Genomic DNA, 57,671 nt, shown 5'->3' on the forward strand with positions numbered 1-57,671 from the left:
GCCATCGGGTACGGGATAATCAACAAGCGGAAATAGCGAAGGGTCCAAACAATCCATGTCAAAGGTGAGGTAGTAAACGGCCGTCGGATGCTTCCTTTGCAATTCTTCTAAGATCTTGCGCACCGAACCTTCATTCATCTGTTTACTCGAAAGCTGAATCAGACTTGGATGCTTGGTTACTTGTCCCACTGAGCGAATGCCACGCACACCTAACTGAACAACCGCGGCGATTTGTTCTTCCTGCAAGAGATGAGAAATAAAGTTGGCATGATGAACCTCTTCTTCTAGCAGAAGTTCTTTGCCGCAATCATGATGAGCGTCAAAATCGATCAAGATCAACGGAGTGGAATGCAACTGCAACCACGCTTGGATCACTTGATACGTAATGGAGTGATCTCCTCCCAGAGAAAAAAGCATCTTTTCCTGTTCCTTGGCCCATCGCATCACATGTGCTAAGCCAGTAAAATCATCCTTTCTCGCTCCTAACTGCAACTGCCCGAGATCTTCAAAAAGCAAGCCCGCAAACAAAGAACGTCCATCATCCAAATCAAAAACACCGGAGGAGAGCCCTTCATCCAAGCGCGCATACACAGGCTTTAGTCCCGATTGCACACGCAGAAGTTCCCCAAACGATGCGACTGTGGAATCGCTCTTGCGCGAACCTGCACAATAGGGAATCTCAACAATCGCAACGTCAGCAGGTGGGTGACCAGTTAAAGGAGTAAACTGAAAACAGGGGACAGTGGGTGGCTGTATTCCCGAAATCGAAGGAGGACTCTTTCTACTCAAATGAGGATGAGCATCCAGATGAAAGAAATGAGCCAATGTCTCATCTGCTGCCACATATCCTTTCTCTGTCTCTTGCAAGAGATAAACAGGGTTCACGCTGATCTCCTCCCCATATCCTTTCCATTCATCTGCCATATGGGTTCACGCCATCCATCTCAGGGAATCATCTCCCATCACCTTTCGTGTCACAAGGACTCCTCCATCATCTAGCCCCCCGTCGCCACTTCCTTCCCCACCTCTTGCTCCCTAGTCACTCCCTCAGCAAACTCTTTCTTCAACAGTCGATACCCATAAATCAATCCCGAAATCCCAATGAGGTTACACAGCGCAACGGTCCAATAGAAAGAGGTCACTTCCTGTGTCCAAGCCGTAGCCATCCAGCCTATCCCGGCTATTAAGCCAAAATAGAGTACATTCATCCCTAACGCTTTCATCCCTTTTCCTACTTGTTCCAACGTAATGAGCGTCGTCAACATGGGACCCATCAGTAAGTAGGAAGGGGCCACAATGGCTAAATAGCCGGCAGCATAAGGGAGAAACAAGTCTCGGTCCTCAGCGCGAAAGAAAAAGGAGACCAGTGGTTCACGCAACCAGAAGACGAGCAAGGCTAATGGGAGGTACAAGATAAATGCCTGTCTGATGCCTTTTTTATAGGCCTCCAACACGCGCGTCACTTTGCCTGCACCCAAATTTTGATTCATGACAATCCCCATCGCAGAACCCAAGAGAATCGCAGGGAGAATCACCATCGTCTGTATACTGTAAGCCGCTCCATATCCACCGACGGCCGCGTCACCAAACGACTCCACAATCAGATTAAATAAAGCGATCCCCAGCGAAAGGGAGCAGTAAGAGAGAAAAACAGGAATCCCCACTCCGCGTAATATGGCGAGAACAAAAAGATCTTTCCCTTTGATATGACGTGGAGCGCCAATCGGAACATCAGATGACCACAACGTATAGGATAAGCTCAAAGCAAATTGTAGTGATGCCGTCAGAAGGAGAGCATAAACGATGCCCATCAACCCAGCATCGGCTACGATTACGAATACATACATCAATGAAATATTCATCAAGGAGCTGACAATCGCCAGTGTGGAAGCCACATTCACCTTCCCCAGTGCTCGCAAGCAGGCAGCAATTACTACATTCATCACCAAAATCAACTCCACCACGATCATCCCTAGCACAAAGCGATGGAATTGCGTTACATATCCGCTATCGATGCCGAATAGATGAGAGAGTAAAGGAAGGAACAAGGCAATCACTCCCCCGCACAGCGCCATGCAAAGAAGTCCCCATCCCAACAAATGATAAAAACTGCGCGGGATCGCCGCATGCTCACCTGCACCTTTTCGTTTTGCCATCACGACTTGTGCCGCTAATTGCATCGCTTCTAGTAACGCCGTGAGGAAGAAGGCAATCGGTAGATAAAATCCACGGATATTCACCGCTTCTTCGCCCACTTGACCAATAAAAATAGCCTGAGAAATCACCATCACGAGGTTGACGACCGATGCCAGCATCATCGGCAAAAAGGTTAGATAGAGTAATCTTAGTATGGAGTCGTTGACATAATCCAGCCGAGCCACCGCCTCACCCCCTATCCTGTCTGTCACGTTCCGAAAGGGACGCTAACGTTCCTTCTTTTATCTCCGGTTGTTCCCGTACGTAGAGGAGACAAAGCGAAGCTGTATGCAGACGATCAAAGGTGATCAACAGCACCCGCTCCCCTCTCTTGATCATGTTTTCTCTAAAAGCTTCACACAAGGTGAGCCACACGTCTGCCCCTTGATAATCGATTTCACTCCCTTCCTTCCGCATGAAAACCTTCTCTTGCCATCCTTCTCTCTGTAGGAAGGCATTTTGCACGATAACATGCTCAGCTTGCTCACCCTCCAAATCCAACAGCGACTGCAGGCACTGATGCCAAGAAGGAGCCGAAGGAAAAGGGTCCTGCTCTTTCACCATTGTGCGTTTCACCCATTCCACGTTGAGTGCCCCTTCCCTTTTGCTAAGCGCCAGGGCAACTGAAGCATCACCAAGATTTAGATAATCGGACTCTGTACACTGGGGGATGAGAAAAGGCTGCTCACTTAAGAGAAAAAGCCCTTTCTTTCCTTGCGCCAGCACCCAGTCCGCGATACGCAAACCTTCTGTAGCCGCGACCGCTCCCAGATGAGACAAGCCAAACGCATACCGCGGGTCCATCTCTAAACGCAAAAGGAGTTCGGCTAACATCGGATTGGCGGAACGTCGCGTATAAAATGACTGAGCCACCATGAGCACCTCTGGGTCTACCTGGCTACAAAGAGGCAAGAGCGTCTGTATTGCCACCTCTTCCTGATTGATCTTTTTCCCTTCCATCCAAACCGATCGTGTCGGCAATTCCTCCCTACTTCGACCGTGATAATAAGCCTCTGCATCAAAGTGAAGACGAAGTTCGTACTCATCATCTGCCGGAATGGGATCACGCTCACCGCATTCCTCCCCAATAACCAGCGTAGATAAAGCATCAATGCTCAAAGGAAGGGAGCCAGGCAACTTATGCTCATTATGCATGGTACATCTTCCGACTATGATAGGACTGAAAAACGGTCTGTTGTTGAATATGCGTGGTGCCCTCCATATATTCACAGGCACGCGCATCGCGATACCACTTGTTCAAATAAGGGTATTCATAGAAGGAGCCCGGTCCCATCAGAGTAAGCGCATCTTCCGTTAAACCCTCTGCTAACCGAACCGCTTTCACTTTTGCCATTGAGGCTAGATACCCCTGCTTGGGATCCTGGTCGATCCCCCTTGCTGCCTGCCGAATCAGCTGCCGGGTGAGCCATAGCTCCTGTTCCCAATGTTGCAATATCTGCTTTTCAGACTCCAGCCAGCGTTTCCGCTCCGCTCTCACATAATCATAGGTGGCCTGTGCGATGCCCAAGGCTGCCGCGGCAATACTGGGGCGCATTTTATTGAAGGTTTCAATCGCTCCCATCATCCCTCTTTTCATCGGGCGTAAATGCCGACCCACCACTTGCTCTTCCTCTACCCTACAGTCATGAAAATAAAGGTGACTTAATCCGGCTCCGCGTACGCCCCACGTGGGAATGGGCTCTGCCTGAAAACCTTTTGTATTCGATTCGATAAGCAGAATCTCAATGCCCAAAGGACCAGAAGTTTTACGGGCAAACACCACTCCCAATTGAGCACGTGCACCATTTCCTATAAACACTTTCTCTCCCTGTAGACGGTATCCATCTTCGCCATCACGTTTCGTCAAACGAGTCTCCATCGACATCGGGTCGGAACCAAAACGTGGCTCTGACAAAGCGAAGAACGTCCACACCGGCGCTTGACTCAATCTGCCAAAATACCTCTCCTGTTGTGCTTGATCTCCCAGATCACGCACAACCATTCCGGAAAGAGAGGGACCTGGACAAGCTAAAGTCACACCAAAGTCCCCATATGCCAGCTTCTCAAAAGAGACCACTCGTTCTAGACAGGTAAGCCCATAAAAGTGCGTACCGTCTGATGTCTTAACCGGTTCGTCATTGTATTCAGGGGGGAGCATCTGCTTGCGATAAATTCGCAAGGCTTCCTCCTCTACCAACTGTTCGATCGCTTCGGGTTTTTCATCCAACGCTAACCCCCACTTACGAAAAGTAGTAGAGAGTTCTATTAACTGTGCTTCATATTCCTGTAAGGCTTTCTCTGACACCATCTGCGATCACCTCATGACCCACACGTTTTTGATCACCATTGCGGCATGTCCAAAACGACTCGACCCGGTGCGCAAATACCCATGTCCACCCATCAACTTCAACAGTGCTTGTAGATGCCGATCCAGCTCCGCATGCACGTGCCTACACAAACCAAGCTGTTCTTCTTCAAAACGTTCCATCTTCGCACTACTTACTACACTTTCCAAAAAAATCAGGTAATCTGCGATGATTGCTTGTACCATTTGATGTTGCATCGTGGGAACTCCTTGCGAGCGACGCTTCTCTAGATGACGCTTACTTTCATCTAAAACCGCGAGAGACAATCCAAGGCGTAGTGCCAAAATCCGTTTCTCCCAAGTTATACACCTTATTTTCCTATCACCTTCGCCAGTACTTCCTTCCATTACCCTGCCATACGAGTTCTCTGTCTGTCCCTCAGCACCATTCACGGTGTTTGCCCATCGACCATCTCCAACAGCCATCTCTGACATGGACGCTCCATTGGCTCCATTTAACCAATCATCCGTATCACTTGCCCATTGCTCAACTTCCAACTCTATCTCCCTTGCTTCTCTCTTCGCGCTTTTCTTCTGTTCAGCTCCCAGCCCCTCAAGCCGATACAATTTCACCCCTTGCTCCTCTAGCCATTCATCTCTCACATAGGTGCTTTCGATTTCCGTCCAGCCTCTCCTCTCTTGATAGCCCACCACCACCTCCCACTCTTTCTCCCAAACTCCACTCGGCACTAGCGTATAGCCAAAGGGAGCATACAAGGTGGGTCTCTCCTCTTCTTCAGCCATTAAACGCAATGCCGCTCCGAGCGATGCTCTACGAACCCGTTGCATCACACGCGCAAACTCCATTTCTTCCGCTACAGCGATGGATAATGGTGTCATCCTACTTCCTCCTCCCCGTATTGAAATAACGCCGCTCCGACAAAACAGCCCAATCCTACTCCTACGAGTAATACCAAGTCCCCCACCGCCAACTCTCTTTCCCGTAGCAGGTGTGCTAAAATGATTTGCGCATCGGTCGTATAAGTGTGTCCAATCTCTTCTATAAATTGGGTACGAACTTTCGATGGTTCTATCCCACTTCGCTCTGTGAAACGCCTCCATGTGGTCCGATTCACATTGTGCGGGAGGATCACATCTACTTCTTGTAGGGATTTGCCTGCTCGTCTTAACGTCAGTTCGATCCCTGCAAAGAGGTTATCTAAGTAAGACTGGTTAAATTGCTTTCGCTTTTCCTCCTCTTCATAAAACCCCAACGAAAAGCGAGGGTCCGCTATCGTAGAAGCGGAAAGGAGACGCAGCCCTCCTTGCCCACGTGACAGCAGAAGTGCCACTGCGGAATCCCCCATGATGGTTGCACGCGGGATATAGCGGCCGTAAGAAAGAAAGTTACTCTGATCAGCGGATAGAAGAAGGATTCTCTTGACTCCTTCCGCTCGAGCAAATATAGACTGGGCCACTTCCAAAGCGGCAAAAAACGAAGCGCAATTGAGCTGATCCACACCAAATGAGAGGGTTTCTTCCCAGTCAAAAGGAGACAAAACTTTATACAAAAGATCATAGCCAAAGGGAACATGGGTGAATTGGGAATGAGCGTACAACACGAGATCGACTGTAGCTACACCGACCTGTTTGCGCAAATCGACAATCGCTTGTTGGATGGTTTCTTCCAGTCGTTGTCCGTCCGGCACAATCGGGATACGACGCAATCCATGAACCCGTTCCAGTAAACGCATCTCTCCCTTGCTTGCCCCAACGCTTGCGAGTACTTCCTCCACTGTTTGAAAAGTGGATGGCAAGTAAACCCCCATCCCAGTAATTCCTATGCTATGCGTCACCTTTACAGCCTCCATATCTCTTCCTTATCTCCGCCGCAGAAAGAGAGAAGTGTAGAAGAAAGGATTTCCATCGTCATAATGCATCCACCCAAAGTACGTAACCTCTGCCTCCTGCTGTTGACTTCGCCACATCGCATAGGGAGGGGTAACAAGATGGGTTCGATCATCATAAAACGTCACCCCATCGCTTTGCCCAGCTCTCGTAAAAAATCGAGCAAGTGACGCATGCGCCATCATTTGTATCTCTTCCCCTACAGCTCCACACTCTTCCTGCCATGAAAATAAGGTATCTTCCACTAATCCCCCCAGATCAGCTTCCGCCAAGCAATACCGATAGCCCGATTGAACCAATTCCCACTCTCCCTGACCGCTCTCTCGCCCTTCGAGCAAGAGCACACATCCTGTATCGCTCACATGATGATCATGAATCGGGGCAATCCGGTTGGGAAATGTCGTTTGATCTAGCAAGATCAGAAGCGCTTTCTGGTTAGAAGCAGTCGCTAGGCAATCATGAATCACATGGAGCGCCGCCCAACTCGCAGAAGCACCCATGTCTGAGATGGCAAACCCATTCGCCCCTGTCAATTGATAGCGGTGAATGAGATGGCAAACGACGGAATCCGTCACATTCACATCTGGTGTGCCATAAGCCAATACGACCAAATCAACCCCTACCAGCTTCTCCGCATCCGCTAAAGGTTGAAGCAATCGTATACTCATCTCAGTAAAAGAATGATGGGACCCTTTCTCCATCAATTCACGATCCACCTCAAACCCATAGGGATGGAGCAATTCCTGATGAAAACGATAAGTGAGTTCGTCATAGACATAAGGGTGTTTGTCTTGGAAGAACTGAACATCTAGATGCTCTACAAACAGTTTAGTGGACATTTTCTTTCACATCTTCAAGTTGTTCCTCAATATATTGAGCAAGCGTTGCCACTGTTTCGAAATGTTGGGGCTCCAATGTTTCAGGGTCTACCATTAACCCTTCAACCTCATCTTCCAATACCATGAGTAGTTCTAATACGGCTGTGGAATCGAGGGCCAACTCATCAAACAAAGAGGTCTCTTCCGTCACATGTTCCACACTCTCCATGTTCAGCACTTCTTGCAGTGATCGCTTAATCGCCCCTAAGATTTTTTCCCTCTCCATCTTTCTTCCTCCCTACCTGATTTAGAATAGCTAGATGTGACTCTGCACCCAGTGTACAGGCGGTTGCTTTGCTAACAAATCCGCTGCTGTATCCCGTTCACGAATGAGATATGCCTCTCCTCCCGTCACCAGCACTTCTGCTGGAAAGCCGTGACTAAGAAACAAGACGGGCGAAGCAGTCGGTCCATATGCGCCTGCGTGCATGACTCCAATCAGATCTCCCACTTCGACCTGCGGTAGCAACACCGACTTCCCGATCTGATCATTGGGTGTGCACAAAGGACCCGTAATGTGATAGCGATGCGTCGGTCTCCCATTGATATGGCTTAATAAACAGAGGGGAAAGTTCCGCTTGACAAATGAGCCAATTCCCACAGCTGCCATATGACAATGCGTCCCACCATCTACCACGAGGAAGGTTTCTCCGAAAGATTCTTTGATATAGCGCACCTGCGTCACGAGGAGCCCACTCGTTCCAACCAAATACCGCCCCAATTCCATAATCAGACGAGTGTGGGGGTGTCGTTCGCGATACGCGTCTATCAATGGATTGATCAGGGCACCTAGCTTCTCCAGGTTGAGTGCTCGCTCTTTCTCAAAGTATGGAACCCCCAGTCCACCCCCGATATCCACCATTTCCAATGGCTCTCCAGCGACTTCTTCCAACTTCTCTGCTAATTGAAAAATCTTTTGTGTGTTTTGTGCGATCACTTCTTCTTCCAGAATGCGCGTACCCATGTAAACATGGATCCCTTTAAAGTGAATATGCGAATAAGAGCGGATCCGCTCCCAATGATCCATCACTTGCTCTTCATCTATGCCAAATTGCCGCGGTTTTCCGCCCATCGTTAAACGCGAACCCTTCACCGAAAACGAAGGGTTGATACGAAGCGCCACGTCTACTACTCGGTCTCTACCTCGCGCGAGTTCCTCAATCTGTTCCAACTCGGCAAAAGACTCACAGACAATCGCATAAATACGATGCTGAATACAGGCAACCAGCTCCTCCTTACTTTTACCCGGCCCTAAAAAAAGGATGTTTTCTGGGGAAGTTCCGGCCTGAAGAACCGTCTCCAACTCGGTCAAGGAAGAAACTTCAGCTTTCACCCCCAACTGCTGTAGAAAGGCATAAATCGAACGGTTGGGATTCGCTTTTAGTGAATAAAAGATTTCTAAATGGTGGCTGAGATGGCGCCCCAGTGAGTCAACCACTGCTTCCAATTCCTCACCATCGTAAACATAAAGCGGTGTGCCAAATGTTTCCGCAAACGATGGTATCGACTTTCCTTGAATTTGATACGCCGTCCGCATTCTTCTCCCTCCCTTAGACCAGCTGTTCCAACCGCTTTCTCAATGCTTGATCCAGCTCGGCTAACGCTTCATCATCTTCATCGATCAACATCACATACAAGCGTCCAGTAAAAGGGGTCCCTTCTTCCTTCCAGCCTGCATTCACCGTAGCAAAGTTATGAATCCACGCCCCTCTTTCCCTGTCCTTACTCCACATAAGATCGCTCATGCGAGCATAAATTTCTGTAAACGGTCGTTTACGCGACAGTTGCAACGAATAATGCTTCGCCCATGCCACTTGCCCTTCCCTTATATAGCGCTCTTCCAATGCAGATTGATACGTCGACATATTAAGACGAGCATTAATTTCCAAATTGGGCCACAGTGTGCCATCTTGCGCAAGGATGGCATCAACACCCACAACGCCATAATAGCCATCTTCGTATAACGCGTGGCCTAGATTCTTTATATCCTGTTGCAAGGTTTCCATCTGTAGAGCGTCCAATTCTGCGGGAAAACGATGACCTTGATGGACTCCCCCCACTGTGATCGCTTGTTTTACATTGTAAAAAGTAACCTTACCGGAACGTCCAATGATGAATTGAACATTTAAGTCCCATTCTTTCTCTATCCATTGCTCCAGGACATAAGACACCTTTTGTTTTGGCAATCGCTTCTGCTGTCTTTGTAGCATTTGCAGAAGCTGTTGGAAGCGGTGCTCCGACTCCAACACCACGATGCCTTTGCCCGAGACACCGTGTGCATCTTTGAGAACCAGCTTTTTGCCTTCACTTAATCCCGCTCGCATCTCGTCAAAAGCGGACTCTAGTTGACCCATGCCTTCACACGTGGCACCGGGAATTTGCTTGATACCCAGACGTTCATTGAGACGACGGGAGTAAATTTTGCTATTCACCTTCTCAAACACATCCGCCCGTGGCACCGCTAGCGGAATACCCGTCACACGAGACAATTCTTCTTCATGATGGGAGGTTCCAAAAGGAAAGAGATAAAGTCCCTCTCTCTCCATCTGCTTTATGCGAGATAAGGTGGATGGACACTGAAGAAGGTTTTCCGTGATCGTCAATGCGGGATCATTCTTTTCTAACGATAGAATTGTCGGGAGAGGCACTCCCTGTCGCTGGAGATACTCCTGAAATCCAGCATCCACTTCCTCTTTGAGAAGAACGAAATCCGTCTTATCAGCCAAGAACACACCCAATTCTTCCATTCGATTCACGATGCTTTTCCCTGACCCTAACGATAGCGTAGGCAATTTGACTCTCCCTTGTGCCCAATGCTCTTCCACTTCAAAGTTATTGAGAAAGAGAAAAGTGGCACGCTCATCACCTACCAGTTCCCGTTTGAGAAAAGAGAGAAAACCGGCTGTCTGTATTTTCATGGAAAGGACCTCCTAATGACGCATCAAAGCCACGGTGAAAACCGCTCCCAGACCCACGGTAACCATCAAGTAATAGGTACCGCGAACCAACTGACCACTTCCAACCAAATCCTGATAGTTCAAAAAAGAATCAGCGCAGAAGCAGTGCCCCAACTTCGCAACGTTATCCAAGTAAATACGATCTAGCGGATAACCCAGCGATTTGGCTACTTGTAACCAAGACGAGCGATTAACGTTATGCGGAAGAATCCATGAAACTTGTTCCAGCGAGACTTCTGCCTTTTTCAATGTTGCTAAAATGGTATCTACTAGAGTCGGAACGTAGCTATCCTCAAACTCACGCAAGTCTTCCGCCGCAATATTAATTCCGGCCGCATACTTCCCCTTAATTGTACGGTGAATCGCAATGAGTTGGTCTTTTCCATCACCTGCTCGCACTAACAAAGCTGCTGAGGCCTCTCCCATAATCGTGGTATTGGGAATCAATTGAAGTGTGGGATGTGTCGCTTTCTCCCCCATCAATACCAGTACACTCGCTCTCGGATCATCCCCTTGTTTCAATAGATCCCCTGCCAATTCCATCGCTACCAAACTAGAGGAGCAGTTTTGTTGCGTAAGTGAAAAGGAGAGGATATGCTCCAATTGAAATCGGCTCTTCAACTCATCCAACACATTCACTGGATAGGGCGTTACCGTTTTTACCGTATGACAATACAACAAATAGCGAATTTGATGACGAGCCCTTTCCGTTTGAGACAAGATCCCCATCAAGGGCTGTTCTAGAAGCTCCACCAGTGACTGATTGGGGTCAAGGCTTACTTCACGCAATCCATGAATACGTTGAAACAATTTCACTTGATAACGATTAAGGCCCAACTTCTCTTGCAGATCTGCGATCGGCACGCGCCTCTGTGGGGTGTAGGCAACGACTTTCTCCATATGGACCATACTTACTTTGCCTCCTACCTTAATAACTGGAGGTGAGGAAAAGGAAGGAGCTTTATGGGGACTAAAAGCTCCTTCCACAAACAGAACCAACTAGGCGCGCAAATCGATGGCTCGTAGGTCAATGGCACGAAGATCAATCGCTCGTAGATCGATCGCACGTAGATCGATCGCACGTAGATCAATCGCACGTAGATCGATTGCACGTAGGTCAATCGCTCGCAAATCGATGGCTCGCTCCTCTGTTGTTTGCGAGGTCATTCCTTTTAATTCTTCTGTACTAATGGGCGTCGCTTTGATGTCCATTTTTCTTCACCTCTTTTTCATTATATATTAGTAGTATAAAGATTCTGAATATACTACTACTGATAATTATACGATCTATCTCCGCTTTCCTCCTTCCTTATTGCACTTACAATTTGTTTATAACTATCACATGTTGGAGAAAAACCCAACTACATATTATCCTCCATTTTTACAAATATAGATAAAAAGAAGTTTATTAATGTAATAGAAGAACCCTTATCCTTTTTCCCTTATACACAAGGACCTTTGTCTCTAAAAAGAAGACAAACAATATAGATTCTATGACTGCTGTCTATTTTTCTCTATTTAAAAAATATAAAGGATTTTTCCCTCCCTATCTATAATATATATATTGGTGGCTTATCCACTCAAACGAATAATGTACATAGTAACTGTTTTGTGAAGAGATCTTTTTCTATATTTTATTTCTGAAAAGATTGTCACTTCGTCTATTAATTTATTACATGATGAGAAGGGGTTGACCAATCAAATGATCCATTCGAAAGAGCCCATCCAATTAGGCAATGGTTACATTCTCGATGCCAGTCAAGAGGTTCTAATCCAAGACCACGCTCAGCTTTCCTTTTCACGCACAGAGTTTCGCATACTTTATTTGCTCGCTTTAAATCTTGGAAAAATCGTTTCGTCGGAAGAGCTTATTAACTTTGCCTGGGGCTCTCCTCATATCGGTGATAGTACCCTCTATGTTTACATTAGTCGATTACGTAAAAAGCTCATCACGATCTATCCCCATCCAACGATCATATCGCAACGGAATGTAGGGTATGTTCTTTATCCGATGTACAAGCCATCTACGCCTTCGTCGTAAAAAAGCTCTTAAGGATTATCAACATGCCCCGGATGAAAGCTGACCACGTGAGAATTTCAGATTCTCTCGCAGCATGGTTACTCGGCGGGCGGTATCCCCTATCTACCTGATCCACGGCTTAGAGTCTCTCAGGGTGAAACCGCTTGCCCATCTTCCAATCATTCTTAGGATTAGATTCCATCTTATCCTAATAAAAGGATTATGGTCCCATTCGATAAGACTTTGTTTCAACACGTGGGGACTACTTTCATAGAAGCTCTCCTATCCAAAGCCATATACCCTCGGACAAAAGCAACCCGTGTGAGTGCTGGTTGTTCCGTGGTCTCCCTTCCGAAAGTAAAGTACCCGCATTCCCTTATTTGAAGAGGAATGCGGGTATTCGCTTCACAGAACAGTCATCCTAATTTTTCATCAGTGTTAAATAGCCTTCATTGCCACAGATACGCTCTTAGATATGTCCACTGTTACTTTGTACGTGAGGGTTTTAGGTTCTGGGTAATTCGATCCAGGATGATTGCTAGAATAACAATTGCCAACCCTGCTTCAAATCCTGAGCCTACCTCGATCCGTGTGACTGCTCGATAAACCTCTACACCTAGCCCAGGAGCTCCCACCAAGGAGGCGATTACGACCATGGAGAGTGCCAACATGATGCTTTGGTTAATCCCCGCCATGATCGTGCCCGTTGCAAGTGGGATTTCTACCTTAAACAGTTTTTGTCCAGTAGTAGAGCCAAATGCATTGGCCGCTTCCACTAAGTCTTCAGGTACTTGTCGAATTCCGAGGTTGGTTAAGCGTATGGTAGGTGGCATCGCAAAGATGACAGAGGAGATAATCCCCGGAACTACCCCAATCCCAAAGAAGAGAATGGACGGAATTAAGTAAACAAAGGCCGGCATGGTCTGCATAAAGTCCAATATCGGGGTAATCACACTCGATACGCGCGAGCTTTGTGAGGCCCAAACTCCAAGAGGCACACCCAAGATAATGGAGATAATTACGGAGGTCAAGACGAGTGCCAATGTATCAATCGTCTGCTCCATGTACCCTAAATTCCAAATAAACGCCAACCCAATCAAAGTGAACAGCGTAATTCCCCATTTACGGCTACTCCAATAGGCAAGCGCTGTGATAATAAGAATCAGCACTAGCTCAGGAATGCTTGTTAACGAAAATACAATCCCGTCTACAAACCCTTCAATCCCTTTACTGATGAGCTCAAAAAATCCCTCAAAGCTCTCTTCAATCCAAGTAACCGCCTCATCCACCCAGTCGCCTAACGGAATGCGCGGGAGATTATCCATCATGGCTTACTCCCTCCTCATTAAACGAATTGCCTGCGAGGGCATCAATGACACTTTCTCTTTTTACTATCCCCTTCAAACGACCTTCTTCATCAACCAGTGGCAACGGAAAGCGTGCACCCGCCATCTGATCAAACATATCTTCCAGGACGGTATCCAACTTGGACGTCTCCAAATCTTTTATCGCAATATCCAACAATGATTTCTCCTCAGAAATGGCCACATTGACATCGTCAGCGGTAATCACGCCTATGAACCTTTTCCCTTTATCCACCACATACAAGGTTGAAAATCCGGTGTCCCGCATCAATTTCAACGCCACTCGTGGTCCCCGATCCATCTGTATAGTTTCTGGACGCACCATGACGGACTCTGCAGTAATTACTTTAGCTAGATTAACGTCTTCCACAAAGCGCTCCACATAGTCATTAGCAGGGTTGGTCATAATCTCCTCTGGTGTCCCCACCTGTACAATCGCTCCGTCTTTCATCAAAGCAATCCGATCACCAATCCGCAGGGCTTCGTCCAAATCATGCGTAATAAAGACAATCGTTTTGTGCATCCGTTCCTGCAATTCCAATAACTCATCCTGCATATCCTTACGAATCAAAGGATCCAAGGCACTAAACGCTTCATCCATCAATAGAACATCGGGATCATTGGCCAGCGCTCGCGCCAATCCTACCCGCTGCTGCATCCCGCCACTTAGCTCTCCCGGATAGCTCTTTTCATAACCGTTTAGTCCAACCAATTCTAGAGATTGATTTGCCTTCTTCTCTCTTTCCTCTTTGTCCACACCTTGGATCTCCAAGCCATAGGCTGCATTATCCAGTACGGTACGATGAGGAAAAAGGGCAAATCGCTGAAAAACCATACTCATTTTCTTCCGACGCACCTCACGTAGTGCTGCTGGCTCCATGCGGACAATATCTTCTCCATCCACATAGACATGACCCGCTGTCGGTTCAATCAAACGATTAAGTAAACGAACCAAGGTTGACTTTCCGCTTCCTGACAATCCCATAATGACGAAAATTTCTCCCGTCTGCACTTCGAAATCGGCTTGGTTGACCCCAACCGTCATACCGGTCTCTTTCAATATTTCTGCTTTCGTCTTTCCTTCGTTGAGTTGCTTCAGTCCTTTTTTCGGTCTTTTGCCAAAGATCTTCGTCGCTTTTTCCACACGGATCTTGACATTCCCACTCACGGTCATCACCACTCTTCTCGTAACATTTTATTTCTGCTTCCAGCAATACTTCATTTCAGAATACAATATGTAACGATTGCTTATGCAAATAGAAAGACCCTGAATACGCTTATAGGATCCCCATAATGTTCCGTATTAGCCAAACAAAAAAGGCTTCCATTCCATAAACTATTAGAAGGAAGTCTTTTTGTCATCATAACATAGATTCTTCGCCTCCTAAAACTTACCCAGCCTTTGCCTAATGATCGGCAGGTGCCAAAAAGAAATAAACGCATATCTGTTTGCCCCTCTTGATTACAGGAATGGCTTCACATTGAGCCATTCCCCACACATGCACTGACTCATATGAGCACCCTCATTGGTACATAAAATATTGGTAATTATCTGTGTGAGGAATAATCGCTCTCCTCCCCTAGCAAACTACACTTGAAGCTCATAGGAGCACTTCTTTCGTATTCGTTTTGCCAAGCACCACACTACTCCTTGCTCTCGTCAGATTAACTGACATATGTTATCCTTGGAAACTGAATGCCCGAAACATACCTTTTCTAGCTGTAGCCATAGTTATCTTTCTACACCATTGGCTATTGCCAGCAAGGATCTTAAAGACTACTTAGACACATGAACGATATTTCGAAGGAGGAATCACCAACCATGCGGAAGTCAATCATGCTCGTTTTAACTGCCATTCTCTCTCTCAGCCTACTCTTGGCTGGATGTGGACAAGAAGGTGGCGGAGAAACAACGGGAGACAAAGGAAAACTTACATTTGGAATTAACAACTGGGCGGAAAACGTCGCTGTCTCCAATATGTGGAAAATTGTTCTTGAAGATGAAGGCTATGAAGTCGAATTGAAGGAACTGGAGAAAGCAGCTGTTTGGTCTGGAGTAGCAGAAGGCGATCTGGACATTGCCCCGGAAGCGTGGCTTCCTTTCACTGACAAGCCGTTTTATGAAAAATATAAGGATGACGTGATTAAAGGAGAAGCTTGGTATGAGGGAACGGGGCTTGGCATTGCTGTTCCGAAATACATGGAAGATGTCAATTCGCTAGAAGATCTTTCTAAAGCAAAAGGCGATATTGATAGTGAAATCATCGGAATCGAAGCAGGAACCAGCTTGATGGATATTTCGGGAACCATGCTTAAAGAGTATGACCTAGATTTGGATCTCGTCACCTCTTCTGAGCCTGCCATGATGGCCGAGTTTAGTAAAGCCTATGAAAGTGAAGAACCAATCGCCATTACCATGTGGAATCCACACTGGGCTTTCTCCGAATACGATATCAAGTACCTCGAAGATCCCAAAGGGGTTTACGGCGAACCGGATAACATCTTCTTCCTAGCACGTACCGGTTTTGATGAAGAGCAAAAAGATGTATATAACATGTTCCAAAAATGGAAAATGAACGATGATCAACTTGGAACATTGATGAAATACATCGAAGACAGCTCCCCTGAAGAGGGCGCACAAAAATGGATCGATGAAAACCAAGACCTCATTAACAGCTGGAAAGAATAGTGCCCGCTTAGATTCCACTCATCTGTAATGAAACATCTAAGTCGACTCTGTACGACAACGCCCCTCGTCTCTTAGCGAGGGGCGTTTATTGTAGCAAACCAGTTAGTATACAAGAGTAAGTCCATCCATAAACAGTAACATGGATACCGCTATGATCTATTATGAAAGAAAATTGTCAAAGTAGCCGAATTTGTGCTCAACATACGAAAAAAGTAATCTATCCGCCCTGGTCTAGCACACCTTAAGGGGTAGATTACTTTTCGTGGTACCCTGATGGGTTCGGCATTGCGCCACTCTGTGTCCATGTAATTTCTCAGTAACAACGGTGAGTGTGTCCAGCACTCGCCGTTTTGCGTCCTACATACAGAATACCAAAATTGCCTGTGAATTATCCATACTTTCGATCAAACAAAAGTGACACGGCCATTGCCAACACACGACTACTTCTAAGAGTAAAAAAGTTTAGCTACGCTCTGCTTGGTAGCCAATATTTTTAAGAAGGGTCATTAGGGTCTTTTTTTCTTCTATTGACAGCTCTGCAAATATCTTTTCAATCAGGGCTTGGTGTTGAGGAAAGACTTCTTGCATCACTTCTCTTCCTCTGTCTGTAATTGTAGCATACGTGACGCGTCGGTCCTCTGGACAAGCGTTACGCTCTAATAAGCCTTTTTTCTCTAATTTATCTACTACATACGTCATGGTCCCACTGGAGATAAGAATTTGCTCACCAATCTTTTGAATCGGCTGGTCTCCCTTATGATAGAGAAGTTCCAATACAGCAAACTCTGTCATATTAAAGTTCTGCGAATGCACATTTTCCGCCACTTTTTGTGCAATCGCACGTTGTGAGCGAAAAAGTACGACAAAAAGTTTTAAAGCGAGCTCACCTTCTTCATAACCAGCCAACTCGCTTTCTACCAAATCTTCCTCACTTACAACCCCTTTTTTATACTGCTCTTCCTGCTTACTCTTTCTATTCATAGACAGCACCTTCATTGCTTATTTATCTTTAATTAAAGATAAGTGTATCCCCCTCGATCTCTCCTGTCAAGAAGAAGGAAGGATGTTAGCTAACCATAACACCCTATCAATCATCCAGCATCGCCTGAGTTGTCTAAGCTAAAAATCTAAGGAAAAGAAGCAGAGGGATACCTCCCCTACTCTTCCTCCAATTACTATGATTCATACGATTACCTGAAGCCGTTTTGACCCTTAACATCGCATGCTTTTTGCTCCTTATTGTCACAGAATAACATCAGAGAAAAACCTCCCGTATACGGGAGGTTTCGATGTTTTCCGGTCAATTACTTCGTTGTCTGACTCTCTTTGGTTGTCTTTTTCTTGACTGGATTCACGACAAGGCCATCACCTTCTAGATCGATATGCACTGTGTCACCGTGCTTAATGTTCCCACGCAACAACTCTTCAGACAAGTTATCTTCAATATGCTTCTGGATAGCGCGGCGTAATGGTCTTGCACCATAAGTTGGGTCGAAACCAACTTTGGCCAGGTGCTTCTTCGCCTCATCCGATAAGATAAAGTCGATATCCTGTTCGCGTAGACGTTTGCGTAGCTCATCAGCCATAAGCGAGACGATCTCTTGTAGATGGGTTTCCTCTAAGGAATGGAAGACAATCACATCGTCAATACGGTTTAGAAATTCCGGACGGAAGGAGCGCTTCAATTCTTCCATCACCCGTGACTTCATATTTTCATAGTCGTTACTCTGGCTGGTCGTAAAGCCAAGTTGCTTATTGCTTTTGATCATGTTGGCACCAACGTTAGAGGTCATGATGATAACGGTGTTACGGAAGTCAACCACGCGCCCTTTTCCATCCGTCAAGCGACCATCTTCCAACACTTGCAGTAGCACATTAAACACTTCTGGATGGGCTTTTTCCACTTCATCTAGCAGAACGACGGAATAAGGTTTGCGCCTAACTTTCTCCGTCAGTTGCCCTCCTTCTTCATAACCCACGTATCCTGGAGGAGCACCCACCAAGCGACTCGTGGCATGCTTTTCCATATACTCCGACATATCAATCCGAATCATGGCGTCATCGTCGCCGAAGAGCGAATTGGCTAAAGCACGCGCCAACTCGGTTTTCCCTACACCGGTTGGTCCGAGGAAGATAAAGGAACCGATCGGACGTTTGGGATCTTTCAAACCAGCACGGGCACGACGTACCGCACGGGAAACGCTCTTCACTGCTTCATCTTGCCCGATCACTCGATCATGCAACACTTCTTCCAACTTTAAGAGACGCTCCGACTCTTCCTCTGCTAGTTTACGCACAGGAATTCCCGTCCAGCTGGCAACCACTTCCGCTATATCCTCCGCGGTCACTTCGGAGTCGGTCTTCCCTTGATCTTCTTTCCACTGATTATGAGTGGTTTCTAGTTCTTCACGCAACTTTTGTTCTTTGTCACGTAGAGAAGCTGCCTTCTCAAACTCTTGGCTCTGTACAGCAGCATCTTTTTCTTTCTTCACGCCTTCCAGCTGTTGCTCCAATTCTTTGAGATCTGGTGGGACCGTAAACGAACGAAGGCGTACACGGGAACCGGCTTCATCCACCAGGTCAATCGCCTTATCGGGTAGGAAACGATCCGTGATATAACGGTCAGCCAGCTTGACGGATTGCTGAATCGCTTCGTCTGTGATTTTCACCCGATGGTGAGCTTCGTAGCGATCACGCAATCCTTCCAATATCTGTACCGCTTCGTCCGGTGTCGGTTCATCTACCGTAATCGGTTGGAAACGACGTTCCAAAGCGGCGTCTTTCTCAATATGCTTCCGGTATTCATCCAACGTCGTCGCACCCACACATTGCAGATCTCCACGCGCCAGAGCCGGCTTCAAGATATTGGATGCATCGATGGCACCCTCTGCTCCCCCTGCTCCGATCAGTGTGTGCAACTCATCGATAAAGAGAATGATATTGCCCGCTTGACGAATTTCATCCATCACTTTCTTCAGGCGATCTTCAAATTCTCCACGATACTTGGTGCCTGCGACAACCGTTCCCATGTCAAGGGTCATCACGCGTTTTCCACGGAGCGTTTCAGGAATTTCCCCATCCACAATTCGTTGCGCCAATCCTTCAGCAATCGCCGTTTTCCCCACTCCCGGTTCGCCGATCAAGACAGGATTGTTCTTTGTCCGGCGGGAGAGTACTTGCACAACCCGTTCAATCTCTTTACTGCGTCCAATCACCGGGTCCAAATTGCCCTCTTTCGCAACAACAGTCAGATCACGTGCCAAGCTATCCAAGGTGGGGGTGTTCGCATTCGTCCCCGCCCCTTGATGATTGCCAGCCACTGCTTCACTATTACCGAGGAGCTGCAACACTTGTTGCCGCGCCTTATTTAAGCTAACACCTAAGTTGTTGAGGACACGGGCAGCTACTCCTTCGCCCTCACGGATGAGGCCGAGCAATAGATGCTCTGTACCCACATACGTATGTCCCAATTTACGCGCCTCATCCATCGATAGCTCGATCACTTTTTTAGCTCGTGGTGTATAGGCAATGTTACTCGGTTCACCTTGCCCACGACCGATTAGTGATTCCACTTCATTCTGTATCTTTTCCAATCCCAAACCAAGATTGACGATCGCTTTAGCCGCAATGCCTTCTCCCTCTCGGACTAGACCCAATAAGATATGTTCTGTACCAATATTGCTATGCCCTAGGCGAGCGGCCTCTTCTTGTGCCAACGCCAACACTTTTTGTGCACGTTCGGTAAATCGACCAAACATCATGGATCCAACACCTCACTTATTTTTTATCTATGATTGGCTAAAGTCAAACGTTCACGAATAATCATCGCACGTCTAATATCCCGTTCTTCCGGATCCAGCGACTCACCGGCATGCTGTTGCAAAAATCCGGGTTGCGTCATCACCATGAGCTCATTCATTATGGTTCCCGCTAGATGAGAGATTAAACCGAGGTCAATCCCCAGCCGGATATCAGATAGTCGCTGCATCGCTTCCTTGGAATCTATCACACGGGCATATTGCAATGTACCGTACGAACGATAAACACGATCCTCTAACTGTACCGGCCTTGCTTCCATCAACTTCCGACGCGCCCGCTGTTCGTGTTCAATCATCTGATTGACGACCCCTTGTAGCTTCTCGATAATCTCCTCTTCGGTGTGACCCAGCGTGACTTGGTTGGACACCTGATAAAGATTGCCGACTGCTTCGCTACCCTCGCCATAGATCCCGCGCACGGCTAACCCTACTTGATTCGCCGCTTGCAAGAGGCGAGCCAATTGTTGCGTTAATGCCAATGCTGGCAAGTGCAACATGACAGATATTCGGACACCCGTACCCACATTGGTTGGGCAACTGGTCAGGTATCCACTCTTTTCATCAAAAGCATAGGTAACCCGCTTCTCAAACCAATTGTCGATTTTATCGGCCAGTTCCCACGCTTGATTTAACTGAAAGCCAGGAAACAAACACTGAATGCGTAGATGATCCTCTTCATTAATCATCATACTAACCGCTTCATCCCCACTCAAAACCACACCACCGTGATGCGACTCTTCAGCGAGATGAGGGCTTATCAGGTGTTTCTCTACCAATACCCTTTTTTCCAGTTCGCTTAAACTCTCCAAGCGAATAAATTCGTGCTGTTGAAACGGGAGCTCTTCCTCCGTATCTGCCATCGTCTTTTCAATAGAATTAAGTACATCCTCTGCCTGTTCCTTGGTAGCTAATAGGGGGAACGGATAGCCTTCAAGGTTGCGTGCAATGCGCACCCGACTAGAGATGACAATATCCGACTTGGGGCCCTTGCCACGCATCCATTCACTCACGGCTTCATCGATGAAACGTTGGAATGACATCCAACTCCCTCCTCATTCATCATCCAATTTCTCTTGCAATGTGCGTATTTGATCCCGGATTCCCGCCGCTTGTTCAAACTCTTCCTCGCGCACGGCTTCCTCCATCTTCTGCTTTAATTGCTCCATCTCACGCCGAACTTTCAGCCTACCCCCCGCGCGCTCTGGTACTTTTCCGCGATGAGTGGTATGACCGTGGATACGGCGAAAAAGCGGAGGCAATTGCTTCCCAAACGCTTGATAGCAATCACTACAGCCGAACCGACCCACTTTGCTAAATTGATGATACGTCATGCCACAAGAAGGGCAACGTACGGATTGATCTCGACCGACAAGTCCCGGCTGCCCACTTGATCCATTTACGTCCAAGTTTAAGAGTCCCGACATGAGATGGTGGATCGAAAAACCGGATTCCATTCCCGGAATCTGTTCTCCTTTCTCTTCCGCACAGCTTTCACAGAGATGATACTCCGTCTTCTCTCCGTTAATAATCTTCGTATAGTGAAGGGTTGCCGGCCGTTCGCCGCACTGTGTGCATTGCATCACCGTCACTCTCCTTTCTCAGTGAACAAGGCTATCACCATTGCTCGCAACATGCGTGCACGAATTTGATCTCGTACAGGAATGGGAAGCTCCAGTACATGGCGTGATACCATATTCTTCATCAAAAGTGCCTCTCGTTCCTTCATCCATCCCTCTTGCACCAACCGCTCGATCACTGCCATCGCCTTGGCCTGATTGCTACTGGCACCAATATGACGCATCAGTACATCAAACAAAGCTTGATCACAAGATATCTGGGCTCTGCGAATGCGGATGTAACCACCCCCACCTCGCTTGCTCTCAACCAAATAACCTTTTTCGACGGTAAACCGTGTGGAGATGACATAGTTGATCTGGGACGGAACACATTGAAAAAACTCCGCGAGCTCACTTCGTTTAATCTCTATCGTTCCTTCGTTACTATCACGCAATATCTGTAGGAGGTGACGTTCAATGATGTCTGAGATACTCGACATGGGACAACCTCCTAAATTGACTTTGACTATCTTTGACCTTTAACTCCATTATACCCCCCCTTGCTAAAAATGCAAGAGGGGGGAGCCTATTTTCCTATTATTTTTTCGCATAAAGGCTGGTTTCATTCATTGTAGCAACGTTTATTCCGAATAAACACGGATAACCCCATCAACCAGACGTGCTTCTTCCATCAGGTCAATCATAGTGGTCTCTCCACTTGTCAAACGAAGCGTAAACGTAACATCAATATTTCCTTGTCGTGTCTCCTCTGCCACTTTGACCTTACGAATATTGACTTCATTTTCTTCAAGGAAGCTAGAGAGCTCCTTTAATACACCCGGACGGCTCGCCACACGTATGCGCAGGATGTGCAATCGTTGATCACGCATCCATAAGTGCTCTGCTTTATTGAGAAATTCGAGACTGAGTAAGGAGAGAACCGTGGTAATCACCGCTCCCCATAAGAACCCGGCACCAATCGCCAGACCAATACCCGCAACCACCCATAACGAGGCGGCGGTCGTCAAGCCACTCACGGTCACGCCATGACGCATAATGGTCCCAGCCCCTAAGAAACCAATTCCACTAACGACTTGCGCTGCAATCCGAGCAGGATCAAATTGCACTTGGTCTTCGTTCATAAAATCACTAAAGCCATAAATGGATAAGAGCATAATTAGCGCCGCCCCCAAGCTGACGAGCATATGGGTGCGCAGACCAGCCGGGTGATTATTATGTTCTCGTTGCCAACCGATCGCACCGCCTAACACCGCAGCCAATATGAGGCGCCAAGCCATCTCCACGGTCGATATCATCCATATTGCGCTCAATGGATCTCACCTCCTTTTTCTCCATGTTTCATATGTGCGCCCACCTGATTATTGACCACGCTCGTTCACTCGTCAGACACCAAAGACAAAAGGCTAGAGAAGTGTCTCATCACCTGATCAGCCTCTTCTAGCTCCCTCGACTCGCCAAAGTAAGGATAGCCCTCATATTGACAACCGATGACAGTTAGCTGATTGGCTTTGCCTGCTTCTACATCCGAGTGGCGATCACCGATCATATAACCTCCATTTAGTGAGTGCTCCTGCAGTAATTGCTGGACAAGTTCCGCCTTATCTTTGACATCATGGTCACCTGCGGTGTAAATCCCTTTTATATAAGGATCGAGACCATAATGCTGAACAATCGCTTCTACATAAGGGCGAATGCCATTGCTAGCGATAAACAGGGGCCAACCAAGCGAAGCCAGCGCTTTTACTGTTTCCTTTACATTCGGATAAAGCGATCCTTCACCTGCTTCGATCAGCTTCAATTCCTCTTCTAAAAGCCACTTGTCCGCTCGTTTTCGTACATCCTCTTCTGCTTGTGGCAATAAGCGTTCCCAGATTTGAGCGGTAGTCATGCCAAAAACCGATTCAATTTCGCGGGCGCTCCACTGCGTCTCTCCGATCAAACCCGCCTCTTGCAAGCGAGCAAACATGCGACGAAAAGCAGGGACGGCCACCGTCTCTGTCTGAAAAAGGGTTCCATCCATATCAAATATAATCGCCTGCCGTTGTTTCATCCTCCATCGACTCCTCTTACATCTATATTTTATATACGCCGTTACGAAGCCCATGATGATTCCTCAGATAGACTTCCCAATCCCACATCATTCTTGTCATTTTATCCTACGGAGAGAAGTTATCCACAACGGTTATCCACAGTTTTTGTGGATAACTTCCGTGGCATGCTCCCCACTTCTTTCACGAAAAAACCCGTCGGAGTAGTCTCCGACGGATGCTTGTATAATTAGGGATTTTTGCTCACGCTTTACATTTGGTAATGACGAACGATGATCTCATGAACCGCTTGCGTCTTACGTACGGAATCAATCAATTCATTGTTGACATATACGTCTAATAACAAGCCTTCTTTACTATCTTCGCGTCCGACTACTTCGATCACAACGTAGTAGTCATAAATCCCCCATCTCCAACCATCTTCGAAGAAACCAAAGGGATAAACAGCCCATTCTCCTACCGTCTGATTATCTACTATTTGAATATACGGAGGATCTTGATCATCTAGTGCTTCAAAATATCCCTTGTTGATTTGTTGCCAACCCTGCTCCGTCTTTGCCCATCGCTTCGCATAGTATTTCCCTTCAATGAAGGATAAATCTTCTAGCTCTTGCGGGGTAAAGAAGTCAGCTGGGAAACAACGGAGCTGACCCTGCTCTGGATCTTGAATGAGGAGAGCATCTTCTCCTTCAGACAAGCCCCGCTCACGGACCTTCTCCAACTCATCTTTCATGCATGCTTCTTCCAACGCCTTCAACACAAAGGTGTTAAAGGTTTCTTTCTTCTCTTCCGTAATATCCTGAATTCGTTCCTTTAACTCAGGAGGCAATTCTTCAATCACATACTGCCGATTTTGCTTCATGCGCTTATCACGCCACAGTCGCTCTGCTTCAATCTCTTTCAAGCGCTGTGTAGCCAACTTGCGATGACGACGCGGTTTTTCTGTTTCTTTTTCGATTCGTTGCTCGCTACGTCTCGTTTTCTGTTCTTCTGGTTTTACCCATTCTGTCTCTGTTTGAAACGTAGAAGTTGGCTTTTTCGCTTCCTTCTTTTCATCATGAGCCGTCTCTTGAGCTGGCTGATCCTTTGCCTTGGCTGGTTGTACCTCCTCCAACACCGGCTGCCCCTCATCTGTTACAGCTTCAGTTACAGGTTCTTCTTTCGTTTCCTGTTCATGTATAAATTGGAGACTACCGGTTTCTTGATGAAAGCTTGCCGTCAGCTCTTCTTCCGGATCTTCTCCCGTTTCAAACTGGATCTCTGCTTCCGAACCGTCCTGATTCCATTTCTCTGTCTGGGTATCGTTTTGGCTCATGCTTGCCTCCTATCTATCCTACCCTAATCGGGCGGAACCGCTCATTTTAAAAAGGTTCTACTATTCTCTTTTCTAATCATATCATGATCCCTATCCAGATGCATCGCTCACTCCGGTAAAAATTCCTTCTCTACAGCGATTCCTTTCTTAGATAAATGCACAGATTTCATTCATTTCTCCTTTTTTCAAAAAAGGCGTTGACTTCTTTATCTTTCCGAGTTATAGTGTAAAGGATTCATAATCATTCCAATTGAGGAAAGGAGGTCGTCGATGATGAAACAACGAATTACGCAATCCAACAGCGGAATCTCTCTGTCTGTTCGACAGGGTATTGCCATGCTCATGGATGGGGTCTCTCTGTCTGCTCGACAGGCTATTGCCATGCTCACGGACGGGATCCGTCTGTCTGCTCGACAAGCTATTGCCATGCTTACGAACGGGATCCGTCTGCCATCTCATCGGCGACCTCTACGGGCTTAAGTTGCGTCTTTTCTGACGTATCTTCATCAGCCACAGGTTGCCTATAAGCAACCTGTGGCTTTTTTATGCCTCTCAATTGGCATTTTTATCAAAGCTACCGGTTCAAGACAGAACCCGTAGCTTTTTCTAATTTTAAGGAGGAATTACAAATGGAATTTAACTGGTATGCACATGAACGCTTAGCCAAAGAACGTCAAAAAGATCTCGCTCATGAAATCACTTCTGCTAAAGTGTGGCGCCCCGCTCTCTTTCATCGAATATGCGGGGAACTACAACAGGCAGAGCAATCCGAAACGGTCAATGGTCTTTCCATCGGCCCCTTCATTCTTGTAAAGAAGAAAGCGAAATCAATCTAAGAGAAAGGTGTGATTGGATTGTCTAAAGCCGTACAGGTATCCCCAGTCCAAATAGCAACACCTACGGAAGAGAAAAACCTTGCAGAGAAACAACAGCCGGCACCCATAGCCATCTGCTGTGATGCGGTTTCGAAGAAGTTTGTAGAGTATGAAGAGGGAAGTCGAACGTGGCGCAATCTCTATCGCGGTAAACAAAAGTGGGTCCACGCGGTCGATCATGTTTCCTTCTCCATTCATCGCGGAGAGATTTTTGGTCTTCTCGGCCAGAACGGCTCAGGCAAGTCCACCTTGATTCGCTTGCTCTCTACGTTGCTTCTTCCGGATAGCGGAAAGATCACGATTTTTGACAAAGACGTAGTCGAACATGCCACAGAGATTCGTCAGTGGATCAACCGTGTTTCTGTGGAGGCTTCTTTCTTTAAAAAGCTATCTGCAATGGAAAATTTGCGTTATGCCGCGCGTCTGTATGGCCTGCCCGTGGCAAGCGGGCAGGAAAAAGCGCTGGAAATTCTACAACGGCTGGGGATCCCTCACAACAAGATTTACTCTCCCCTCGAGACACACTCACGCGGGATGCAGCAAAAAGTAGCGATTGCACGTGCTTTGATGACCGCCCCAACCTTGGTTCTATTAGATGAACCAACGACCGGTCTCGACCCCACTTCAAAGCGTGAAGTGCAACGCTTTGTGCAAGAAGTGAAGAAGACACACGATGCGACCATGTTACTAACGACACATGACATGGAAGAAGCAGAGCGACTGTGCGACCGTATTGCGATCATTGATAAAGGCGTCATTGTCGCCCTGGATACACCTATTGGACTAAAACAACAAGTGGGCACCGATTCGTTAGAAGAAGTTTTCTTCCAACTAACCGGTGTCGACTGGGAGGAGGGACAGCATGAACGCGATTAGAGCAATGTTTGCCTTTTCTGCTATGTATGCCTTTGTAGAACGAAGCTTCGGACTGATTCGCCGCTACTGGGCTTGGGAGATGGTCTTTCTTTTCTATACTGTCATCAATACGCTTACGATTGGACTTATTGGACTAACGGGTCAAGTTAGCGCCGCCGATCAGAATCAATTTGTTCTCTACTTGGTCATTGGTGCGCTTTTCTGGGGGTTTATGTCCGTTCTCTTTGAGGAAGTGTCCAACTCCATTACATGGGAGCGCTGGGAAGGTACGATCGAATACACCTTTATGGCCCCTATTCATCGCGTCACACACTTGTTCGGAATGTGCCTATTTGCCGTTTTATATGGCATCTTACGCACGGTAATCGTCTTGTTGGTGGTCGCACTCTTCTTTGATCTATCGATAGATACTGCCTCATTACTCCGCTCGGTCGTCGTGCTGTTTGTAGGAAGTCCCGCCTTTATGGGACTCGGAATCATCGCTTCCGTTCTCCCTTTGCTCTCACCTGAGAAGGGAGCTCAGGGAACGCATATTATCCAGGGGGTCATCATGCTGGTTTCGGGTATTTATTACCCTGTGGAAGTGTTGCCGGAATGGCTTCATCCATTGGCCTATGCTTCGCCTGGAACGTATGCGCTGGAGGGAGCGCGAGCCACATTGTTAGACGGAGCTACGTTGGCCCAAGTATTGCCCAGCCTCATTAAATTGCTGGTAATCGGAATCATATTAATCCCTGTCGGACTCTGGATTTTCGCCCATGCAGAGCGATATGCCATGCGGACAGGAAAATTAAAAAGAAATGGGTAAGGAAAAGTAAAGGAATAGCACCATAATGGAGTGAGCAGTATGACGGCTCACTCCTTTCTTCATTGAACAAACACGCCTTATGAGGTGGCCTTCCCCTGCTTTTCCCTCACGTTTACACACGGCATTTGGTGTTAGGTATTCCTTTGTGCAGAGCGGACTGGATTGGAAACAGAGCCTTTCTCTACATCCTCTGGATTCCACTCTCCACCACCCAGCCATAATGTCGGCTTACCGGTTGGTCCCTTGATCAGCTGAAATGCTTGTAACCCACAGGAAAAGCAAAGCTTCAGGCTCGCTGTATTATCACAAGCCACACGTCCATATACTTTCCCCATTTGCTGCATGGCGAGTTCAAGTAGCTCCTCAGCAATTCCTTGCACACGATATTCCGGATGAACAGCAACCATGGTCTCATCCAGGCCGTACCGTCCAAAGATTAGAACTCCCACCAGGGTGCGCTCGTCGAGGGCAACGCCCACCCACGAACCTTCTCCCCACTCTTGCGGGGATAAATCACGAAACCACCGAAGGGCTTTATACGTAATTTTCCCTTCCCCATATTTCTTCATAAAACGTATGATTGCTGGCCGAATTCGAGATAAACGCTCCTGCGGGATAACTACCACTTTCGTGTTCGTCTGTTTCAATCTGTTGGTCTCCTCTCCGCCCATTGGTCACTTACCGGTATAACTGAAATGCAGCATAAAGTATGGGTTCTTTCCCTACCATATATGCATCTGGCCTACAAAGAGTGACGAAACACGATCCACGGACGATATGATTGAAGTGGTAGTCCTTTCTTACTTACGGTCGTTCTCTACTGATGATACATTTCCCTACTCGCTTCTCAATGAATTTATCTTCCGTCAGCTGACCACAAAGGGACTCATCACAGCAAATTGACTAACGAAAAGGATCATGAAAATCAGGAAAGCAGCCAAACCTACATAAACCGCTGCATAGAGAATACGAATCCACGCACCTACTCGATAATAGGCATCTTCACGTTTCAATCCACCTTCCCCTGTTGCCGGGGAGTATGTACCTTTGATGCGCATTTTTATTTTCCCTGTATGTCCGCCATCCTCCTGACGCCGGGTTCCCATCAGACGAACAGATCGAAACACACCTTTCCGATTCTTTGCTGTATGGATCTCGCCCACACCAGGATAATGAATCTCCAAGTAAGTCTCTTTCCCTTCGACGGTACAATACTGCCGAAGAGACAACTCACGCTCATGCTTTTCTCCTGGGATCGGAACCCCGATGTCTGTGAATTTACGTTCGTTTACTTCAATCTCTGTTTCAAAGGGACGTTCCACTACCGGCTTACGAAAGTACGCTCGGTAAAATTGAAAGGCAAAAAAGAACCAGACGAGTAGCAATACCCAGCTCCATGTGAACAGAATGAGTAGCAATCCTCCTACCATGCCCACCACCCAAAGCCAACGCGATATCGCAACGACGATTCTCCCACCATCTAACGGATGAATAGGGAGTAAGTTAAATAGGTTGATCCAGAAACCAATCACCGCTATCGTATATAAAGCTTCAATCCCTGTTCCCCAGGCAAATAGAAAGCAGAATACCGCTCCCACACTCCCTATAAGGGGACCTCCAAGAGCGACAAATGCTTCTTCTTCGGCATCACTTGGCTCCTCTCGCATCATGATCAGCGCCCCTAAAAAAGGAATGAAAGCGGGCGCAGACACTGGAATTCCCCGCATACGCGCCGCCCACACGTGCCCCATTTCATGAATAAAAATCATCATGACAAGCCCAAATGCGTAAACCCACGGAAGAAGGAGAGAAAATGCCATCACGGATAAGAGCATACTAAGTGCCGTCCCGCCATATGTCCCTAATTTCCACCGACCAAGACCACTTTTCCCATTTTCATCTGACGATCCAGCCAAACATTCCACCCCTTTCTGCTCACTTTCTATCCATCTTATTCCCAACCACAAGGTTTTTCAAGCAACAGCGAAGAGAGTCTGAGACCACCATCGACTCCACTTCCATTCTACTCAACGGGTTTCATCAAGAGATAGAAAAAAATGTATAATCTATAAATATGAAAAACATCCTCTTTTTTATCTTAAAGATTGCTTGATCAGCATATTCCTTATAGAAGAGGAGGTGAGTCGATGGCTCAATGGATTAATTTAGTTGTGAACGGAGGCTTTGAGGACGGTTCATTCACTCCCTGGGAGGGACAGAATGCTTCCCTTCTCTCTACTCCTGCACCCAACGTGACCGGATCTTTCAGTACCATTCTCTTCGGCGGACGGACCGCCTCTTATATCGAACAACCTGTTTCCGTTGAGATAGGAGAAAGCTATCACTTCTATCTATCTCTTGCTAGTAGTAATATACAAATCTCACCCCCAGTCGAAATCACCCTATCCTATCTTGACGCTACGGGACAACTAGTAGAAGAAGGTTTAAAAGTGAACATCGACAAGGGGGGTCTTCCAGATGGAACAACAGGTGCATTTAAATCCATTCATCAAATAGCTGCTCCTGTTCCCCCATCAGCCGTCTCTGGCAAGTTGACAATCAAGAAAATCCCGCATCCAGACGGAATGACTGCTGGAGTCATTGTCGACGATGTGCAACTGCTCTGCTATAAAGAGATGTCATCAGGGGATTCACTCGATCTAGTACAAGCAACGGAAGTTTCTATCACTACACCATCTTTTAAGGTGGACGCTCTCTCTTTCAACCCATTCCAATCCATTCTTCTTCCTACATCCCAGCACACGTTGCTTCATGCACTCACCTTGATAAACCGTGTGTTTAACTATCTCTCTGTGGGCGAAGTACAAGGAAGACCTGTCTTTTCTGCTGACGGCTCCTATGCCTATTTCATTACAGCAACCAACCAAGTAGCGGTTATCCACCTTCCGACGAGTCAAGTGGAGACAAGCATTCAAGTAGAACAAACCCCTGTCGCCCTCTCTCTCTCGCCAGATGGAGAGACACTTTATGTCGCTAATCTACTCGATGGCAGTATCTCCGTTGTGGAGACAACCTCGCATACCGTTACCCATACCATTCGAGAAGGATTGGATTCTCATCCACAAGCACTTTTGGCCTCTCCTAACCGACCAGAAATCTATGTCGTGGATCCAAGTGACGATCGACTGGCTATTGTTTCAACAACCAATCATGAAGTGACTCGTCATATCGAAATCCATGCAGGAGCGACCCAGATGGCGATTTCTCCTGACGGGAAGCAGCTCTGTGTTGCAATAACAGATGTTGATGCCCACCATGCAGTCGGGTTCATTGATTTGGACCGGTATACCCTCACCAACCGCATCCTTCTATCCAACTTGACTCAGCTAGCCACATCACATAACGGAGAGTGGGTATACGCCCTATGTAAAAAGCCGGAAGAGGATGTTGGCCTATTCGTTATACTAGGTGCCCAAGACCAAAGTAGCCATGCTGAAATAACGATCGGCTCCGACCCGCTCACGTTCATCGAAACACCCGATAGCCGGAAGGTTTATGTCCTTCATGGTGATCAGTCGGTCTCCGTTATTTGCATGACCCAGCAAACTGTGCTCTACACGCTCGCATTTGAACATCCCTTGTTGGATATTGCCCTTACACCCACCGGGCTCTATGGTTATGTCGTTGACTCATCTGGTGTATCCGTTCTCTATACACCCACAGATACCATATTGGAACGCTTTCATGCCCCAGGAGCAAAACAGATCGCCATCACTCCCTCCACTTAGAGGCAACTGGAGCCCCCGAGCATATTTTCTACTTGCACACCAAGCAAGGCTATTGGATTGGACCAGTAGCCTCTTCCGTTTTTCTTCCCCTTTCATAAGGTCATGCGATGGGAAACCAGAGGTGAAGAGATTGCCACGTCTCTTCTCTCCATTCTACCCGCATTTCTCCTCCCCACCTGTGCATCCATCTATTCAACGACGCGACGTTGCTATTCTCTCCATAAAGGGCCTCTATAAGCGTTTCATCAGATGACTCTCTCTCCCCATACCTCCCCTCCTCTTCTTCACTCCTCTCTTCCCCTTGCCTACCTCCTTCACAAGCAATCGTCAAACACATCTTTTCTTCTATTTTTTTTGCTATCAAGCGCACCCTTCCACCTCTTCCAACCTGCAAAGACGCCTCCTGAACAAGATCACACATCAGAGAGAGAAAAGTCTCCCGCTCTAGCAGAATGAGTGATTGTTCAAATCCCATTTCCATCTCTAGTTGGACTTGTTTTTCTTTCCAGGTAAACGAGCGTAGCTGTTCGTATACTTCCTCTACACAATCGAACAGCCAGATAAGATTGTTTCCTAGGATGGTTTCCTCTTCTTTTTCCCCAGTATCCCGTTGCTTCTGTAATAGAAAGCGATCCATTCTTTCAATCAAACCCAGCAAGGTGATCCATTTTTGCTCCACTTCTTCTTTGCTACTCTCTCTTAGCGATACGAACTGCCCACTTCCCCTTCTCCATGATGTTGGCAGGGAAGGAACCAAGGCGACAAGCTCAGATCTCACAGTGTCTAGCTTCTCTTGATGAGCAATCAGATTTTCCTCCACTTGTTTGATCTCCCGCTGAAATTGAGCTTGTGTCTGCTCCCATGAATCAATCAAGTGATTCAACTTTCTCTCCCACTCTCCCCATTCATCTTCTCCTTGCTCTTCCAGACGATAAGCTAGATCCCCTCGTGTCCAAAGGGCCAAAGCCCAATCGATGGAGGAAAAACGGACTTTCCCTGCTTGAGCATAAAGTGAAGCAAAGAGAGCTGTTAGCGGAAGCGATAATACCCCACCTCCTACGATAGTGAGAAGAGTAAGAACAAGCAACGAAGCGGCGGCACTAAAAATGAGGAAGACATCTACTTCGGGGCGTAATTGCCGCTGTTGCATCACCACTCCAATCACTTTCTCCTCTTCATCTATAACGGGAACGGACACAAGGTACTGACGACGTTCACCTTCCGCCTGTTCCTCTGACAACGTTCGTTTTTCAAGTAGGGTTTTCCCGACAAAAGCTTCCACATCCTCTCCATCCCATAACTCATCATTGGTTTGGACGAGCAACTCTCCCTGCTCATCATATAATGCCCACACCGACGCCTGCTCCCACTCGGAAAACCACCTTCCCAGTGGGTCCCCTTCCATTCCGATCACCTCAGCTCTTTCTATCCAGACGGCAAGGGCGTCTACGCTTTCCTCCTTGTTGGTATTCATAAGCAAAGAAACGCTCTGTTCAGCCACCTTTTCTCCTTCCATTACTCCGTGAAGATGACGAGGAAACTGATGAAGCATCCAATACCCCCAACTTCCCCACGTACATAAGCATAAGAAAGAGAGTAACATCAGCTTCGAGGCCAAAGCGAGTTTTCGATGAAGACGACGCGTGTGCCATTTTCTTAAATAGAACCATCCCCAACACCCTAATCGCATCAACCCCATCATAGAAAGACAACCAAGTAAAAAGAGGAGCCACACAAATCGGTGGTGCCCCTCTAGCCAGTTCAGTAAATAGGGAAAAGTGACGAGATACTCCATATGGTCCTTATAAGTAAATAATAAGGCCAGAGCAATCGTCAGTAGATAGAAAAAGAGGAAGAAAATCCAATGACGAAGACCTACTCGCCATCCTTTTTCATTCAGACGGAGGCGATAAGCGGGCCAGCTAAAGGTCCATAGCAAAATGATCACACCCATTATGCCGTACCAGCCCAGTTGCAAATAGGTAGCAGGGGACCAGATATAGGAGAGAAAAGAATAGATGAGAAAAGGAGAAAGGCCTTCTACCCACACCTGAACGGGTCCCGCTGTCCACATCCCCAACCGTCTCATTTTCTCCTCCCCCTCCTCTTCTTCGCTTCATCCCGCAATATAATAGAATAAAAAATGCCCGCCTCTCTAAAATCCTATGGCTTCCTTTTAACAGAAAGACCACTCGCTTCAAGGCAAACACAAAAAGACATCCCTCGTCGTTGAGAGATGTCCTCCAGTTTCTCGTATAAAGGAAGAATTTCCTTCTTTAATCATAGCGTAAGCACTCTATCGGATCCATGCGTGATGCCTTATTGGCCGGTAATAAGCCGAATATAACACCAAACAGCATCGAGAAGAGTACACTTCCTATGGCGACAGGCATCGAGATCGCCGTAGATAAGGGCGACAACAGGGAGACCAACTGAGCCAGCAACGCTCCCACCGAAAGACCGATGATGCCTCCGATCAGGCACAAACTAATCGATTCGATGAGAAACTGTACCATAATATTGGCTCTTGTCGCCCCCAGCGACATCCGTATGCCAATCTCACGTGTCCGTTCAGTCACCGACACGAGCATAATATTCATCACACCAATCCCGCCCACAAAGAGAGAGATGCCTCCAATACTTCCAATCACCAAGGTCATGATATTGGTCACCTTGCTGATGCCTTCTGTCAGTTGTTCCAGGTTAAACACCGTATAATCATCTTCCGTGTTGTGGTTGCGATCCAGAAGGGAGATCGCTTCCTCACCTACCCGTTCCATCTCTTTGGCTTCGGATACTTGTAGCGTCACTTGCGATATCTCAGACTTGCCGAAGACATTCTCCCAAGTCGTCTGGGTAAGATAGATTTCTTCCATCTGGAAGGAAGCAAATAAGCCTTCTGGCTCTTCCAATATGCCAATCACCTTGATTGGTTCATTATCGACGCGGATAATCGCACCCACTGCTTCCTCTTCTTCAAAGAGCTCTTTCTTTGCCTTCGCACTAATCAGGGCTCCAGCGTGACTGCTTCTATATTCGCTACTTCGAAATGAGCGCCCTTCGGCAGCCTTCACGCGATACATATCCAGCACCTGATTGCTGCTTATCCCAAAGACCGAAGTCCCAGGCACTTTCTTTTCTTGGTACGTTATGGTGGAGATCGAGGAAACCGAAGTGTAAGCATTATCAACTCCTTCGATTTGCTTTAGCTCCCGAATATCCTGTTCTGTGATAAAACCGAGAGGAACGGACCCGTTATTCTCCATATATACTTCTTGTGAGGGTTGAACAGTCAGGGTATTCCCTTCACCGGCAAAGCTTTCTGTCAGCTGCGCTTCACCGCCCTGCCCAATCGCCACGATGACAATCACGGACGCTACCCCGATGACAATGCCAAGCATGGTTAAAATGGAGCGCATCTTATGCGAACGGATGGAGTCAAAGGCCATCTTCACACTTTCCCAGATATTCATTGGCTCCCCCCGCCTTTCCACTGCTGTACCGGTTGTTGCTCTCCTGTATAACCGGTATCCTCTACAATCTCACCATCGCGTAAGATAATTTGCCGGTGGGCGCGTTCCGCAACTTCCCGTTCGTGTGTAATCAAAACAACGGTACGTCCTTCTCGATGAAGATCATCAAATAAGTCCATCACCATCGCTCCAGAAGCCGTATCAAGAGCCCCTGTCGGTTCATCCGCCAACAGGAGTAAAGGCTGGTTAACTAACGCTCGTGCAATGGCCACCCGCTGTTGTTGCCCTCCTGACAATTCCATCGGCCGGTGGTCCATTCGATCTTCCAAACCGACACGCGTTAAGGCCGCTTGTGCCCGCTTCTCCCGCTCTTTCTTAGAAACTCCAGCATAGATGAGGGGAAGCGCCACATTTTGCATTGCATTCATGCGGGGCAGGAGTTGAAACTGCTGGAAGACGAAACCGATCTCTTCATTGCGGATCTTGGCTAAATCCGGCTCTTCCGCCGTAGAAATATCTTTCCCATCCAAATAATAGCTCCCTTCACTCGCCCGATCGAGACAACCAATGATATTCATCAAAGTGGATTTCCCCGAGCCAGAGGGACCCATAATGGCCACATACTCACCCGAGGTTATCGTCAAGCTAATGGAGGAAAGGACGGGAACATCTAACTTTCCTGTATGGTAGCTCTTATAAATATCGGACAATACAATCATTGAACGGTCACTTCCATTCCTGTCTCCAGGTCCTCCGGTGGTGTTTCGATCACGTTATCGTCCGCGCTAATCCCGCTTACGATCTCAACCTTTCCTTCGTGGGATAAACCCGTCTCTACCTTCTTTTTGACGGCCTTCTTCCCTTCCACTACAAACACGACTTGCTGTTCATTTCGTTCCAAGATAGCCGACTCTGGTAAGCTGTCTACCTCTGTTTCAGCAGTTTGAATCTCCACAATCAGACGGGAGCCCAGCTTTGCCGGAACGGGCTCATCCAATTTCACTTCAACAGGGTATTCCACCTGACTTTCTCCTGATGCCTCTGCTTTCTTTTCCGGTGTCAGACCAACTGTCGCTACCTTACCACTCCACTCTTCCTCAGGAAGTGCATCCGATTGAATGGTAGCGCGTTGCTTTTCCTTTACCTTGATCGCTTCCAACTCCGACACGTCAGCCTCTACTTTCAGGCTCTCCAAATTGGCAATGATGACAAGCGGTGCACCGGCATTGGTCGCCTCTGCTATGGATGAGACAGAGACGACTGTTCCTGCTTGTTCACTTTTTACCGTAAGCTTGGCTTGTAGATTTTTCGCCTGCTGTAGTTGCTCTTCTCCTTGCTTCACTTCTACTTCGGCCAGACGAATTTCACGCCGGATCTGCTCTTCACTTTGTCCCATGGCACCAGCTGCTGCTGCCTCTTCTTCCGATTGCTCTTCGATCTCTTTCAATTGGGAATAGAGATTGGAACGATGGATCTTGACCCGCTCCAAGTTCAATTCGGCTTGTTGCCTCTCGGCTTCGAGAGAAGAGTTTTCGTATTGGACCAATGTCGCCCCTTCTTCAATCTCGTCTCCCGCTTTCACGTCAATCTGCTTCACGCTTCCCAGCTCTGGTTGTAGATAAATTGTTTGTTGTTTATCTGACGCCAGGGTACCAGAAGCCATAATGGTTTCATTCATTTTCATTTTCTCTAATTTGGTGGTCGTCACTTCACCCACCTTGTTCCCTTGCTGCTTCATCACAGTCAGCAAAACCATCACCGAGATAGCAAGAACAATGCCGATTCCGATCCATATCTTCTTATTTTTCATCGTTTCTTCCCCCGCATAAGCTTGTTGTCTGGTGAGCACAGACCTATTTATGTTTCATTTAAGCGAATAAGCTTTTAATCCAAACCATTCCTAAATTAAACGCAATCCCCAGTGAGAAAATGACGAGGACAACTGTCCAAGCTTTTCCATTAGAAACGCGACCAATCAGGGATAACCCCATCGCCGTAAGAATTATTTGCCAAATGTAAAATATTTCAATAGAACTGAAGATCGGTAGCAGAAACTTATTCTCCGTTTCCATTAAAGCAGCCAAACTTGTCGGTGAAACCATCGTTTCTAAATCGATTTGTATTCCAGCAAGCGTTACGATGAACATAAACAGAGATCCAAGTATCCCGATTACTCCTACATAAGAGTTGAGAGATAAAACTTGTAGATACGTAATCTCGCTATTAAGCAAGCGCATGAGGAACCAGTAGAGTAGGGCAAAAAACAAATAAAAAATAGGAACACCAAGCAATGTACCTATAAATGCCGCACCTACAAAGAACCACTTAGCTAATGCCATATCACTTTCTGACATTTCCATTCCCATCGATCCTGGCTGCTGATCTCGAATCAACTGTTCCATTTGAGGTGAATCCATCATGAAAAACATTGACGCTCCCATCAGAATCGCTGTCAATAAAGTAACAATGATCAGTGCACCCCACACCCGAGGGTTTTCCCGAATTCGTTCAAATTGTTCCCCAGGACTTGTAATCATTCCAAGCAGGGATGGTTTCTTCCTCTCTTGGCTTGCTTCCATTTTTATGCTCACACTCCTCATTTATCATTCTATTCTTTCTAACCGAACACACTAGGCAAAAGTTTCATATTATCTTAGAATATTGTATCTAACCTTCTTTCCTTTCTCAACTACCGTTTTGTATTTGTAGAAGTTTGTTCGCCATGGTACACGTTGCTAGGTAACGAGGCGTTCTATGTTCTCTCGACGCGTGGTTGATGGGCTGGCGGCATCTGCCATTCATTCTGAGGGGGTGCTTTCACCTTTTATCGCTAGAGAGAGGATTCCAACTATCGGGAAATCACTTCAGTAGATAGAGGTTTTTATAGAAGCAACTCTATATGAAATAAAGAGACCATTGGTGTGATTCATACACCAATGGTCTCCTATTTATTCCTGTTTATCGTTTCTTACCTAAATGATCTTACCTTACACCTTCTCATTCTAACCTCCAGCTACTTCTCTCCTGCCTTCTTCTATAGCACCTTGCTTAAAAACGTTTGCGTTCTCTCTTCTTGCGGGTTTTCGAAGATCTCTTGTGGAGAGCCTTCTTCCACGATCATACCATCATCAAGGTAAACGACTCGATCTCCTACTTCACGTGCAAAGCCCATTTCATGGGTAACGACAACCATCGTCATCCCTTCCTCAGCCAGTTCTTTCATGGTGGATAACACTTCTCCCACTAGCTCAGGGTCCAAAGCAGAGGTTGGTTCGTCGAAGAGCATCACCTTCGGTTGCATCGCCAGCGCTCGCGCAATCGCCACACGCTGTTTTTGCCCACCAGAAAGGTGAGAAGGGTACGCTTCTGCCTTGTCACTTAAACCGACTTTTTCTAGGTACTCTTTCGCAATCTTAGTCGCCTCGCCTTTACTCATCTTCTTCACTTGTAAAGGGGCTTCCATAACGTTTTCCAATACGTTTTTATGAGGAAACAGGTTAAAGTGTTGAAAAACCATTCCCACTTTTTGTCGTACTAGATTGAGGTCATCTTTCTTCGGATCAATCAGTTGACCATCTACCGTAATCTCACCACTGTCTTCGATTTCCAAAAAGTTGAGACAGCGCAGGAGTGTACTCTTCCCCGAGCCACTTGCTCCAATTAAGCAGACGACGTCACTCTCTTCCACTACCAAATCAATGCCCTTTAGTACATGGAGACGACCGAAGGATTTATGAAGGTTTTTAACTGTGATCATGAGCGACTCCCCTTTGCATCAACATCCATGTATTTTTCCAATCGGTGAACCAAGAGTGTAAAGATTAGAACCAATACAAGATAATACATTCCATTTACCGCATAGGTTTGAAATTGCATAAAGTTACTGGCCGCAGTCGACAGACCCTGACCCCATAATTCTTGTACTCCAATATAGGCCACCAAGGACGAGTCCTTCAAACCAATAATAAATTGGTTTGCCACTGGAGGGATCGAACGTTTGAAGGCTTGAGGTAAGACGATGCGTTGCATCGCTTTCGGGTACGACATCCCCAGAGAACGAGCCGCTTCCATCTGTCCACGATCAATCGACTGAATCGAGCCACGAAAGATCTCTGCTATGTACGCGCCATTATGAAGGGCGAGCGCACATACACCTGCCCAGAAAGGATCGAGCGTAATACCAAAGGAAACGAGTCCAAAGTAAAAGATAAATACCTGGACAATCAAGGGGGTTCCACGTACCAATGTAATGTAAATATTAGCAATCCAGTTTAGGATTTTTAGATCGGAAATCTTAAAAAAAGCCGCCATAAGACCCAGCACTGTAGCAAAAAGAAGTGAAAAAAAAGTGATTTCCACTGTAATAAGTGCAGCTTCTGAGAACTGTCCCACTGTTTTGCCCGCAATCTCCCACATATCGGTAAATTGCTGCGCAATATTTTCGAAGTCCACCACAGATCCCTCCCATTAAATAAAGTGAAAAGAAGGGATGCCCATTTCTCTGTGCACCCCTTCCTACTGCATCTAGATTACGCACTCTCTTGATCATTAGAGGAGAGAGTTTAAGAAGCTCCTTACTTTTCTAGCATATCTTTATCAAACCATTTCTCACTGATCTCTGCGTATGTTCCATTATCAATGATTGCTTGTAGTGCCTTATTAATCTCCTCTTGCAGTTCTTTGTTTCCTTCTTGGACTGCAATTCCCATTTCATCTTGGGAAAGCGGTTCGCCGATTGCCTTCACTTCTAGACCGGCATCTTTGATCGCATAATTTCCTACACCTTCATCGGTAATGACAGCGTCTACACGACCCGTCGGCAGGTCATTAAGCGCTACCGGATCACTTGTATACTCCTGAATATCTTTAGAGTACTCCAGTGCTTGATCTTTATATGTCGTGGCTTTCACCACTCCAATGGTTTTCCCTTTTAAGTCCTCTACGCTCTTGATTTCCTCATTGCCTGCTGCGACAAAAACTTGCGCTCCAGAACGATAATATGGATTAGTAAAGTCAACGGCTTTGTCCCGCTCTTCTGTAATCCCCATACTTCCGATAATCGCATCAAACTTATTTCCTTGTAGTCCGGCAATGATCGATTCCCACGGATTGGTCACCGGATTGGGCTCCAGTCCCATTTCTTTCGCAATGGCATTACCAATCTCGATGTCAAACCCAGTCAAATCGCCACTATCCTCATCCGTGTAGTTGTACGGCTTGTACAGACCGCTCATCGCAAAAGTCAGTTTGCCATCTTCCTTCAGGTTTAAGTTGCTTGTCGCTTCATCACTTCCCGAATCATTGGATTCAGAAGTAGAATCTCCACAGGCAGCCAACAAGCTCATACTAAGTACCAAAACGAGTAGTACCGAAAAAAAGCGTTTTTTTCGAATGATAAGGACCTCCTTATTTTTCAGTCAATCGTGAGGATCATGCGCCCAGTACGCACCTAGATACTTGGCTATACCCTTCTTTTTCCGGTATGAAACATCTTTGGGATAAAGATTTTACTATGGTTACTAGATGGGCAACGGATCATCTTCCCTGTACCCCCTTATTACTGGATTATGTGCTATATTGACTAAATATTCGATCTATATTCTTCGCTCTCCCCATTTATTGAAAACGTTTTCTTACTCGCTTTATGCTAAACTAGTAAAAGGAAGTTACGTCTAAATTTTTGAACAGGGAAGGAAGAGATGCTTTGAACAAAAAAGCTGTACGAGCCTGGATGATGTACGACTGGGCCAACTCCGCCTTTGCCACCACCATGATGGCAGCGGTCATGCCCATCTTTTACTCCGATGTAGCAGCTGGCAGTCTCTCAAAGGCCAATGCCACCGCATACTGGGGTTATACACAATCCATCGCGCTCGTGTTTGTTGTTATACTCTCCCCTATACTGGGAGCGATTGCCGACGCATCTAGATCCAAACGGTCTTTTCTTACATTTTTTGTTTATATGGGTGCGATCGCTTCCATCTTGATGGCCTTCGTGGGAGAAGGTGAATGGATTATGGCCTCTCTCCTTGTCATACTGGGGACACTTGCCTTCTCGGGCTCCATCGTTTTTTATGATGCTTTCTTACCTGATCTCGTCCCGGAAGATAAACGGGATGAAGTTTCGACTAAAGGCTTTGCCTATGGCTATATCGGTGGGGGTCTCTTGTTGGCTCTTAATCTACTCATGATCCAGAAGCCGGACTGGTTCTTCTTACCTAACTCATTAGTAGCCACACAAGTCTCCTTCGCTACTGTCGGCATCTGGTGGGTTGTATTCTCCATTCCTTTCTTTCGGCACGTTCATGATCGCAAAGAGGGAAAAAAAGTGACAGGGTCCGTCCCCACTCTTGCCTTGCTGGGGTTCCGCAGAGTGGGAAACACCATTCGGGGTCTTAAAGCTTATCCCGAGCTCATCAAATTTCTTGTCGCTTTCTGGTTTTTTAGTGATGGGATCAATACGATGATTAAGATGGCGACCATCTATGGACGTGAGATTGGAATTGAGAGCGGCGACCTCATCCTTGCGCTCTTGCTCACGCAATTTGTGGGTATTCCCTTCACTCTTCTTTTTGGCAAGATTGCTGGCAAGTTTGGCTCCATGCCAACCCTAATTGGAACTCTTGTCTTCTATCTGCTTATCGTCCTGTTGGGCTACTATATGACTACCTCACTTCACTTCTTCCTTCTCGCCTTCATGGTAGGGATCGTACAAGGAGGCAGTCAAGCGCTCGCGCGCTCCATCTTTACCCGCTTAATCCCGGCTAAACGCTCTGCTGAGTTCTTTGGTTTTTACAGCCTCTCAGGCAAACTCGCTGCCGTCTTTGGGCCTTTCGTCGTCGGTATCATGTCCCAGATGACGGGCTCTAGCCGCTACGGTATCTTATCGCTGGCGTTATTCTTCCTTGTCGGCATCGTGATGCTTTTCATGGTAAATGTAGAAAAAGGTCAGAAAGAAGTAGCCAATACTGGGGCTTAAGTGAACGATAAAAGAGAAAAACAGGGCGAATAGGGGATATCATCCCATCGTCCTGTTTTTCATTTAAATAGTAACCCACCTTATCGGGTGGCACTCGCCCAATTGGATCCAACGGAGAGTTCTACCTGTGGCTTTTGTTGGTCCTTGCGCAAAGATTCATAGCTAGCAAAGTACTTCTCCGCTTCGGCTTCCTTCTTATTCTTCTTTAAAATCAACGCATATTGGTAGTGATACAAGGAAGTTTCTGACCCCTGAACCACAGCTTGCTTGGCTTCGGCTTCCGCTTTTCCTAGATCTCCTAAGAAAGCATAGGTAACCGAAAGATGAAAGTGCATCGCTGGATTGAACGAATTGACTTTATTTCCTTCCTGAAAGCTCTTCAGAGCGCTCTTGGCTAACTCTTGCGCTCGCTCTTTTTTCGCTTGAGCAGACAGATTCTGATCTTCCTGCATAACTTCAATCTCTGTCAGATCCGCATTTCCTTTGGCAATCCAATAACGTTCATTGTATGCATCCAGTGCCAGCGCTTTGTCTGCATACTGACGGGCTTTCTCGGTCTCTTTTAGCGACTCGTAATAGATGGATCCCTCGTAATGGTAAAGCGGATTCTTCTCATCCAGTTGAATCGCTTGATTAATCGCTTCTATGGCCTTATCTGTCTTCCCTTGGCTATACAAGATTTTACTATAGTGATAGTGATACTCGGCATTTTCATTATTAAGCGCCGTCGCCTTTTGTGCCATTTTACTCGCTTCTGCCACTCGATTGGCAAGTAACAGTTGCACCGCTAACGCATCATGAAGTGATGCAGACTCCGTCAACACTTCTTTCGTCTCTTCCAATAGGACAATTCCATCATGATAGCGTCGTTCTTCTCCATACAGAGAAGCGAGGTGCAAGACAATCTTTTCATTAGACGGATTGTACTTAGCTGCCTTCTCTCCCATCTGAATCGCTTGCTCCATCTTGCTATTCTTATACGCTTCCATAGATTCCTCATATGCCTGTTTGGCTAGTGCCGGATCAGCTTCCACCTCTGTCTGGCCCGTCCCTCCTGGCGAGAAGAGGAAAATACCTAAGAGCAAAAGAGCTGCCACAGCCGCACCTATGGCTCCCACCTTCACCCACTTCGAGGATAGCTTTTTCCCTTTCGATGGAATCAGCAGAGGCAAACGCTCACTTGGGCCACTCTTCTTCTCATGATCTTCACGAGACCTTTTATTATGTACGGACTCATCCCCCTGATCAACAGGATCTTCCGTTCTCTTGCTCGTATGACCCCCCTCAGACTCTCCCTCCTTCTTCTCTTCCGTTTCTGAAGTTAGAGGCACGTCCCAACGAGGCGTATATTCTTGTCCCACTTCATCGTCCAGTAAACGCTGAAAAAGTCCAACAGTCTCCGAAAGGAGTGGACGATCTTCTCGCTTTGCATCCAAATTGCGCTCTACCCACTCACCCAGGTCCCACGACACTTCAGAGCAAGCCAGACGCAGTTGCAAGATAATATCTTCTCCAGGATCAGGCTGCTTGCCCGTGATCATGCGGTAAATGAGCAAGGCCAATGATTTGGTATCCGCTGAACCTCGTTCTTTCTCTTCGCCTGAAAAGAAGCGTTCCGGTAAAATCCCTTCATAACCACACGGCAACACTTCTTGTTCTCCACCATAGAGAAAGCGTATTTTCCCGTCCGGGAATAGAAAGATATTTTGCGGGTGGACAATCGTCTTTTGACCCGCTTCTTGTAATAAAACGAGGTGTTCACTCAACTGATGGATCATATAGGTCGCTTCTTTTAGAGGGATATTTCCCTCTGCCATCCGCTTTAAGAGGAGAGTTCCTGTAAACGGCTGCAAAACCTGATAGTAGACCCCATCTTCTACAAAGACGTGTTCTAGTGGAATCAGTGCTTCCTCCACCCGGAGCGGGAGTTTTTCTTCTCCTGTCTGCTTCACTTCAGCAGCTGGAAGAGCATGCACAAAACGCGTGGGTGCCGTCTCACTCTCTTCTAAGCCCGTTTCCGCTGACAGCAACGAGGTATAGTACAGCACACCTTTGACAAACGGAAAAGAAGCTTCAATCTGATAAGCCTGATTGATTCTTTCTCCATTATTCCTTATCTTCATAAACGGCTCCCTCTCTCCCTTCTCTCTCGATTGACTATCTTATGTAGTCATAGCTACTCTTTGCTTGATTGCCCTAGCCACTTCGCCCTCCCCACCTCTGTGATCGCTTACAAGTCAATGCTCAATGCCGTTCGCTGGAGAACCTCCTGCCACATATCCAATGACGGCCGGTAGCTTGGCTGTACTGACAGAGCATTCATCACTTGGTTGGCAAGATCGACAGGTACTTCGTGGCACAATCGATGCAGAGGTGGAATGGAGAGCGGGTTTTGTGTCGGTATTTTTCCAGTCAACATGGTATATGCTACTACTCCCAAAGCATAGACATCTGTGGACACTCCAGTCTGTTGCACTTGTACACGAGCTTGTGGCAATTCCACATGTTTAGGCAATAGCCTCATCGGTCCACCATACAAAAATTGCACCATTCCCTCTGAAGGAAGGATCATATTTTGTGGGTGAACGATCGTAAACTCCCCGTTTTCTCGTAGAATCATCAGTTGCTGCACAATGCTTCGCAAAATGGGAACTACCTCTTTCCAATCCATCCTGCCTTCTATCATGCGATGTGCCAACAACTGTCCTTCCAAGCGTTTATACACTTGATACAATGTCTCTCCCTCAAAAAATACCTCATGTAGAAGAATAAACACCGCTTCATCACGATTCATCAAGGAACTTACCTCTTCGCTCCGATCCACAGCACGTGCATCGAGCGCTTGCACAAAGTACCTCCGTCCTATCAGTTCATCTTCTGTGTCTGATGAACGATAGACGGTATCGTAGAGTAACCCTTGTACAAACGGAAACCCATTCTCCACTTGATAAACCTCTTTAATCCATTCACCTTTACGCTTCCTTTTCATGGCTTTCCAGCCCCTCCAAGCTCAATAATCGCGTTTCTAGCATTACTTCTATGTATGATAACCCACCATCTAGTGGTTGAAAAAGGAAAGTATCCACGCTATCGATACTTTCCTTCATAAACGACAACAAATACGATCGAATCTTCTCTATTTTACCATGATGAGGGAAGACTGGGTACCCTTTTGCGTAGGGAAAGTGGGGGAGATTGCTAGGAAGTTTTTATGATTGAAATAGGTTTTGTAGGGGAGAGCGAGAATAGTAAATACAACAAGTTGGAGATAAGGTTCAAACTGCAATACATTCGGTTTGCCGTTATTTTTGCTTCAGGAATTCAGGACTCATCTTAACATTTTATCCGAACTTACGTTCTATATTGTTGGGTGAGGAACTATCTCAAGTCCAGTTGGAACAATGAACGATAAAGGTACCAGGCCTCTTTATAGTGCTACAACTTTCTTCCTTATGACACGGGATTGCGGATGGAATTTATTATTTTTTGCTTCTCTCTCCTGTTTGATTCCGGTTCTTTTTCCTCGATAAATCGTTCCTTTGCGAATAAATAGTCATTCAAGTCATTAGACTTGACTACCTCGGGATGCATTCTTAAATGATGAATCCATAGACGGAATGCCCACCACAACTTTCCCTTCCGAAGTAGGTATCGGATAACTCGCTTCCGGTCTTTGTATGTTTTCATTTGTATGTCGTTTAGTTGAAATGCCAACTTCCCAATTTCTAATATGAGTTTATCTAACTTATCATGGTCATCAACAGTTATCTCTCCATTTACTTTAGATAGAATCAAATCTTTAGCTTCTTGCACTCTCCCTTTTACTAAGGGTTGATTTTCTAGTACTATTAATGGAACTCGAATAAATGCCTCGATTGAAGTTTTAACCGTCAAGGGCATTGTCATTTTCATTTCGTATTCAACCTTCCGTAACAGTTGAATAGCCCTTTCCATACTGCCCATATGACTTTTTTTAGCCATCGCATAACCTCCTGAACGAAGGTTTAGATTGAAGCTAATTATACCTGAGATAAGTAAAACTGCTGGTACAGCCTCCTCTTTTAATGGTACAGTACCATCTTCCCTAACAATTAAATAGTAATATTGGTTGCTATAATAGAAGGAAGAACCGTAATAAAGCTTTCCATTACAAATAACTTTAGCCGGGAATACTTCCAGCCTTTCATTAGTACTCTTATACTCCTGAAATATATTCATTACTCGCTCCGGTGGTGTAAACTTCCCCACATCTACCACTCCCTCTTCCCCTCCTGTAGTCCCGAGAAAATATAGTTTAGCCCCCCTACCAAACATTAAAATCTAAATTACAAACAGCAAACTCCCATTTTGTAGTAGTGATCTCCTCACCGCAAATTTTCCAATCGTTTCAATGTAGGTTCTCATGGATTTTCTCACATCTTCTGGCATTCTCTTTCCCACGGCGCGATCCATCCGTTTTAACATCCGCGCTTTGTTCCTATACACCTTTCGATGATATGCTGGCGACTGCTCTCGACCAAAACCTTCAACCGTATGACTCCAACTAACTAAAAAGCCTGCCCGACGAATAATGGGTTTACAATCTTCAAGATAGGGAAGACTCCCTGCTTCATCAATAATCAAATAAGAGTTCGAGCGCTTGAACTGTACATAGTAATAATTTTTCCCATTATTTTCAATCAGATTAGGTGTCACGCCATATGGTTCCGTCCCCTTTCTGTACTTCTCAATGATCTGTTCTATCTGCTCTGGTATATCTTTCATACCTGTAGACAATGGATTTCATTCCCTTCTCTGTCTCAGCTATTAGAACCAACCTGTTACCGTATTTTCACCTTATTTGTCGCTTCCCCCACCTTTTTATCGTTTCAAGCATTTTTAGGGTCCGTAAAAGCATCAATTACTTCATCCCTATCATTTGTAGATGCTACACTCAGCGTATCTCATGATACGGGATGGCGAATGGAATTTATTACTTTTCGCTTCTCTCTCCTGTATGATTCCGGTTCTTTTTCTTCGATAAATGCCGTCTTTGCATATAAGAAATCTTCCATATCTTTGGACTTAACTACATCAGAATGCATCCTCAAATGATGAATCCACAAACGGAATGCCCACCACCACTTTCCTTTCTGAAGTAAGTATCGGATAACTCGCTTCCGATCTTTGTATGTCTTCATTTGTATATCATTTTGTTGAAAAGCATATTTACCACTGAGTAAAATAATTTCATCTAATCTATCCCTATCTTCAATGGTAACTATTCGTTGATCCAAAGTTGATTGGATTATACTCTCTGCATCCTGCACCAATTTCCTAATCAGAGGATGTTTTTCCAAAGTAGTCTGAGGAACCTGTATAAACGCTTCCAATGACCCTTGTATCTCCAGTGGCATATCCTTTTTAAGTTTTTTATCAATTTCTTCTAGGATATTTAATGTTTGTTTCATAGACCCCATATGATTTTTTTTAGCTATAGGTATTACACCTAGATTTAAATTGTGCCTAAAACTTGTCATTTCAGTCGCTAAAAGAACTACATTTTCCATCCGATCTTTAGTAGGAATACCACCAAATTCATCAATGGCAAGGTAAGCGTGACCATCAATGGCAAGGTAAGCGTGACCTTTATTAGAAAAATAAATTGCACAGTAGTAGTATGTATCACCATATAAAATCCGTGTTGGAAAATAATCGATTTTTTCATGAAGTTTCATACTCTCTTTAAACACATCCATCACTCTTTCGGGTGGTGTATAACTCCCCATACGAATCACCTCTTGTTCCCCGACTATAACAATGTCAGTCGAGGAATATAGTATAGTATCCGCTTGGTAAATAAATACTGAAAAATACGATTAACCCTAGTAACATTACTTGCCGAAAAGATGAACGGCAAAGGTACCAGGCCTCTTTATAGTGTTGCATTTTTCACCTCCTCAAGAAACGGGGTTACGGATGGAATTTATTATTTTTTGCTTCTCTCTCCTGTTTGATTCCGGTTCTTTTTCTTCAATAAATCGTTCCTTTGCTTGTAAGTAGTCATCTATATCCTTTGACTTGACTACATCTGAGTGCATCCTTAAATGATGAATCCACAAGCGGATTGCCCACCACCACTTTCCTTTCTGAAATAGGTATCGGATAACTCGCTTCCGGTCTTTGTATGTTTTCATTTGTATGTCATTCTGCTGAAAAGCATATTTTCCCCCAAGCAATATATAGCTTTCCAATTTATCTCTGTCTCTGCTCGTCACTATTCGTTGGTCCAGGGTTGATTGAATTAATAGTTCTGCATTATGTACCATTTCTCTTACAAGAGGTTGCTTTTCTAAAACAGTTTGAGGAACTTGAATAAATGCTTCCAACGACTTCTGTATCTCAACTGTCATTGTTCTTTTTAGCTTATCCTCGACATTTTTCAGAAGAAGTAATGTCCTCTTTATCACTTCCTCATGCTTTTTTCTAGCAATTGGAATGGCACCTGTATTTAAATTGAGTCGATAGCTTACCATTTCAGCCATTAATAGAATTATTTTTTCGACTTGATCTTTTGTGGGAACATTACCTTTTTCATCTACCGCAAGATAGTAATAGTTATTGTTAGTACCAGCATAATAAGATGCACAGTAATAAAAACTATCCGCAAACACAATTCTCGTAGGAAAAATCTCCAGCCTTTCGTTAGGCTTCTTATACTCGTTAAATACATCCATTACTCTTTCCGGTGGTGCAAACTTCCCCACAACCATCCCCCCTTATTCCCCTCCGTAATAACATGTCATCCGGAGATTTATAGTTTAGTCTCCGCCAAATGAATTTCTTGGTTCATCGCAGTTTAAAATGGCAGGAGCTTTGCCCAGATTAGCGAATTCAAAGCTAAGTGGTCAGCGGAGCGTAGCTCCTCCTTCTTCAACTTTTCGCCAATTCAGTGAATCCGCACAATATTCTCTAGACGTAGCCCTTTCTCTTTTCGAATACGACGCAGAATTCCACCCATTTCTTTCGTATGTAAAAATTCCATATTCCACTATATATCAGTATAAGATTCCTTCAAATCTAATTATATACTATTCCTTTCCTTATTCAATAGTTAGATTAAACATAAAATACCGATAGAGACACCCCCACATGGAAGCATCTCTATAACCGTTTTCCATCAAAAATATAGTCGCCTCACCATATTCACCTCTATACATCCATCCCCCGTCTAATCTCCTCCAACAACACGGTAACCAACCTCTCCTGATACCCTGCCCGTCCATTTCTTCTCATTTCATCACTTACGGATAGCAACTTCGAGGTACCGATCTTCTCCAATTGCTTCAATCTAGACGGAGTAAGCGTCTTGTCGGACAGGCAGTGGTAATAATCGTTTACGTCCATATGCCACAAACGAACCCGCTCCGCATAACGCCTACATAAGCGGTCTGCGATCAAGAGTCCTTCCGGATCAAAATCTCCCGAGTACCAGATAGTGTAACCAGCTTGTACAAGACGGTCCAATAATAGAAAAGCCGATAAGGTCATCTGCCCATTGGTACAGATAAAGGGAGGATGAGGGGACGGTAGCTGGTCCAAAAGACTCGCATACACGCCCGAGTTCTCAACCATGTAGACAACAGTGTGCGGATCAGTTGGAGAGAGTATCTGATCCACCTTTAGCAATTCCCTCAGCGGAGCGTGTAGCACCGATCCTGCCTTCTAATCCCAAAGCCGTTTACATCAGTTCACGCTCCGTCATCTCTATTAGCACCTTTTCTTATTGGTAGTAACAGCTTCGCATTTTAGCGTAATGTTAAACTGCGATGAATCTTTTTATTTAACTAGCACCACGGGTAAGTCAACATATGCTAGTTGTAGACTCACATTAAGAAAGAGCCCTTAAGGGTGATAGAACCTCTCTCGGCTCTTTCTTTAGTAGCTCAGTCAAAAGGAGGACCGTCGTATTGATCAGCGTTTTCTTTTATCTCTTTTGGAACAGTTATAGGATTTGTCAATTCTCCTTTTAGGATCATTTCTCTTTCTATCGAGCTTGTCTGATGAGCATCAGGGGAGTTTTTATCCGTTATATTAGTAAAGGCAAACTCAGTACGTTCCTCAAAATGACATTCAACTGGAAAGAATGTCTTTTCATCCAAGCTCATTTCCCAATTCTCATCTATTTTTGCTGTGCTTAATTCACTTTCAGGCCCACCATATATTTGACTTACTTTTTCATTGTAGTAGTTAGGTACATATTCTTTCATTTCGTCATTCGTTAATTCTAGCTTGAGAATAATCACTCCTTGTTCTTTTTTTACTACAACTTTCTCTTTACCTTCTTTTAGAAACTCTATTCCGATTCTAGGGTCCAGCTCATATCGTTCATCATCCTCATAAGGATAGGAATAATATTTAAGAGTCTCTTCTTTGTTATGAGACTCACCATAAGGAAAATAGTGAGTATAGATCAAGCTATCTTCCAAATACGTATACTCATTTCTTTCGAGCTCACCGGTATTCTTTTTCATATGATCAAAAAATGCGTAGGAATTAAACTGTATATTGAATTCACCACTATAAGTCCCATTGATTTCTGAATCCATGTCTGGACTTTCGTATTTTCCTTCATACTTATTTCTGTAATCATAAGATAAACCATTACTATCTTGTAAGGCTTGTTCTGCATTTTTTAGTATTTCACTAACTGTTAAATCTGCATCATCTTTTGAATTTTGATCTTTTGATGATTCCTTTTTAGGCGATTCTTTTGCTTCAATGCTACACCCGAAGACCATCACTATAGATAAACAGATAATGACCAAAGCTAATATGTTTTTTTTCACTTCTCTATCCCCTTCTGCTAGACGAACTGTTCGTGCTTTAAGTTACATATCTTAATTGGGCTGAATTTTTTCGTTTCTTTTCCTAGTTTAAACTCCGGAGTCCAACTAGCCTCGATTTCGATCTCTTAATCTGTTTGAGGATCTCTTTCTTTACGTTTTGTACGATCTCATGCTTCAAATTTCCCAAAACTGATCAATTGGACTTTATCTCCTCTGTGAAGAGCATCCATACAGAACCAAAAAAGACGTCAATGGCTTTCGAAGCGCCTTAATTCGTGATATCAGTTTCCCTAATACTTTAAAAACAAGTTATCTCTAATGATTTTCTTATCTAATAGTAAGAGCGAAGTATCCCTCCTACTATAAAACGCTTTCTTGGTTGTTATATCTTTAGATGGTTTTGTTTACCTATTATATTACCACGATTCAATATCAAAGGATAGCTTTTATGAGATATTGAATCACTCTTATACAAATAAATATTGTTTGTTTGCTTCCCCTAGATTAGGAAATTATTATATATCCATAAAAAGATGTCGTTGAACTCTTCATCTTCATAAGGATTTGTCTCATAAACATATGGAATCTCATATCTTATTTCAATGACCACCGGATAACGAAGTTCTCTAAACCTCTGATTTAGTAATGCTTCAGTAAAATGCTCATGCTTTGGTCTTCGATATACGGATCACTTCCATATCCACCTAATGTCGACGTTTCTAAATGTTTATATGTACCCACGTATTGGACTTGAGTCAATAAGAGAGTCAGTAAGAAGTTAAGTCTAATCTGACAAAGATTGATCCTCAAGCTGTTGAGGAGTAAGATAATCCAGTCCACTATGAATGCGATTTCGGTTATACCAGCCCCCAATGAATTGAAAGATTGCTATTTTTACTTCTTTGAAATCTCGATAGCGCCGGGGACACTAAAAGGTTAAGTCCCTAAAAAAAGTAGCGTATATGGCCTATCGAAAGTGATATCTACAAATGGATCAAAGACCTCACTCTCATCAAAGGAAACAGAGAGAGAAAATGATCCCAATGGATTACTAGCAGAAAAAGCAGTAGTAAAGATAAAAGGAGAAGGAGGTCCGCTTCCCCATAGATTAATCCAAATCGGACCTTTTTTGGATTAATCCACTTTCTAAAAATATTTTATAATCAATATAATAACCTTTCTGTAAATAGTATGCTTCACTTGAATCTCTAAATCCTTTAACAAAACAAGGAATCTCTAAATTATTGGCACCTAGTTCAATAAAACGTTCCCTGATAAATCCTTCCAATGAACAAGATGTGTAAAAAATGTATTCAGCCCCATACTTAGAAGTATGCTGTGAACGTTCAATGGTATCAGGAATGAATTCCATGAAATAAGGCATAAACTCTATTGAAAAGGTACCAAATGAATAGTCGTTTAATGTCTCTATCCTCTCTAGCGATTGATTCAGCCGAATCACCTTTACTCCTAGACCTAAAAAGTTGGTGGAGGCCCAATCAAGTACTTCAAAAATAATACCCCTATAATTATTTATCTTATTATAAGAAAATACACGATTGATCTGATCGTCTATTTTATCTTGAATGTCTGCTATTGCCATATTGATCACCGTGTGATTCATTAACTCTTCCTGTTGTTCATCGCAGTCAACACCTTCATCAAGAATAGGAAAGTTGTCTAGATATGAATGCCAGCTATCTGGCCAGTTAATTTGACTCCTCTTCCATGCATCCACTTCATTTGCTCCCAAACTGCCCATTAATAAGGGGTTTGATACTTTATATTCTGTATCATAGACTTCCCTTAACTCTGCTTGTAACTCATGCTCTTCTATATAACAATGCAGGACATACCTAAAGTGATGAACAAGTTTCGCCTCATCACAAATTGAGCCCTTGCCACCAATACTAATCTTCAACATTCCTATGTGAGGTTCTGTACACTCAATAAGCTGTGAACTAAAACGGCCTTCATGAATTAAGAGATTATATTCATGTATTAACTCGTTAATTTCCAAATCGTTATACCGAACAAGCAATATTATGTATTCCCAACATGACCGAACATCATATTCGCCTGGCTGGTGCTTTCTCAAGAAAATTTCCAGTTGGTTCATTCAGATTCTCTCCTTCATTCGAAAATCCTTACAATGATTTACGAGAAAATAACTTGGAATGGGTCTAGTCTTTTGATAATAAATACAGAGTTACTAGTTCCCATTCCATTAAAAAGTTATCGAATTTTGTACTTGCTGGGCAATTCTATTTTATTTTCTCCCCTTTCCCATCAAAAACCGGAAAGTGCGACGAGATATAATCAGCGGTCCCATCTTTATTTGGAATAACCCCACCTTGAACTTCAATTATTTTTCCATCTGGTCCTTTTACTTTTGCATTAAAAGTTATAGGTATAACATTGCCATCATTCCCTATGGAATAATCCAATTTAGGACTTTTATTCATGAACTCGTCTAGAGCTGCCTGTCCCATAGCATCAATGTTCTCTTTACTATAATGCTCTGGGTACATAGTCTTTGTTTTAGTTTTTTTTGATAGCTGGATCGGATTGATATCTGACGGGTCTTTCTCTAAATATTCCTCTCCAGCACTCCTTCTCACTTTCTTTTCTAATTTATTCCTTTTACTTTTAGATACGTTGGGATCTTGTAATTCTTGTAAGTGTTTTTTTACATTTGTCCACTTTTCTAATTGGCTTTTATCTACATCCCCAATTTCAACTACCACTCTACGAACGCCAGTGCTATTATCCAATTCTATTGATTTCATCTCAAGACCTTGCTCTTTCGTTATTCGTTTCATTTCATTCCAATTATGAAGACCACTACCATTCCATTGCCCGTAAAAAGGCGAATCAGGATCTGTTTGTATTTCACCCTCATGCACATGTTTCTTCGTTTGCTTACTAATCTGAGGGGGGCAACTACAAATTACTTTCCTACTATCGCCAACTACATCATCAACTTCATCCTTGGCTTTTTTCGCCACATCCCCTGCATCAGAACCAAGAAGCTTATCATCCAATTTCTTAATTGCATCTATTCCATCATCTGCATATTTACCAACCTTGGCTACTTTTGCTGGAGGAAAAAGTGCAACACAACTAAGTGTATGATCTAAGATACCTGCTTCATTGCCATCAGTGTCTTCTCCTGTAAAGCAAGTAGAAACATCATCAAGAATTAGAAAATCTAGGCTTTCTTTCCCGACATACAGAGCATCATCTACGATTTCGCCCGATGTAACATAGTCTACCGAATCATCAACAATTTCCCCTGATGCAACATAATCGTAGGCGTCTTCCCACCATGGCTTATCTTCTTCTTTCTCCTCTTCTTCCTTCTTATCTACTTGCTCCTTCTCTTCATTGGTTGGTTCCTGAAAATTTTCTGCTTCATCCTCTCCTCCCGCTTCTGATTGTTGCAGATCCGATGGTTCTTGTTCCAAATTTCCCGATTTGGACCCTTCTCCTACTTGTATTTCTACCTCTTCACCCTCGATCAATTGTTCGATCGTCTGCTCTACAGTTGTCTTAGCCGTTCCATCATCCTCCGCAAAGAGGGTATATAACACACCTGCCAATAACACAACTGCTATGAGAATCAACACATACTCTACAGTCGTAGCGCCTTTTCTACTCCACTTTATCCATTCCTTCATGCGATTGCTCTCCCTCCTTTATGTGCTCTATTAAATTGGAAATAACACAATCCCAAGCCCATATTTCGCTATCACCCAAATGAGACCAATGGTCAGTATGATCATGACTGGGGAATACCAAAGAGAGAGACGGTGTGATTCAGCTACCGTAAAGCAGAGTGTGACATAAAACCAAACAGCCACAATCAGTTGAATCGCTATGAAAAATAAATAAAATACAAGCAGAAAAAAGCTACTATCAATCCTTGGTGTGATATCCATAAAGATTTCATTTCCGAAGAGAAGTAGTTGGATTCCCCATAAAAGAAATCGTGTCACGAAAACAAACATGGCACCGGCCACACCGTTTAAAAGATCTTGAAAGGTCCCTTTTCCTCCTACTGCTCGACCCAGTATGTAAAGTAAACCTGCATATGCAAACCATAGAATCGGACCAATTCCTATCCCAATAAGGATGGATATTGGCAAAAGCATACTTAATTCAAAATAGTCTCCTAACTTAAGGAAGAATATTTGATCGAAAGTGTATGATATCCCGAATACAAGCACAATTAGAATCAATATATACCACTTCGAGGAAATATCGCGCATGCGTCTGACCACTCGCCTAGGACGAAACCAGATCGATATCCACAAGTCCAGACATTCCATTAAAAAATTTTTTATACGATCCATTTTTTCTCTCCTATCGCTGCAAAATCTTAGACTAGTTCACCAACGGCAGTAGGAAGATTAAGCAAATGATTACAAAAAGAAATAATCCTATTACAATAAGTCCAAGCGCTTTCCACGCGGATGATTCCAATACTTCTCCCACCGCTTTTGCAAGTACGACAACGTACCACACAGCGATTACTATATCCACGATAAAAGATAGTGAGAAAAAGGCGAGTAAAAAAGTACTACTATCTAAATGAGGGGTGGCAGTAGTGAAGTTTTCATGTCCTATGAGAATAATCTTGAGAAGCCATAGCATTATTTTCCATGAAAGTGGCACAAAAGCTAATCCAATCGCTCTACGCATGCCTCCCCAAGTAACATCCGAATCAAACACTTTCCCTACAACAGTCATGATTCCACTCAGTAAAAACCACTGCACAACCCCAATGATTGCTCCAATAACCAGTGAGAAAAAGAATACCTTAGGTAAAGATAAGCGGTTCCCAAGATCTTGCGCGGCAGCATTTTCTAAAAAAAGAGCAATACCAGCTAGGACTGCAATCATCCAAAGCCACTGAGTAGTATTTGCTTCAACATAGTGACGTGTAGTGCGCCTCGGTTGATACCATACAGTGAACCAAGGACGCAATCGCTCATCATCTTTTAGGTAACTAATCATCATTTATTAACCTTCCTTTTTTTAAAGTTTTCTCAGACCTGTATTGCTGACTCGAATCATCTATAAATCCATTTACAATATATATTTTATAAGTAAATGGTATCTTTGTCCAACTCAAACAGGATACAATACCATCTTTTGATATACCAGTTCTTAATAGATAGTAACTTGAAACATAGTATCTCGTTTAGCTATCCTTAATATGTTAATTAGTACCTTGTTTAGTTAGTAACCAACAATACCAATGGATCATAGGACTAAGAGCCGTGAATAGATTGGTCATAGTTAGACTTAGCTTATCTGGAGCCTCAATATTTGCACCAAGTCTAGAGTCATTATCTTTTCTACATATTTTTAGTATGGGAGTAAAGTTCAATACATTTGCATTCGAGAGAGAGGAAAAATACGCATCTCAATTTTCCCAATCACATTTTGTTTTGAAATGGGCCCGAATTCACGACTATCAATACTTTCACTTGGATTATCTCCCATAACAAACAATTGGCCAGATGGAATTAGGACTGACTGAAAGTCAGGAAGATCCTCTCGAGCGGTATTGCCCAATGTAACTGCCTGTTGATTAACATATAACCTCCCTTCGCGTACTTCCACTGTATCCCCAGCCAAAGCTATCACTCTCTTATCATAAGGTCGTGTTGTCGATTCATTCAATCGAAAGACCACCATGTCACCACGTTTAATTTGATCTTCATGAATATCAACAATGATTATATCTTCTTCCACAAAAGTAGGCTCCATACTAGGACCAACAATCATATACCAATCGTAGGAACGTAATAAAAACAAAAAAGCAAGGAGTGTAACTGACCATAAAATCAGTATTGTAAGCACTATCTTTTTCATACGATTCCTTTCTAAAACACGTTATTAGTTCAGACTAGTAGGATAGAGAGTTTCCAGACCAAGATAATTGAAGTGCCTCTTAACTCTTTCTTTATGAAACTAACGGTGTTTATACTCTTGCCACGGGTGAAAAAGTGGCTAAACGTTATTCAAAGGCGTATTTCCAAACTGAACGTGCGAATCACTAAAATGCTAGAAATCTCTTATACGTTGCCTCATCCATAATGAATGACATGCCCCATGTTATCCAATTTCATTCTATATATTCCGTATCAACAGGATAGTGGTTATATTGCTCAACAAACTTCTTTCCTGTAAATTCAAATGAAGATTTCTTCGCCATTTCTAAAAGCTGTGTAATCATTCCGCTTTGAGTTCCTCGAAAGATGATCTAGGAACATATGATCCAGCACTAGTGAAGATAATCATTGAAAACACCTCTGTGTATTTCTTCAAGGAGTTAAATTACTGGGAGTCCATATGACAACGGTCATCTGCTACCTAGTGGAAGAACGCTACATCGCGAAGGTATTCTTGTCCTATTACAAACTATTAGTAACATATTTTTGAAGATGATATAAATCATAATCATTATCCGAACTTTCATTCGGAAAGAGAATCATGAACCATAGACGATTTTTCCCTTCGAATATTAAACCTTAGATTCAATATAAATAGATCACGTCACTAATTCATTCCTCCTGTTCAAACTCCATATCAACAGAAATCTCACTACTATTTGTTAGATATCCTATTTTCTCTCCTTTTACTACAAATTGATCATTCTTCGCCATTTCAATGATCATATCTTTCGTGTCTCCTTTCTTCACTTTGATCATTGCATGCAAGCGCATTTTCTGTGTAGCGTCTGGCCATACGCGATCAGGGACGTCATAGTCTTGAATAAACTTTTTTTCTATATACACTATTCTCTCCTGTATTTCTTCAGACAGATGAGGTTCTACTTCTAAATTCTCTATAATGGACATGCTTGAAGTGTTGGTTAACTCGTATTCATAATAAATATCTCTATATTCTTCCGGATGTTCGAAAAGATCATTTATCTCATCACTTGTTAATCCACGATCCTTCATAGCTTTTTTGCTCAGCCAAAATTTATCAACT

The 57,671-nt window shown here is 44.8% G+C and carries 54 protein-coding genes and 1 pseudogene (2 of these 55 running past the window's edge); 8 read left to right on the forward strand and 47 right to left on the reverse strand.

The features are described from left to right. The 12 genes from AC6RGY_RS13225 to AC6RGY_RS13280 form a co-directional block, all read right to left on the reverse strand. Window positions 1–885, reverse strand: the 5' portion of a protein-coding gene (locus tag AC6RGY_RS13225) for an arginase family protein (RefSeq protein ID WP_499863640.1). Its footprint begins 207 nt before the window's first position; only the first 885 of its 1,092 coding nucleotides appear in the window; the start codon lies at window positions 883–885; the stop codon falls past the left edge of the window. A 110-nt stretch (window positions 886–995) separates the two neighbouring features. Next, window positions 996–2,381 carry an MATE family efflux transporter gene (locus AC6RGY_RS13230; RefSeq protein WP_499863642.1) on the reverse strand — a complete coding sequence of 462 codons (1,386 nt, stop codon included), beginning with the start codon at window positions 2,379–2,381 and terminating at the stop codon, window positions 996–998. 4 nt (window positions 2,382–2,385) lie between these two features. Continuing rightward, entirely contained in the window at window positions 2,386–3,351 is a 966-nt protein-coding gene (locus tag AC6RGY_RS13235; RefSeq protein WP_499863645.1) for a hypothetical protein, read from the reverse strand. Beyond that, the gene (locus tag AC6RGY_RS13240; protein ID WP_499863648.1) at window positions 3,344–4,504 is read right to left on the reverse strand and encodes an acyl-CoA dehydrogenase family protein; all 1,161 of its coding nucleotides are present in this window, start codon (window positions 4,502–4,504) and stop codon (window positions 3,344–3,346) included. The genes AC6RGY_RS13235 and AC6RGY_RS13240 overlap by 8 nt, the downstream gene beginning before the upstream one ends. 6 nt (window positions 4,505–4,510) lie before the next feature. Next, window positions 4,511–5,401, reverse strand: a complete 891-nt coding sequence (locus AC6RGY_RS13245; RefSeq protein ID WP_499863650.1) for a hypothetical protein — start codon at window positions 5,399–5,401, stop codon at window positions 4,511–4,513. Next, a complete protein-coding gene (locus AC6RGY_RS13250; protein ID WP_499863652.1) occupies window positions 5,398–6,357 on the reverse strand; it encodes a 3-oxoacyl-[acyl-carrier-protein] synthase III C-terminal domain-containing protein in 960 nt (319 codons plus the stop codon). The genes AC6RGY_RS13245 and AC6RGY_RS13250 overlap by 4 nt, the downstream gene beginning before the upstream one ends. A gap of 24 nt (window positions 6,358–6,381) precedes the next feature. After that, entirely contained in the window at window positions 6,382–7,248 is an 867-nt protein-coding gene (locus AC6RGY_RS13255) for a hypothetical protein (RefSeq protein WP_499863654.1), read from the reverse strand. Further along, window positions 7,238–7,513, reverse strand: coding sequence for an acyl carrier protein (locus AC6RGY_RS13260; protein ID WP_499863657.1), 276 nt, complete (start codon window positions 7,511–7,513; stop codon window positions 7,238–7,240). The genes AC6RGY_RS13255 and AC6RGY_RS13260 overlap by 11 nt, the downstream gene beginning before the upstream one ends. A 30-nt stretch (window positions 7,514–7,543) precedes the next feature. Continuing rightward, on the reverse strand, window positions 7,544–8,824 hold the full coding sequence (gene lysA, locus AC6RGY_RS13265; RefSeq protein ID WP_499863660.1) for a diaminopimelate decarboxylase: 1,281 nt from the start codon (window positions 8,822–8,824) through the stop codon (window positions 7,544–7,546). 13 nt (window positions 8,825–8,837) lie between these two features. Continuing rightward, on the reverse strand, window positions 8,838–10,205 hold the full coding sequence (locus AC6RGY_RS13270) for a preATP grasp domain-containing protein (protein ID WP_499863663.1): 1,368 nt from the start codon (window positions 10,203–10,205) through the stop codon (window positions 8,838–8,840). Window positions 10,206–10,217: 12 nt separating this feature from the next. Continuing rightward, window positions 10,218–11,153 (reverse strand): 3-oxoacyl-[acyl-carrier-protein] synthase III C-terminal domain-containing protein, encoded by a 936-nt coding sequence (locus AC6RGY_RS13275; protein ID WP_499863666.1) that lies wholly within the window; start codon window positions 11,151–11,153, stop codon window positions 10,218–10,220. A 90-nt stretch (window positions 11,154–11,243) separates the two neighbouring features. Continuing rightward, window positions 11,244–11,456, reverse strand: a complete 213-nt coding sequence (locus tag AC6RGY_RS13280; protein WP_499863668.1) for a hypothetical protein — start codon at window positions 11,454–11,456, stop codon at window positions 11,244–11,246. 490 nt (window positions 11,457–11,946) lie between these two features. On the opposite strand from AC6RGY_RS13280, the gene AC6RGY_RS13285 reads away from it, so the two are divergent. After that, on the forward strand, window positions 11,947–12,285 hold the full coding sequence (locus AC6RGY_RS13285; protein WP_499863670.1) for a winged helix-turn-helix domain-containing protein: 339 nt from the start codon (window positions 11,947–11,949) through the stop codon (window positions 12,283–12,285). Window positions 12,286–12,749: 464 nt separating this feature from the next. Here AC6RGY_RS13285 and AC6RGY_RS13290 read toward each other — a convergent pair whose 3' ends face one another. Both AC6RGY_RS13290 and AC6RGY_RS13295 read right to left on the reverse strand, forming a co-directional pair. Continuing rightward, entirely contained in the window at window positions 12,750–13,589 is an 840-nt protein-coding gene (locus tag AC6RGY_RS13290; protein WP_499863903.1) for an ABC transporter permease, read from the reverse strand. After that, entirely contained in the window at window positions 13,582–14,802 is a 1,221-nt protein-coding gene (locus AC6RGY_RS13295) for a quaternary amine ABC transporter ATP-binding protein (RefSeq protein WP_499863905.1), read from the reverse strand. Before AC6RGY_RS13295 ends, AC6RGY_RS13290 begins: the two co-directional genes overlap by 8 nt. A gap of 648 nt (window positions 14,803–15,450) precedes the next feature. Between AC6RGY_RS13295 and AC6RGY_RS13300 the strand changes: the two genes are divergently transcribed. Next, window positions 15,451–16,317, forward strand: coding sequence for a glycine betaine ABC transporter substrate-binding protein (locus AC6RGY_RS13300; protein WP_499863671.1), 867 nt, complete (start codon window positions 15,451–15,453; stop codon window positions 16,315–16,317). A 462-nt stretch (window positions 16,318–16,779) separates the two neighbouring features. On the opposite strand, the gene AC6RGY_RS13305 is transcribed toward AC6RGY_RS13300, so the two are convergent. From AC6RGY_RS13305 to AC6RGY_RS13340, 8 genes are all read right to left on the reverse strand, one after another. Then, on the reverse strand, window positions 16,780–17,298 hold the full coding sequence (locus tag AC6RGY_RS13305; RefSeq protein WP_499863674.1) for a MarR family winged helix-turn-helix transcriptional regulator: 519 nt from the start codon (window positions 17,296–17,298) through the stop codon (window positions 16,780–16,782). A gap of 323 nt (window positions 17,299–17,621) precedes the next feature. Then, window positions 17,622–20,078 (reverse strand): ATP-dependent Clp protease ATP-binding subunit, encoded by a 2,457-nt coding sequence (locus AC6RGY_RS13310; protein ID WP_499863675.1) that lies wholly within the window; start codon window positions 20,076–20,078, stop codon window positions 17,622–17,624. Between the two features lie 23 nt (window positions 20,079–20,101). Next, entirely contained in the window at window positions 20,102–21,175 is a 1,074-nt protein-coding gene (gene mcsB, locus AC6RGY_RS13315; RefSeq protein ID WP_499863677.1) for a protein-arginine kinase McsB, read from the reverse strand. A 12-nt stretch (window positions 21,176–21,187) separates the two neighbouring features. After that, a complete protein-coding gene (gene mcsA, locus AC6RGY_RS13320) occupies window positions 21,188–21,715 on the reverse strand; it encodes a protein-arginine kinase activator protein McsA (RefSeq protein WP_499863679.1) in 528 nt (175 codons plus the stop codon). A gap of 5 nt (window positions 21,716–21,720) precedes the next feature. Then, window positions 21,721–22,191: a CtsR family transcriptional regulator gene (locus AC6RGY_RS13325; protein ID WP_499863681.1), complete on the reverse strand. Its 471-nt coding sequence runs from the start codon at window positions 22,189–22,191 to the stop codon at window positions 21,721–21,723. Window positions 22,192–22,332: 141 nt separating this feature from the next. Further along, a complete protein-coding gene (locus AC6RGY_RS13330) occupies window positions 22,333–23,022 on the reverse strand; it encodes an MgtC/SapB family protein (protein ID WP_499863683.1) in 690 nt (229 codons plus the stop codon). Window positions 23,023–23,087: 65 nt separating this feature from the next. Next, window positions 23,088–23,762 carry an HAD family hydrolase gene (locus AC6RGY_RS13335; protein WP_499863685.1) on the reverse strand — a complete coding sequence of 225 codons (675 nt, stop codon included), beginning with the start codon at window positions 23,760–23,762 and terminating at the stop codon, window positions 23,088–23,090. A gap of 248 nt (window positions 23,763–24,010) precedes the next feature. Then, complete coding sequence (locus tag AC6RGY_RS13340; protein WP_499863687.1) at window positions 24,011–25,075, reverse strand: hypothetical protein; 1,065 nt, start codon at window positions 25,073–25,075, stop codon at window positions 24,011–24,013. A 273-nt stretch (window positions 25,076–25,348) separates the two neighbouring features. Here AC6RGY_RS13340 and AC6RGY_RS13345 point away from each other — a divergent pair, with 273 nt between their 5' ends. The 4 genes from AC6RGY_RS13345 to AC6RGY_RS13360 all read left to right on the forward strand — a co-directional run bounded on the left by AC6RGY_RS13345 (window position 25,349) and on the right by AC6RGY_RS13360 (window position 27,634). Then, the gene (locus AC6RGY_RS13345) at window positions 25,349–25,555 is read left to right on the forward strand and encodes a hypothetical protein (protein ID WP_499863688.1); all 207 of its coding nucleotides are present in this window, start codon (window positions 25,349–25,351) and stop codon (window positions 25,553–25,555) included. 149 nt (window positions 25,556–25,704) lie between these two features. Then, window positions 25,705–25,911, forward strand: coding sequence for a hypothetical protein (locus AC6RGY_RS13350; RefSeq protein WP_499863690.1), 207 nt, complete (start codon window positions 25,705–25,707; stop codon window positions 25,909–25,911). A gap of 18 nt (window positions 25,912–25,929) precedes the next feature. Next, window positions 25,930–26,826 (forward strand): ABC transporter ATP-binding protein, encoded by an 897-nt coding sequence (locus tag AC6RGY_RS13355; RefSeq protein ID WP_499863692.1) that lies wholly within the window; start codon window positions 25,930–25,932, stop codon window positions 26,824–26,826. Then, a complete protein-coding gene (locus AC6RGY_RS13360; protein ID WP_499863694.1) occupies window positions 26,813–27,634 on the forward strand; it encodes an ABC transporter permease in 822 nt (273 codons plus the stop codon). The genes AC6RGY_RS13355 and AC6RGY_RS13360 overlap by 14 nt, the downstream gene beginning before the upstream one ends. Before the next feature lie 131 nt (window positions 27,635–27,765). Here AC6RGY_RS13360 and AC6RGY_RS13365 read toward each other — a convergent pair whose 3' ends face one another. Next, the gene (locus AC6RGY_RS13365; protein WP_499863696.1) at window positions 27,766–28,281 is read right to left on the reverse strand and encodes a GNAT family N-acetyltransferase; all 516 of its coding nucleotides are present in this window, start codon (window positions 28,279–28,281) and stop codon (window positions 27,766–27,768) included. A gap of 219 nt (window positions 28,282–28,500) precedes the next feature. Further along, window positions 28,501–29,550, reverse strand: coding sequence for a site-2 protease family protein (locus AC6RGY_RS13370; RefSeq protein ID WP_499863698.1), 1,050 nt, complete (start codon window positions 29,548–29,550; stop codon window positions 28,501–28,503). 231 nt (window positions 29,551–29,781) lie between these two features. Here AC6RGY_RS13370 and AC6RGY_RS13375 point away from each other — a divergent pair, with 231 nt between their 5' ends. Beyond that, on the forward strand, window positions 29,782–31,383 hold the full coding sequence (locus AC6RGY_RS13375; RefSeq protein ID WP_499863700.1) for an NTTRR-F1 domain: 1,602 nt from the start codon (window positions 29,782–29,784) through the stop codon (window positions 31,381–31,383). 100 nt (window positions 31,384–31,483) lie between these two features. On the opposite strand, the gene AC6RGY_RS13380 is transcribed toward AC6RGY_RS13375, so the two are convergent. From AC6RGY_RS13380 to AC6RGY_RS13415, 8 genes are all read right to left on the reverse strand, one after another. Continuing rightward, complete coding sequence (locus AC6RGY_RS13380) at window positions 31,484–33,472, reverse strand: HAMP domain-containing protein (protein ID WP_499863702.1); 1,989 nt, start codon at window positions 33,470–33,472, stop codon at window positions 31,484–31,486. 187 nt (window positions 33,473–33,659) lie between these two features. Continuing rightward, entirely contained in the window at window positions 33,660–34,856 is a 1,197-nt protein-coding gene (locus tag AC6RGY_RS13385) for an ABC transporter permease (protein WP_499863704.1), read from the reverse strand. Then, complete coding sequence (locus AC6RGY_RS13390) at window positions 34,853–35,575, reverse strand: ABC transporter ATP-binding protein (protein ID WP_499863705.1); 723 nt, start codon at window positions 35,573–35,575, stop codon at window positions 34,853–34,855. Before AC6RGY_RS13390 ends, AC6RGY_RS13385 begins: the two co-directional genes overlap by 4 nt. Continuing rightward, window positions 35,572–36,666, reverse strand: a complete 1,095-nt coding sequence (locus AC6RGY_RS13395; RefSeq protein ID WP_499863708.1) for an efflux RND transporter periplasmic adaptor subunit — start codon at window positions 36,664–36,666, stop codon at window positions 35,572–35,574. The genes AC6RGY_RS13390 and AC6RGY_RS13395 overlap by 4 nt, the downstream gene beginning before the upstream one ends. A 58-nt stretch (window positions 36,667–36,724) precedes the next feature. After that, entirely contained in the window at window positions 36,725–37,435 is a 711-nt protein-coding gene (yknW, locus tag AC6RGY_RS13400) for a YknW family membrane protein (RefSeq protein ID WP_499863709.1), read from the reverse strand. Between the two features lie 455 nt (window positions 37,436–37,890). Then, on the reverse strand, window positions 37,891–38,613 hold the full coding sequence (locus AC6RGY_RS13405) for an amino acid ABC transporter ATP-binding protein (RefSeq protein ID WP_499863711.1): 723 nt from the start codon (window positions 38,611–38,613) through the stop codon (window positions 37,891–37,893). Next, window positions 38,610–39,272 carry an amino acid ABC transporter permease gene (locus AC6RGY_RS13410; RefSeq protein WP_499863907.1) on the reverse strand — a complete coding sequence of 221 codons (663 nt, stop codon included), beginning with the start codon at window positions 39,270–39,272 and terminating at the stop codon, window positions 38,610–38,612. Before AC6RGY_RS13410 ends, AC6RGY_RS13405 begins: the two co-directional genes overlap by 4 nt. A 158-nt stretch (window positions 39,273–39,430) precedes the next feature. Next, entirely contained in the window at window positions 39,431–40,201 is a 771-nt protein-coding gene (locus AC6RGY_RS13415; RefSeq protein ID WP_499863909.1) for an ABC transporter substrate-binding protein, read from the reverse strand. Between the two features lie 359 nt (window positions 40,202–40,560). On the opposite strand from AC6RGY_RS13415, the gene AC6RGY_RS13420 reads away from it, so the two are divergent. After that, entirely contained in the window at window positions 40,561–41,835 is a 1,275-nt protein-coding gene (locus AC6RGY_RS13420; RefSeq protein ID WP_499863713.1) for an MFS transporter, read from the forward strand. Window positions 41,836–41,915: 80 nt separating this feature from the next. Here AC6RGY_RS13420 and AC6RGY_RS13425 read toward each other — a convergent pair whose 3' ends face one another. The 15 genes and pseudogenes from AC6RGY_RS13425 to AC6RGY_RS13495 form a co-directional block, all read right to left on the reverse strand. After that, entirely contained in the window at window positions 41,916–43,958 is a 2,043-nt protein-coding gene (locus AC6RGY_RS13425) for a tetratricopeptide repeat protein (RefSeq protein ID WP_499863715.1), read from the reverse strand. A gap of 107 nt (window positions 43,959–44,065) precedes the next feature. Further along, window positions 44,066–44,824 carry a serine/threonine-protein kinase gene (locus tag AC6RGY_RS13430; RefSeq protein ID WP_499863718.1) on the reverse strand — a complete coding sequence of 253 codons (759 nt, stop codon included), beginning with the start codon at window positions 44,822–44,824 and terminating at the stop codon, window positions 44,066–44,068. A 461-nt stretch (window positions 44,825–45,285) separates the two neighbouring features. Continuing rightward, window positions 45,286–46,083: a hypothetical protein gene (locus AC6RGY_RS13435; protein ID WP_499863720.1), complete on the reverse strand. Its 798-nt coding sequence runs from the start codon at window positions 46,081–46,083 to the stop codon at window positions 45,286–45,288. 72 nt (window positions 46,084–46,155) lie between these two features. Continuing rightward, window positions 46,156–46,611: a hypothetical protein gene (locus tag AC6RGY_RS13440; protein ID WP_499863722.1), complete on the reverse strand. Its 456-nt coding sequence runs from the start codon at window positions 46,609–46,611 to the stop codon at window positions 46,156–46,158. Between the two features lie 167 nt (window positions 46,612–46,778). Continuing rightward, complete coding sequence (locus AC6RGY_RS13445) at window positions 46,779–47,603, reverse strand: hypothetical protein (protein WP_499863724.1); 825 nt, start codon at window positions 47,601–47,603, stop codon at window positions 46,779–46,781. A gap of 171 nt (window positions 47,604–47,774) precedes the next feature. Beyond that, the gene (locus AC6RGY_RS13450; protein WP_499863726.1) at window positions 47,775–48,581 is read right to left on the reverse strand and encodes a hypothetical protein; all 807 of its coding nucleotides are present in this window, start codon (window positions 48,579–48,581) and stop codon (window positions 47,775–47,777) included. Between the two features lie 445 nt (window positions 48,582–49,026). Beyond that, window positions 49,027–49,527 carry a DUF2399 domain-containing protein gene (locus AC6RGY_RS13455; RefSeq protein ID WP_499863728.1) on the reverse strand — a complete coding sequence of 167 codons (501 nt, stop codon included), beginning with the start codon at window positions 49,525–49,527 and terminating at the stop codon, window positions 49,027–49,029. A 233-nt stretch (window positions 49,528–49,760) separates the two neighbouring features. Then, window positions 49,761–50,663 carry a hypothetical protein gene (locus AC6RGY_RS13460; RefSeq protein ID WP_499863730.1) on the reverse strand — a complete coding sequence of 301 codons (903 nt, stop codon included), beginning with the start codon at window positions 50,661–50,663 and terminating at the stop codon, window positions 49,761–49,763. A 784-nt stretch (window positions 50,664–51,447) separates the two neighbouring features. After that, window positions 51,448–51,570, reverse strand: a pseudogene (locus AC6RGY_RS13465) (IS3 family transposase); the annotation flags it as partial. A gap of 201 nt (window positions 51,571–51,771) precedes the next feature. Next, on the reverse strand, window positions 51,772–52,782 hold the full coding sequence (locus tag AC6RGY_RS13470) for a hypothetical protein (protein WP_499863732.1): 1,011 nt from the start codon (window positions 52,780–52,782) through the stop codon (window positions 51,772–51,774). Window positions 52,783–52,927: 145 nt separating this feature from the next. Continuing rightward, entirely contained in the window at window positions 52,928–54,271 is a 1,344-nt protein-coding gene (locus AC6RGY_RS13475; RefSeq protein ID WP_499863734.1) for a hypothetical protein, read from the reverse strand. A gap of 102 nt (window positions 54,272–54,373) precedes the next feature. Next, window positions 54,374–55,018, reverse strand: a complete 645-nt coding sequence (locus AC6RGY_RS13480; protein ID WP_499863735.1) for a YIP1 family protein — start codon at window positions 55,016–55,018, stop codon at window positions 54,374–54,376. A gap of 31 nt (window positions 55,019–55,049) precedes the next feature. Further along, window positions 55,050–55,685, reverse strand: coding sequence for a Yip1 family protein (locus tag AC6RGY_RS13485; RefSeq protein WP_499863737.1), 636 nt, complete (start codon window positions 55,683–55,685; stop codon window positions 55,050–55,052). Between the two features lie 369 nt (window positions 55,686–56,054). Next, window positions 56,055–56,546 carry a signal peptidase I gene (gene lepB / locus AC6RGY_RS13490; protein WP_499863740.1) on the reverse strand — a complete coding sequence of 164 codons (492 nt, stop codon included), beginning with the start codon at window positions 56,544–56,546 and terminating at the stop codon, window positions 56,055–56,057. Between the two features lie 692 nt (window positions 56,547–57,238). After that, window positions 57,239–57,671 carry the 3' portion of a hypothetical protein gene (locus AC6RGY_RS13495; RefSeq protein ID WP_499863742.1) on the reverse strand. The gene runs 131 nt beyond the window's last position, so the window shows 433 of its 564 coding nt (coding positions 132–564); its start codon lies beyond the right edge, outside the window; its stop codon occupies window positions 57,239–57,241.

Source organism: Mechercharimyces mesophilus (assembly GCF_059818345.1).

Coding starts and splice junctions, on each gene's coding strand:
- AC6RGY_RS13235 (WP_499863645.1), bottom strand. CDS start 3,351: ATGCATAATGAGCATAAGTTGCCTGGCTCCCTTCCTTTGAGCATTGAT.
- AC6RGY_RS13240 (WP_499863648.1), bottom strand. CDS start 4,504: ATGGTGTCAGAGAAAGCCTTACAGGAATATGAAGCACAGTTAATAGAA.
- AC6RGY_RS13245 (WP_499863650.1), bottom strand. CDS start 5,401: ATGACACCATTATCCATCGCTGTAGCGGAAGAAATGGAGTTTGCGCGT.
- AC6RGY_RS13255 (WP_499863654.1), bottom strand. CDS start 7,248: ATGTCCACTAAACTGTTTGTAGAGCATCTAGATGTTCAGTTCTTCCAA.
- AC6RGY_RS13260 (WP_499863657.1), bottom strand. CDS start 7,513: ATGGAGAGGGAAAAAATCTTAGGGGCGATTAAGCGATCACTGCAAGAA.
- lysA (WP_499863660.1), bottom strand. CDS start 8,824: ATGCGGACGGCGTATCAAATTCAAGGAAAGTCGATACCATCGTTTGCG.
- AC6RGY_RS13270 (WP_499863663.1), bottom strand. CDS start 10,205: ATGAAAATACAGACAGCCGGTTTTCTCTCTTTTCTCAAACGGGAACTG.
- AC6RGY_RS13275 (WP_499863666.1), bottom strand. CDS start 11,153: ATGGTCCATATGGAGAAAGTCGTTGCCTACACCCCACAGAGGCGCGTG.
- AC6RGY_RS13280 (WP_499863668.1), bottom strand. CDS start 11,456: ATGGACATCAAAGCGACGCCCATTAGTACAGAAGAATTAAAAGGAATG.
- AC6RGY_RS13285 (WP_499863670.1), top strand. CDS start 11,947: ATGATCCATTCGAAAGAGCCCATCCAATTAGGCAATGGTTACATTCTC.
- AC6RGY_RS13290 (WP_499863903.1), bottom strand. CDS start 13,589: ATGGATAATCTCCCGCGCATTCCGTTAGGCGACTGGGTGGATGAGGCG.
- AC6RGY_RS13295 (WP_499863905.1), bottom strand. CDS start 14,802: ATGACCGTGAGTGGGAATGTCAAGATCCGTGTGGAAAAAGCGACGAAG.
- AC6RGY_RS13300 (WP_499863671.1), top strand. CDS start 15,451: ATGCGGAAGTCAATCATGCTCGTTTTAACTGCCATTCTCTCTCTCAGC.
- AC6RGY_RS13305 (WP_499863674.1), bottom strand. CDS start 17,298: ATGAATAGAAAGAGTAAGCAGGAAGAGCAGTATAAAAAAGGGGTTGTA.
- AC6RGY_RS13310 (WP_499863675.1), bottom strand. CDS start 20,078: ATGATGTTTGGTCGATTTACCGAACGTGCACAAAAAGTGTTGGCGTTG.
- mcsB (WP_499863677.1), bottom strand. CDS start 21,175: ATGTCATTCCAACGTTTCATCGATGAAGCCGTGAGTGAATGGATGCGT.
- mcsA (WP_499863679.1), bottom strand. CDS start 21,715: ATGCAATGCACACAGTGCGGCGAACGGCCGGCAACCCTTCACTATACG.
- AC6RGY_RS13325 (WP_499863681.1), bottom strand. CDS start 22,191: ATGTCGAGTATCTCAGACATCATTGAACGTCACCTCCTACAGATATTG.
- AC6RGY_RS13335 (WP_499863685.1), bottom strand. CDS start 23,762: ATGAAACAACGGCAGGCGATTATATTTGATATGGATGGAACCCTTTTT.
- AC6RGY_RS13340 (WP_499863687.1), bottom strand. CDS start 25,075: ATGAGCCAAAACGATACCCAGACAGAGAAATGGAATCAGGACGGTTCG.
- AC6RGY_RS13345 (WP_499863688.1), top strand. CDS start 25,349: ATGAAACAACGAATTACGCAATCCAACAGCGGAATCTCTCTGTCTGTT.
- AC6RGY_RS13350 (WP_499863690.1), top strand. CDS start 25,705: ATGGAATTTAACTGGTATGCACATGAACGCTTAGCCAAAGAACGTCAA.
- AC6RGY_RS13360 (WP_499863694.1), top strand. CDS start 26,813: ATGAACGCGATTAGAGCAATGTTTGCCTTTTCTGCTATGTATGCCTTT.
- AC6RGY_RS13375 (WP_499863700.1), top strand. CDS start 29,782: ATGGCTCAATGGATTAATTTAGTTGTGAACGGAGGCTTTGAGGACGGT.
- AC6RGY_RS13380 (WP_499863702.1), bottom strand. CDS start 33,472: ATGAGACGGTTGGGGATGTGGACAGCGGGACCCGTTCAGGTGTGGGTA.
- AC6RGY_RS13385 (WP_499863704.1), bottom strand. CDS start 34,856: ATGAATATCTGGGAAAGTGTGAAGATGGCCTTTGACTCCATCCGTTCG.
- AC6RGY_RS13390 (WP_499863705.1), bottom strand. CDS start 35,575: ATGATTGTATTGTCCGATATTTATAAGAGCTACCATACAGGAAAGTTA.
- AC6RGY_RS13395 (WP_499863708.1), bottom strand. CDS start 36,666: ATGAAAAATAAGAAGATATGGATCGGAATCGGCATTGTTCTTGCTATC.
- yknW (WP_499863709.1), bottom strand. CDS start 37,435: ATGGAAGCAAGCCAAGAGAGGAAGAAACCATCCCTGCTTGGAATGATT.
- AC6RGY_RS13405 (WP_499863711.1), bottom strand. CDS start 38,613: ATGATCACAGTTAAAAACCTTCATAAATCCTTCGGTCGTCTCCATGTA.
- AC6RGY_RS13410 (WP_499863907.1), bottom strand. CDS start 39,272: ATGTGGGAGATTGCGGGCAAAACAGTGGGACAGTTCTCAGAAGCTGCA.
- AC6RGY_RS13415 (WP_499863909.1), bottom strand. CDS start 40,201: ATGAGCTTGTTGGCTGCCTGTGGAGATTCTACTTCTGAATCCAATGAT.
- AC6RGY_RS13425 (WP_499863715.1), bottom strand. CDS start 43,958: ATGAAGATAAGGAATAATGGAGAAAGAATCAATCAGGCTTATCAGATT.
- AC6RGY_RS13430 (WP_499863718.1), bottom strand. CDS start 44,824: ATGAAAAGGAAGCGTAAAGGTGAATGGATTAAAGAGGTTTATCAAGTG.
- AC6RGY_RS13445 (WP_499863724.1), bottom strand. CDS start 47,603: ATGGGGAGTTATACACCACCCGAAAGAGTGATGGATGTGTTTAAAGAG.
- AC6RGY_RS13470 (WP_499863732.1), bottom strand. CDS start 52,782: ATGAACCAACTGGAAATTTTCTTGAGAAAGCACCAGCCAGGCGAATAT.
- AC6RGY_RS13480 (WP_499863735.1), bottom strand. CDS start 55,018: ATGGATCGTATAAAAAATTTTTTAATGGAATGTCTGGACTTGTGGATA.
- AC6RGY_RS13485 (WP_499863737.1), bottom strand. CDS start 55,685: ATGATGATTAGTTACCTAAAAGATGATGAGCGATTGCGTCCTTGGTTC.
- lepB (WP_499863740.1), bottom strand. CDS start 56,546: ATGAAAAAGATAGTGCTTACAATACTGATTTTATGGTCAGTTACACTC.